This window comes from Gillisella terrae (assembly GCF_004801395.1).
GTDB classification, from domain to species: Bacteria; Pseudomonadota; Alphaproteobacteria; order Rhizobiales; family Rhizobiaceae; genus Allorhizobium; species Allorhizobium terrae.
Window position 1 is genome coordinate 57672 of sequence record NZ_SSOA01000013.1, and the last position, 44208, is coordinate 101879.

Annotated in this window: 39 protein-coding genes (1 of these 39 cut by a window edge); 16 read left to right on the plus strand and 23 right to left on the minus strand. The window is 55.0% G+C overall.

The genetic code is table 11. The features are described 5' to 3' along the window. Positions 1–30 carry the 3' portion of a beta strand repeat-containing protein gene (locus E6C51_RS18140; RefSeq protein WP_190237036.1) on the plus strand. It extends 9231 nt beyond the left edge of the window, so 30 of the gene's 9261 nt are visible here — the last part of the coding sequence; its start codon lies off the left edge, out of view; it ends in the stop codon at positions 28–30. A 71-nt stretch (positions 31–101) separates the two neighbouring features. Here E6C51_RS18140 and E6C51_RS18145 read toward each other — a convergent pair whose 3' ends face one another. Beyond that, positions 102–566: an Lrp/AsnC family transcriptional regulator gene (locus E6C51_RS18145; RefSeq protein ID WP_186827837.1), complete on the minus strand. Its 465-nt coding sequence runs from the start codon at positions 564–566 to the stop codon at positions 102–104. Between the two features lie 124 nt (positions 567–690). Between E6C51_RS18145 and alr the strand changes: the two genes are divergently transcribed. The 5 genes from alr to E6C51_RS18170 all read left to right on the plus strand — a co-directional run bounded on the left by alr (position 691) and on the right by E6C51_RS18170 (position 6615). Next, positions 691–1809 (plus strand): alanine racemase, encoded by a 1119-nt coding sequence (gene alr / locus E6C51_RS18150; protein WP_190237037.1) that lies wholly within the window; start codon positions 691–693, stop codon positions 1807–1809. A gap of 33 nt (positions 1810–1842) precedes the next feature. Beyond that, positions 1843–3090 (plus strand): D-amino acid dehydrogenase, encoded by a 1248-nt coding sequence (locus tag E6C51_RS18155; RefSeq protein ID WP_190237038.1) that lies wholly within the window; start codon positions 1843–1845, stop codon positions 3088–3090. A gap of 58 nt (positions 3091–3148) precedes the next feature. Then, the gene (locus E6C51_RS18160) at positions 3149–4105 is read left to right on the plus strand and encodes a TAXI family TRAP transporter solute-binding subunit (protein WP_190237039.1); all 957 of its coding nucleotides are present in this window, start codon (positions 3149–3151) and stop codon (positions 4103–4105) included. 63 nt (positions 4106–4168) lie between these two features. Further along, positions 4169–6259 (plus strand): TRAP transporter permease, encoded by a 2091-nt coding sequence (locus E6C51_RS18165; RefSeq protein ID WP_407920830.1) that lies wholly within the window; start codon positions 4169–4171, stop codon positions 6257–6259. Continuing rightward, positions 6256–6615: a DUF1850 domain-containing protein gene (locus tag E6C51_RS18170; protein WP_190237041.1), complete on the plus strand. Its 360-nt coding sequence runs from the start codon at positions 6256–6258 to the stop codon at positions 6613–6615. The genes E6C51_RS18165 and E6C51_RS18170 overlap by 4 nt, the downstream gene beginning before the upstream one ends. Before the next feature lie 2 nt (positions 6616–6617). Here the strand turns inward: E6C51_RS18170 and E6C51_RS18175 are convergent, their stop codons facing one another. The 8 genes from E6C51_RS18175 to E6C51_RS18210 all read right to left on the minus strand — a co-directional run bounded on the left by E6C51_RS18175 (position 6618) and on the right by E6C51_RS18210 (position 14799). Then, positions 6618–7553, minus strand: a complete 936-nt coding sequence (locus E6C51_RS18175) for an MYG1 family protein (RefSeq protein WP_190237042.1) — start codon at positions 7551–7553, stop codon at positions 6618–6620. Positions 7554–7652: 99 nt separating this feature from the next. After that, positions 7653–8537 (minus strand): 3-hydroxyisobutyrate dehydrogenase, encoded by an 885-nt coding sequence (mmsB, locus tag E6C51_RS18180; RefSeq protein WP_190237043.1) that lies wholly within the window; start codon positions 8535–8537, stop codon positions 7653–7655. A gap of 15 nt (positions 8538–8552) precedes the next feature. Continuing rightward, positions 8553–10148: a GMC family oxidoreductase gene (locus E6C51_RS18185; protein ID WP_190237044.1), complete on the minus strand. Its 1596-nt coding sequence runs from the start codon at positions 10146–10148 to the stop codon at positions 8553–8555. 60 nt (positions 10149–10208) lie between these two features. Then, a complete protein-coding gene (locus E6C51_RS18190; RefSeq protein ID WP_146937440.1) occupies positions 10209–11186 on the minus strand; it encodes a branched-chain amino acid ABC transporter permease in 978 nt (325 codons plus the stop codon). Position 11187: 1 nt separating this feature from the next. Continuing rightward, positions 11188–12075 (minus strand): branched-chain amino acid ABC transporter permease, encoded by an 888-nt coding sequence (locus E6C51_RS18195; RefSeq protein WP_190237045.1) that lies wholly within the window; start codon positions 12073–12075, stop codon positions 11188–11190. Positions 12076–12078: 3 nt separating this feature from the next. Then, positions 12079–12780, minus strand: coding sequence for an ABC transporter ATP-binding protein (locus E6C51_RS18200; protein ID WP_146937436.1), 702 nt, complete (start codon positions 12778–12780; stop codon positions 12079–12081). A gap of 1 nt (position 12781) precedes the next feature. After that, positions 12782–13567 carry an ABC transporter ATP-binding protein gene (locus E6C51_RS18205; protein ID WP_190237046.1) on the minus strand — a complete coding sequence of 262 codons (786 nt, stop codon included), beginning with the start codon at positions 13565–13567 and terminating at the stop codon, positions 12782–12784. 17 nt (positions 13568–13584) lie between these two features. Continuing rightward, entirely contained in the window at positions 13585–14799 is a 1215-nt protein-coding gene (locus E6C51_RS18210) for an ABC transporter substrate-binding protein (protein ID WP_190237047.1), read from the minus strand. Between the two features lie 186 nt (positions 14800–14985). Between E6C51_RS18210 and E6C51_RS18215 the strand changes: the two genes are divergently transcribed. Next, a complete protein-coding gene (locus E6C51_RS18215) occupies positions 14986–15885 on the plus strand; it encodes a LysR family transcriptional regulator (protein ID WP_190237065.1) in 900 nt (299 codons plus the stop codon). A 9-nt stretch (positions 15886–15894) separates the two neighbouring features. Here the strand turns inward: E6C51_RS18215 and glf are convergent, their stop codons facing one another. The 12 genes from glf to E6C51_RS18270 form a co-directional block, all read right to left on the minus strand. Next, a complete protein-coding gene (glf, locus tag E6C51_RS18220) occupies positions 15895–17061 on the minus strand; it encodes a UDP-galactopyranose mutase (protein WP_190237048.1) in 1167 nt (388 codons plus the stop codon). Continuing rightward, a complete protein-coding gene (locus E6C51_RS18225; RefSeq protein WP_190237049.1) occupies positions 17058–19115 on the minus strand; it encodes an O-linked N-acetylglucosamine transferase, SPINDLY family protein in 2058 nt (685 codons plus the stop codon). The genes glf and E6C51_RS18225 overlap by 4 nt, the downstream gene beginning before the upstream one ends. A 610-nt stretch (positions 19116–19725) precedes the next feature. Continuing rightward, on the minus strand, positions 19726–25155 hold the full coding sequence (locus E6C51_RS18230) for a cadherin-like beta sandwich domain-containing protein (RefSeq protein ID WP_190237050.1): 5430 nt from the start codon (positions 25153–25155) through the stop codon (positions 19726–19728). Positions 25156–25865: 710 nt separating this feature from the next. Further along, the gene (locus E6C51_RS18235; protein WP_190237051.1) at positions 25866–26390 is read right to left on the minus strand and encodes an N-acetyltransferase; all 525 of its coding nucleotides are present in this window, start codon (positions 26388–26390) and stop codon (positions 25866–25868) included. A gap of 259 nt (positions 26391–26649) precedes the next feature. Continuing rightward, positions 26650–26973 (minus strand): DUF6916 family protein, encoded by a 324-nt coding sequence (locus E6C51_RS20290; RefSeq protein ID WP_407920831.1) that lies wholly within the window; start codon positions 26971–26973, stop codon positions 26650–26652. Continuing rightward, positions 26970–27665: a phage tail protein gene (locus tag E6C51_RS18240; protein ID WP_146936119.1), complete on the minus strand. Its 696-nt coding sequence runs from the start codon at positions 27663–27665 to the stop codon at positions 26970–26972. The genes E6C51_RS20290 and E6C51_RS18240 overlap by 4 nt, the downstream gene beginning before the upstream one ends. A gap of 333 nt (positions 27666–27998) precedes the next feature. Then, positions 27999–29642: a Na/Pi cotransporter family protein gene (locus E6C51_RS18245; protein WP_190237052.1), complete on the minus strand. Its 1644-nt coding sequence runs from the start codon at positions 29640–29642 to the stop codon at positions 27999–28001. A 176-nt stretch (positions 29643–29818) separates the two neighbouring features. Continuing rightward, positions 29819–30862 (minus strand): sn-glycerol-3-phosphate import ATP-binding protein UgpC, encoded by a 1044-nt coding sequence (locus E6C51_RS18250; protein WP_190237053.1) that lies wholly within the window; start codon positions 30860–30862, stop codon positions 29819–29821. Further along, the gene (ugpE, locus tag E6C51_RS18255; protein ID WP_146936125.1) at positions 30862–31710 is read right to left on the minus strand and encodes a sn-glycerol-3-phosphate ABC transporter permease UgpE; all 849 of its coding nucleotides are present in this window, start codon (positions 31708–31710) and stop codon (positions 30862–30864) included. Before ugpE ends, E6C51_RS18250 begins: the two co-directional genes overlap by 1 nt. Positions 31711–31719: 9 nt before the next feature. Continuing rightward, positions 31720–32601, minus strand: coding sequence for a sn-glycerol-3-phosphate ABC transporter permease UgpA (gene ugpA, locus E6C51_RS18260; RefSeq protein ID WP_146936127.1), 882 nt, complete (start codon positions 32599–32601; stop codon positions 31720–31722). 163 nt (positions 32602–32764) lie between these two features. Continuing rightward, on the minus strand, positions 32765–34072 hold the full coding sequence (ugpB, locus tag E6C51_RS18265) for a sn-glycerol-3-phosphate ABC transporter substrate-binding protein UgpB (RefSeq protein ID WP_146936129.1): 1308 nt from the start codon (positions 34070–34072) through the stop codon (positions 32765–32767). A 179-nt stretch (positions 34073–34251) separates the two neighbouring features. Continuing rightward, a complete protein-coding gene (locus E6C51_RS18270) occupies positions 34252–35136 on the minus strand; it encodes an SMP-30/gluconolactonase/LRE family protein (protein WP_190237054.1) in 885 nt (294 codons plus the stop codon). Positions 35137–35222: 86 nt separating this feature from the next. Here E6C51_RS18270 and E6C51_RS18275 point away from each other — a divergent pair, with 86 nt between their 5' ends. After that, the gene (locus tag E6C51_RS18275) at positions 35223–36086 is read left to right on the plus strand and encodes an NAD(P)-dependent oxidoreductase (RefSeq protein ID WP_190237055.1); all 864 of its coding nucleotides are present in this window, start codon (positions 35223–35225) and stop codon (positions 36084–36086) included. Here the strand turns inward: E6C51_RS18275 and E6C51_RS18280 are convergent. Continuing rightward, positions 36083–37114 (minus strand): L-idonate 5-dehydrogenase, encoded by a 1032-nt coding sequence (locus E6C51_RS18280; RefSeq protein WP_190237056.1) that lies wholly within the window; start codon positions 37112–37114, stop codon positions 36083–36085. The genes E6C51_RS18275 and E6C51_RS18280 overlap by 4 nt on opposite strands. Positions 37115–37125: 11 nt before the next feature. After that, the gene (locus tag E6C51_RS18285; protein WP_146936137.1) at positions 37126–38073 is read right to left on the minus strand and encodes a 2-hydroxyacid dehydrogenase; all 948 of its coding nucleotides are present in this window, start codon (positions 38071–38073) and stop codon (positions 37126–37128) included. 99 nt (positions 38074–38172) lie between these two features. Here E6C51_RS18285 and E6C51_RS18290 point away from each other — a divergent pair, with 99 nt between their 5' ends. From E6C51_RS18290 to E6C51_RS18325, 8 genes are all read left to right on the plus strand, one after another. Next, positions 38173–38931, plus strand: a complete 759-nt coding sequence (locus E6C51_RS18290) for an SDR family oxidoreductase (protein WP_190237057.1) — start codon at positions 38173–38175, stop codon at positions 38929–38931. A 1-nt stretch (position 38932) separates the two neighbouring features. Next, the gene (locus E6C51_RS18295) at positions 38933–39442 is read left to right on the plus strand and encodes a gluconokinase (RefSeq protein ID WP_230987439.1); all 510 of its coding nucleotides are present in this window, start codon (positions 38933–38935) and stop codon (positions 39440–39442) included. Further along, on the plus strand, positions 39439–40326 hold the full coding sequence (locus E6C51_RS18300) for an NAD(P)-dependent oxidoreductase (protein WP_190237059.1): 888 nt from the start codon (positions 39439–39441) through the stop codon (positions 40324–40326). The genes E6C51_RS18295 and E6C51_RS18300 overlap by 4 nt, the downstream gene beginning before the upstream one ends. Beyond that, positions 40323–40655: a hypothetical protein gene (locus E6C51_RS18305; protein WP_146936145.1), complete on the plus strand. Its 333-nt coding sequence runs from the start codon at positions 40323–40325 to the stop codon at positions 40653–40655. The genes E6C51_RS18300 and E6C51_RS18305 overlap by 4 nt, the downstream gene beginning before the upstream one ends. Before the next feature lie 66 nt (positions 40656–40721). Next, positions 40722–41735, plus strand: coding sequence for a LacI family DNA-binding transcriptional regulator (locus E6C51_RS18310; RefSeq protein WP_190237066.1), 1014 nt, complete (start codon positions 40722–40724; stop codon positions 41733–41735). A 146-nt stretch (positions 41736–41881) separates the two neighbouring features. Further along, positions 41882–42409, plus strand: coding sequence for a tetratricopeptide repeat protein (locus tag E6C51_RS18315; protein ID WP_190237060.1), 528 nt, complete (start codon positions 41882–41884; stop codon positions 42407–42409). A 153-nt stretch (positions 42410–42562) separates the two neighbouring features. Then, the gene (locus E6C51_RS18320; protein ID WP_190237061.1) at positions 42563–43159 is read left to right on the plus strand and encodes an RNA polymerase sigma factor; all 597 of its coding nucleotides are present in this window, start codon (positions 42563–42565) and stop codon (positions 43157–43159) included. Between the two features lies 1 nt (position 43160). Continuing rightward, positions 43161–44009: an anti-sigma factor family protein gene (locus E6C51_RS18325; RefSeq protein ID WP_190237062.1), complete on the plus strand. Its 849-nt coding sequence runs from the start codon at positions 43161–43163 to the stop codon at positions 44007–44009. Positions 44010–44208: the final 199 nt, after the last annotated feature.

Here is a 44208-nt window from a genome sequence, read left to right on the forward strand (position 1 = left end):
GCCGCCGTGATCGCCGCTTATGTAGGATAAGCCGCAAACATTAAAACCTTACTCAACAGATGGCGGTTGATGCTGCCATCTGTTTGATCGCGTCATCGCGCTTAACCGCCTTTTCTTTGCCGTGTCTTCAAGACATTGCGGATGGAAAAGCTGGAATGGATGCGCGCAACGCCCGGCAATTTGGCGAGAATTTCCTTATGGATGCGCTCAAACGCATGGGCGTTCTCCACCTCCAGCTTGAGCAGATAATCCGAGCCGCCAGTCATCAGGAAGCACTCCTGAATTTCCGGGAATTTGCGGATCGCCGCCTCGAACTTGTTGAGATGCTCTTCGGTTTGCCGCTCCAGCGTAATATTGATGATGACGGCGATGCCGTCTTTCTCGTCCGATTGGCCAAGTATCGCCGTATAGCCGCGAATATAGCCCTCTTTTTCCAGCGCCGCGATCCGCCGCAAACAGGCCGATGGTGACAGGCCAACAATGGCCGCAAGCCGGGTGTTGCTCACCCGCGCATCCAACTGCAACTGCCGCATGATGTTGCGGTCTATGGCGTCGATTCCACCCACGCAATAAATCTCCTGTTTGTGGTCGATTATTGCGCCCATCCATCAAAATGGCAATGTTGATGCATAAATTGCGCGAACATTGCTTCTGAATTCCCCTAGTCTTTTTAAAAAACGGGGAATGTCGATGGATATGTCGATTGGTGAAAACATCTGTGCGGACGCCCTTTCTGGACGGCTTGTCATGGACCTTAAGGCATTGGTAGACAACTATTCCACATTGGCGAAACGCGTTCATCCTGCGGAAGCTTCCGCGGTGGTCAAGGCGGATGCTTACGGCCTTGGCGTCGCGCATGTTGCGCCAGCCTTGTTTGCGGCCGGATGCCGTAAATTTTTTGTGGCCCATTTGCAAGAAGCCGCAAAACTGAAGCCTTACCTTGCGCAAGAAGCCAGCATTTTCATCTTAAACGGATTGTTGCCGGGGGGCGAAAATTTTGCCGCCGCCCATGGATTTGTTCCGGTGCTCAACTCACTGGAGCAAATTGCCAATTGGCAACATACCGCACAATCGCTGGGAAAAACCCTGCCTGCGATTTTGCAATTCGACACAGGCATGTCACGCATTGGATTGTCGCCGCAAGAACGGGATGTTCTGGCGCAGAATCCGGCCCTGCTGTCCGATCTGGATGTTCTATATCTCATGAGCCATCTTGCCAGCGCCGATGAGAGCGAAAACCCGCAAAACGAGAGCCAATGCGCCGTGATGCGAGACATCCTTGCGCAATTTCCCGGCATCCCGCTGTGCTTTGGCAATTCCGGTGGCATTTTCTTGGATACACGCTTTCATGGCGATCTCGTGCGCCCCGGCATTGCGCTTTATGGCGGTGTGCCATCCGACAGGTCGGGCGATGCGATCAAGCCGGTTGTCAGCCTTTCCGTGCGCGTTGTTCAGACCCGCAGCGTTTCTGCCGGTACGCGCATAGGCTATGGTGGAACCTATATTGCCGCGCAAGACATGCGGCTTGCGACGATTGCCGCAGGCTATGCCGATGGCTTGCCGCGCAGCTTGAGCGACAAGGGTGCTGCTTATTTTGGCGATAAACGACTGCCGATTGTCGGGCGCGTTTCGATGGACAGCATGACCATCGACATCTCCGCCCTGCCAGAGGGCACCTTGACTCTTGGCAGTCTGGTCGAGGTGATTGGGCCGCATCAAACGCTTGAAGAAGTGGCAAACGCCGCCGGCACGATCTCATGGGAAATCCTGACAAGCCTTCGGCACCGCTATGATCGCCAATACATTTAACCGCGCCACGCAAAGCATAAATCGGGGATTATCATGAAAATCACAGTTCTTGGCGCTGGCGTTATCGGCGTCACCACAGCTTACTATCTGGCGAAATCCGGCCATGCGGTGACGGTGATCGACCGCCAGCCCGGCCCGGCGCTTGAAACCAGCTTTGCCAATGCGGGCGAAGTCTCGTTTGGCTATTGCTCCCCATGGGCAGCACCCGGCATTCCGCAAAAGGCGCTGAAATGGCTGTTCATGGAACATGCGCCTCTGATTTTGCGCCCCAAAATTGACGCCGCCATGTTGGGCTGGATGTTGAAAATGCTCTCCAACTGCACATCCGGCCGCTATGCCATCAACAAGAGCCGCATGTTGCGACTGGCCGATTACAGCCGTATTGCGCTTGCTGATCTGCGCTCTGAAACCGGCATTGCTTATGATGAGCGTATGCAGGGAACACTGCAATTGTTTCGCACCCAAGCCCAGCTTGATGCCTCTGCCAAAGATGTAAAGGCGCTTGCTGCCGACGGCATTCCTTATGAAGTGCTGGATAAGGAAGGCTGCATCCGCATGGAGCCTGCGCTGGCCGCAGCCCGTGACAAAATTGTCGGCGGCCTTTTGACACCCAAGGATGAAACCGGCGATTGTTTCAAATTCACCAATAGCCTGGCGGAAAAAGCCGCAGCGCTCGGCGTGGTGTTTGACTATGGCCGCACCATCCTTGCCATTCAATCCGACGGCTCGAAAATCACCGGCGTTACCACCGACAAGGGCGTGGTCAAGTCCGATGCCTATGTGGTCGCTCTGGGCAGCTATTCACCGATTGTGCTCAAGCCGCTTGGCATTAAACTGCCCGTCTATCCGGTCAAAGGCTATTCTCTGACGATTCCGATTGTAGACCCGTCCAAATCGCCCGAATCGACGGTGATGGACGAGACCTACAAAATCGCCATTACCCGTCTGGGCGATCGCATCCGGGTGGGTGGCATGGCCGAGATTTCCGGCTACACCAATGATCTGGGGCAGGCCCGCCGCCGCACGCTGGAACATTCTGTCACCGATCTGTTTCCAGGTGGCGATCTTTCCAAGGCCAATTTCTGGTCTGGCCTGCGCCCGATGACGCCCGATGGCACACCGGTGATTGGTGCGACCAGACTTACCAATCTCTACATCAACTCCGGCCACGGAACGCTGGGCTGGACCATGAGCTGCGGCTCGGCACGGATGTTGAGCGACGTGATCAGCGGTCGCAAACCAGAGATTGAAACCGCCGACCTCGCGCTCAGCCGCTATTGACGCGCTTGATCTATCCCCTCATGATCACAGAGTGAAATGATTGAAGGGGAGGACAATCGTGAAACGAGCTATTGCAAATTGCGTGGCCGCAGGGGCCTTTGTGCTGAGCGGCTTTGCCGCAACCGGGCCAGCCAAAGCCAGTGAGTTCATCAATGTTCTGACCGGCGGTACATCGGGGGTCTATTATCCGCTGGGTGTGGCGCTGGCCAAAATTTATGGCGATGGCATTTCGGGAGCACGCACGCAGGTGCAGGCCACCAAGGCCTCGGTTGAAAATCTCAATCTTTTGCAGCAGGGCAAGGGCGAGATTGGATTTGCACTTGGCGATAGCGTGAAAATGGCGGCGGAAGGCAATGCAGAGGCTGGCTTCAAGGCACCGCTCAACAAGCTGCGCGGCATTGCAGCGATTTATCCAAACTATATCCAGATTGTCGCCTCAAAAGATTCCGGCATCAAGACGCTGGCCGATTTCAAGGGCAAAAGCATCTCCGTGGGTGCGGCAAAATCGGGTACAGAGTTGAATGCGCGCGCCATTTTGGCCGCTGATGGCATGTCTTACAAGGATCTCGCAAAAACCGAATATCTGCCGTTTGCCGAATCTGTCGAGTTAATCAAAAATCGTCAGCTTGATGCAACCTTGCAGTCGGCGGGCCTTGGCGTTGCATCGTTGAAAGATCTGGCAACCTCGGTTGCGATCAATGTGGTTTCTGTGCCCAAAGATGTGGCCGATAAATTGGGGCCACCTTACCTCGCCACGGTTATTCCAGCCAATACCTATGAACGGCAAACCGAGGATGTGCCAACGGTTGCCGTTGTGAACTTTCTGGTCACACGCGAAGGGGTTTCCGATGAAACCGCCTATCAGATGACCAAGCTGCTGTTTGAACACCTAGACACCATGAAGGCCGCCCACAACGCGGCCTCGGCAATCACCCTGGAAAATGCCATCAAGGGCATGCCAATTCCGCTGCATCCGGGTGCCGCACGCTACTATAAGGAAAAAGGCCTGTTGTAAGGCCTCTTCGTCGCCGGTTTTACAATCGGCGACACTTTAATGCCTGCGAGGGGGACAAGCAGCGTGCATTCGAACACCACAGCAACACAGGCTGAAACAGCCGAATTTCACAACAGGTTTGGCGAGGCATTTCCAACCTCATTCGAAGGGCGAACGCTGTTTTTGATCGCGGTGGCCTTTTCAGTTTTTCAAATTGCCACAGCCGCTCATCTGATTGATTTTCCGAGCCAAATCGTGCGCGCTATCCATGTCGGCTTTTTGCTGCTGCTGACCTTTCCGCTGGTGGCTGCCGCATCCCACAGACACTTATGGTTCAAAGGTATCGCATGGGCGCTGGCCGCCTGTGGCGTCGCAGTGGCAGCCTATCAAACCATTGAATATTCCGATCTCTTGATCCGCGCGGGTGATCCTCTTCCGATGGATATGACTATGGGCATTCTCAGCCTTGGCGTCATTTTTCTGGCTTGCTGGGTCAGCATGGGACCAGCCCTGCCGATCATCAGCGGCATCTTTCTAGCCTATTGCCTTCTGGGACAATATCTGCCCGCCCCACTGGACCATCGCGGCTATGACCTTTCACAAGTCATCGACCACATGGCCTATGGCACGGAAGGCATTTATGGCACGCCGATTTACGTGTCATCCTCCTATATTTTCCTCTTCATCCTGTTTGGGTCGTTCCTTGAAAAAGCAGGCATGATCCAACTGTTCACCGACGTGGCACTCGGACTCGTGGGCCACAAGCGTGGAGGTGCGGCGAAAGTCGCGGTAATCTCCTCGGGCTTGATGGGCACGATTTCGGGCTCAGGTGTGGCAAATGTTGTCACCACCGGCCAGTTCACCATTCCGCTGATGAAGAAATTCGGTTATCGCGCCGCCTTCGCCGGTGGCGTAGAGGCAACCGCCTCGATGGGCGGCCAGATCATGCCGCCGGTGATGGGGGCGGTGGCTTTCATCATGGCCGAAACCCTTGGCGTTGAATATTCCGAAGTGGTGAAGGCAGCGCTCATTCCGGCCATCCTCTATTTCATGTCGGCCTTCTGGATGGTGCATCTGGAGGCTGGTCGACGGGGCTTGGTTGGTCTTCCAGTCTCCGAATTGCCATCGGCGACAAGGGCATTGCGGCAACATTGGTATCTGATTCTGCCGCTGGCAGCGCTCGTCTGGCTGCTGTTTTCTGGCTATACGCCGCTGTTTGCAGGCACGGTCGGCCTTGGGTTGACAACGATGCTCATCCTTGGCGGCAGCATCGCGTTGGGCTTGCCCGCCGGTGCCATCCGCTTGATTTTCTGGATTGCACTGGGCGTGATCGGGGCCGCTTTTCTGAAATTTGGTTTCAACATTGTGCTGGCAGCGCTGGTGGTTTTGGTGGCGTGGAACGCGATCAGCAAGGGCGGTCGCCAAACATTGGTCGATTGCGTTGACAGCTTGGCCGAAGGCGCAAAAACGGCCCTGCCGGTTGGCATTGCCTGCGCCATTGTCGGCATCATTGTGGGCACAATGACCCTCACGGGTGTCGCCACAACCTTTGGCGAATTCGTGGTTTCTGTGGGCAAAACCAGCCTGTTTTTGTCGCTGGTGCTGACAATGATCACCTGCATCATTCTGGGCATGGGCATTCCCACCATTCCCAACTATATCATTACCTCATCCATTGCAGGCCCCGCCCTGCTGGCGCTGGGCATTCCGCTGATCGTCAGCCATATGTTCGTGTTTTACTTTGGCATTCTCGCCGATCTGACACCGCCGGTCGCACTCGCCTGCTTTGCCGCGGCACCTATTGCCAAGGAAAGTGGTTTGCGCATTTCGCTCGAGGCCATCAAGGTGGCAGCGGCGGGTTTCGTTGTGCCATTTATGGCCGTCTATTCGCCCGCATTGATGCTTCAGGATGGTGGACCGCTGGCTTTGGAAATCGGCTATATTCCGGCTGTGCTCTACATCGTCACCAAGGCTGTCATTGCTATTGGCCTTTGGGGAGCGGCTGTCACCGGCTATTGTGCGGTGATGCTCAAGCCGCTTGAGCGGATTTTTGCAATGATTGCCGCTTTCCTGCTGGTGGCGGCCTTGCCGATGACCGATGAAGCGGGCTTTGCGCTCTCCGCCGTCTTTGCTCTCTGGCTGTGGCGGCGCACAAAAGCTGAGGTCAGCGTGTGAGCCTGTGCATTGCTGTTGGCGCAAAGACCATGGTGATCGCAACCACGGTCTTTACCCTGCAATGGACCCATTCGGTTGAGAAAATCGATTGGCGTGAGCAATGGCACATCGGATCGGCTGGCTTGCAACTCACGCAAGCCAGCGTCAAAGGCTCAGGGGCAGGCATGGAGCCTGGAGACGGCGCTCATCTCAAAGATGGTTGGTGGACATGGACACCAAAGCTTGCGCCCATCAAGCAGCTTTCTCTTGCCGCCTCCGGCGCAACTGGAGGCGGGTGGCATCTTTGCTACGCTGACACCTGCATTGAGCTGGGAAAGCAGGCGGGGCAAAGCGCTGTGCTGCGCCCCTGCCCGTAAGTTTAAGCAGGCAAGCCCAAAGCCAGCGCCTCATTGACCGCCAATTGCGCCATGGCAAGAGCGGCTTCACGGGTTTTGGCCGCCGCAATGAAGCGACCGTTGTGGCAGAAGGTTGCGCCTTTAACACCGCAGGCGGCCTCAAGATCAGCATTGGTCAAGCCAGCCCAGCTTGCAGGCAAATCGGCGCGCAGATCAAAGCCTTCATCGGCACGGCGAATGCCAGTCAAGGTCCAGTCATTGCCGCGTGGATGCACCACAAACAGCAGGTGATCGGCACCGGCCTTCACAACAGCGGGACGAAATGGCATGCCCATCGGCAATTCCAGAATGCGCCCTTGGCCTGCCCGCTCAATGGCCTGCTCGACCATCGTTTCGGCGCGCAATTTCGCAGCACTTTTGGATATTCTGGCTTCCACAAAGCTGCGTGCAATGGCCAAAGCCTCATGAAAGCTGCGGTCTTCGGCATCCGGGTCTGTTTCATCAAAAACAGGCTTCAAGGTTTCCAAAAGCGCAGGCAGGGTCAGTCCCGCCAATTGCCCAGCCGTTGCCGGGCTAAGTGCACCATTGTCCACCAGATCCACCGGCAGCACAAAACTGCCATCAAACGAGGTGTGAACCGCCTCGATATGCGCTTCAGGAAGGTTGGATGCTGCGAGATAATCGCGGCCATAATGTTTCCAGATCAGGCCGAACGAACTGAAGGGCTGGCCATCATCACGCAGGGGTGCTCCGCGCTGGTGGTGGTCGAAAATCCGCCGACCCGCATCATAAAGACCACCGACATCATAGATAATCCGGTCTTCAGCGGGCGTGATCCACTCCGGCGACCGGCTTCGAACAATCTTCGCATTTGGAAAAAGCCGGGTCAGGATGACGCTGGACAGCAATTCATCGGCATGAAAGCCACCGGAATGGGTGACGAGAAACGCTGGAGCCATGCCTGAATAAACCTTGTTGTTGATGGGTGGTTGAGCCAATAGCCGTTGAGGCCGATAAGCTCAACCCATCCCCCCGAATTTTGCAACAAGGCTGGTTGGTTAGACCTGATGATCGCGCAAAAGCTCGATAATGGCGGAAAAATCGCGCCCGCCGTGACCCTGCTTTTCAAACAAGCTATAGATCTGCTGTGCTTGCGCGCCCATGGGCGTTGATGCACCCGTTGAAAGCGCGGCATCTTGCGCCAGTTTCAAATCTTTCAGCATCAATTGTGCGGCAAAACCCGGAGCATAATCGCGGTTTGCTGGCGAATTTGGCACTGGCCCCGGCACCGGGCAATAGCTGGTCAGAGACCAGCACTGGCCCGATGATGTGGAGGCAACCTCAAACAGGGCTTCATGCGAAAGACCAAGCCGTTCGCCAAGCGCAAAGGCTTCGCACACGCCGAGCATTGAGATGCCGAGAATCATGTTGTTGCAGATTTTGGCTGCCTGCCCCGCACCTGCCTCTCCGCAATGCACAATCTTAGCCCCCATGACCTCCAGCAAAGGCTTGGCCCGCGCAAAGGCCTCAACCGTGCCACCCGCCATAAAGGTGAGCGTGCCTGCGCTGGCACCACCCGTGCCGCCTGAGACCGGCGCATCAAGCGACAGAAATGATGCCGCTTCGGCCATCGTATGGGCCTTGCGCGCACTGTCGACATCAATGGTCGAGCAATCAATCAGCAGGGCACCTTTGGCGGCGTGATCCGCAATGGTGCGCCAAACGGAGATAACATGCGCACCCGCTGGCAACATGGTGATGACCACCTCAGCGCTGGCAACGGCCTCTTCAATGGCCTTTGCAGGCGCAATCCCAAGCTTGCTCGCCGCCTCCAAGGCGGCTTCCGACACATCACAGCCAAAAACCTGATGACCATCTTTTGCCAAATTGGCCGCCATGGGCAATCCCATATTGCCAAGGCCAATAAATGCAATCCTTGCCATTGCTCACATTCCTTTTTATCGATTGTCTGCGAGGATCATCTGTGCCGCCTTTTCGGCGATCATGATCGTCGGTGAATTGGTGTTGCCAGAGGTGATGGTGGGCATGATCGAGGCATCTGCCACGCGCAGCCGTTTCAGGCCGCGAAACCGCAGGCGCGGATCGACAACACTGTCTGGATCGGACCCCATGCGGCAGGTGCCCACCGGATGAAAAATCGTGGTGCCAATATCGCCCGCTACCTTGGCCAGATCATCATCGGTTTCAAACTGGCTTCCCGGCTTATATTCCTGCGGCGCATAGCGGGCAAACGACGGTTGCTTGGCAATGTTACGGGCAATGCGAATGGACTGCACCGCCACCTGCTTATCCCGCTCGCTGGTCAGGTAATGGGGGGCGATGGCTGGTTGCAGGGCAAAATCGGGAGAGCGCACATGCACCGATCCCCGACTTTCCGGTCGAAGATTGCACACGCTGGCGGTGATGGCCGGAAAACGATGCACCGGATCGCCAAACTTATCCAGTGACACTGGCTGAACGTGAAATTGCAGATCCGGCGTCTCGATGTGCGGCCCGGAACGGGTGAAAATACCGAGCTGGCTTGGTGCCATGGCCATGGGACCAGAACGGCGCAGCGCATATTCCATACCAATCGCCATTTTGCCAAACAGGCTGGAAGCTTTTTCGTTCAAGGTTGGCACACCGGTGACTTTGAAAACCACCCGGAGCTGCAAATGGTCTTGCAAATTCTCACCAACAGAGGGAGCGGCATGGACAACATCAATGCCGGCTTTTCGCAAAACCTCTGGATTGCCGATACCCGAAAGCTCCAGCAGGTGCGGCGAGCCAATCGAGCCTGCAGAGAGAACGGTCTCTTTTGAGGCGAAAAACGGCTTGGTGATGCCATCATGATGGACCTCGACACCGCGCACGCTATCACCTTCAAGGATCAGCCGTTTGGTATGCGCCTTGGTCAAAACCGTCAGGTTGCCACGGGCAATGGCCGGACGAAGAAAGGCTTTAGACGTGTTCCAGCGAATACCAGAGCGCTGATTGACATCAAAATAGCCGCTGCCTTCATTGCTGCCGCGGTTGAAATCCGCTGTTTCAGGAATGCCCGCCTCTTTCGCCGCTTGCTGAAAGGCTTCCAGCACCGCCCAGCGCACCGGCGCTCGCTCCACCCGCCATTCGCCACCACTTCCGTGCAGCGCATCGGCGCCCTTGTAAAAATCCTCGGATTGCTTGAACAATGGCAAGACATCATCCCAGCCCCAGCCCTCACAGCCCATCTGCCGCCATTGGTCATAATCGCGTGCCTGCCCGCGCATATAGATCATGCCGTTGATGGAGGAGCAGCCTCCCAAGACCTTGCCACGGGGATAATTGAGGGCGCGACCGTTCAGGCCCTCTTCTTTCTCGGTTGAGAAACACCAGTCGGTGCGCGGATTATTGATGCAATAAAGATAGCCGACCGGAATATGAATCCAGTGGTAATTATCGTTGCCACCCGCCTCCAGCAGCAAAACACGGGTGTTTTTGTCTGCCGCCAGCCGATTGGCCAAGACGCATCCTGCCGATCCCGCGCCGACAATAATATAATCAAACATGTCCATTTTCTACTCCGCAACAATGCATTGCGCAGGGTTGAGGCGCGTTCCCTCACCCAGTCTGCATCAATGATGTTGGCTCAAACCCAGCTTGCGACCGATCCATGATGCATTGATTTCGCCAACAATGCCGCGCCGAAACACCAACACGCAGACCATGAAGACAACGCCGGTGATGATGGTGACAGGAAAGCCGGTTGTGGCGAGGTAATTGCCCAATGCAACAATGACCCCCGCGCCAAATACCGGGCCCAACATGGTGCCAATACCGCCCAGCAGCGTCATCAGGATAACTTCACCCGACATCTGCCAGGACACATCCGTCAATGTCGCAAATTGGAAAACCAGCGCCTTCATGCCTCCCGCCAATCCGGCAAGGGCTGCCGAAAACACGAAGGCCCCCAGCTTGTAGCGGGCCACCGCATAACCCAAAGACAGCGCCCGGGTTTCATTTTCGCGGATGGATTTCAAAATCATGCCGAAGGGAGAATGCACAAACCGCCAGATGAACAGCAATCCCAGCAGAAAGATACCCGCAACCGTGTAATACATCGCCAGCGGCTGATTGAGATCAATCATGCCCAGAAGATGTCCGCGCGGCACCGACTGGATGCCGTCTTCGCCTTGGGTAAATTCGGCCTGAAGGCAGAAGAAGAAGAACATTTGCGACAGGGCCAGCGTGATCATGGCAAAGTAAATACCCTGACGGCGAATGGCCAACAGGCCCATGACCAGCCCCAGACAGGCCGCACCAACCACGCCGGTCAGGATGCCCAGTTCTGGCGGAAAGCCCCATTCCTTCACCACATAGGCGGTGAAATAAGCAGCCGCCCCAAAGAAGGTCGCGTGGCCGAATGACAGAAGGCCGGTATAGCCCAACAGCACATTGAAGGCGCAGGCAAACAGGGCAAAGCACAACAGCTTCATCAGAAAAATCGGATAGATGAAAAAGGGCGCTGCCAGCAAAAAGGCCAGAGCCAAAACACCCAGCCCAAGCTTGATGGAAGAGCGAGACGCAGCAGGTGTCGATGAGTTTGAAGACATATCAGCCCTCCCGTCCAAAAAGGCCAGCAGGCCTGATGAGCAAAACAATCGCCATGATGACGAAAATGACGATGCTGGAGGCTTCCGGGTAGAAAACCTTGGTCAGGCCTTCGGCAATGCCCAGCATATAACCGGTCAGAATCGCCCCCATGATCGAGCCCATGCCACCCACCACCACAACGGCGAAAACAACGATAATGGTGTTGGAACCCATCAAAGGCGATACCTGATAGATTGGCGCTGCCAGCACCCCGGCAAAGGCCGCAAGGGCAACGCTCAAGCCATAAGTAAAGGTGAGCAACACCGGCACATTGACGCCAAACACCTGCACCAGCGTGGCGTTTTCCGTAGCAGCGCGCAGGTAAGAGCCAAGCTTGGTGCGCTCAATCAGGAACCATGTGGCAAGGCACACAGCCAAGGAGGCAATCACCACCCAGCCGCGATAGATGGGCAGAAACATAAAGCCGAGATTGGTGCCGCCGGTCAGTGCCGACGGTGTGGCATAGGGCTGGCCGGATGCACCATAGAGATAGCGAAACGTGCCTTCCAATGTCAGCGCCAGGCCGAAGGTGAACAACAGCCCGTAAAGCGGATCAAGATCATAGAGCCTGCGCAAAAACAGCCTTTCCACCACAGCGCCACCCAGACCGACAATCAAGGGTGCAAGGATCAGCGCTGGCCAATAGCCGATTCCGGCAAATTGCAGCAGCAGATAAGCGGTGAAAGCACCGAGCATATATTGCGCCCCGTGGGCGAAATTGATGATGCGCAACAGACCGAAAATGATCGCAAGGCCAAGCGAAAGGAGCGCATAGAATGAGCCGTTGATCAGCCCCACCAGCAATTGACCAAGCAGGGCCTGAAGGGGAATGCCGAATATCATTGTCATGGCTTAAACCCCCAGAACCGTGTGCAGCGTATCCATACGCTCGGGCAATTCGCCCACCGGAAATTCCGACACCACCATGCCGTGATCCATCAGATAAAAGCGGTCGGCAACACGGGCGGCGAAGCGGAAATTCTGCTCGACCAGCAACACCGTCATGCCGCGCTCTTTCAGTTTTTTCAAAACATCGCCAATGCGTTGCACAATCACCGGGGCCAGCCCCTCGGTGGGTTCATCCAGCAACAACAGCTTGACGCCCGTGCGCAGAATGCGGGCCATGGCCAGCATTTGCTGCTCACCGCCGGAAAGCCGTGTGCCGGGGCTGTTGCGCCGCTCATGCAGGTTTGGGAAAAGCTCAAAAATCTCATCCAGCGACATGCCCCCTTCACCCACGGCTGGCGGCAACATCAGGTTTTCGACAACGTTCAGAGAGGCAAAAATGCCACGTTCTTCGGGCACATAGCCCAAGCCATGATGGGCCGTGCGGTGCAGCGGAACCTGCATCATATCCTGCCCGTTGAGGCGGATTTCACCACGGCGCTTGCGCAAAATTCCGGTGATGGTGCGCAAAGTGGTGGTTTTGCCCACGCCGTTTCTGCCCAGAATCGTCACCATTTCGCCTTCGCCAATGGTCATGTTAACACCATGCAGCACATGGCTTTCGCCATACCAGGCATGAAGATCGTTAATTTCCAAAAGCGCCGCCATTTCAGTCTTCCTCCGTGCCCATATAGGCGGTTCTGACGCGCGGATCGCGGCTGACAGTGTCGTAATTGCCCTCAGCTAGAATTTCGCCACGCTGAAGCACCGTCACATGGTGGCAAAGATCGGCAACGACGGAGAGATTATGCTCCACCATCAACACGGCGCGCGTCGCTGCAACCTCGCGGATCAGGTTGGCAATTGTGCCGATGTCTTCCTGCCCCATGCCCGCCAAAGGCTCATCCAACAGCAGAACCTTCGGATCAAGCGCCAGCGTGGTTGCCATCTCCAATACCCGCTTGCGACCGTAGGACAGATCAGCCGCCAGCACATCGCGCTCTTGGCTGAGACCGACAGTGGCGATCAGATTTTCAGCATGGCTGTTCAATTGATCAAGCGCTGACAAAGGCCGCCAGAATTGATGGGCCAGATTGCTCTTGCGCTGCAAGGCAACCCGAACATTGTCCAGCACACTCAATTGCGGAAACACCGCCGAAATCTGGAAAGACCGCACCAGACCTTTGCGCGCCACCTTGTCCGGCACGGTCCGCGTAATGTCTTCGCCCAGCAGAGTGATGGTGCCAGCGGTTGGCTGTAAAAACTTGGTCAAAAGATTGAAAACCGTGGTTTTCCCGGCACCATTTGGCCCAATCAGCGCATGGACCCGCCGATCCCGCACATCAAGATCAACATCACGCACGGCGGTGAAGCCGCCAAAATCCCGGCGCAGGCCACGGGCGGATAACACCACCCGTGGCTCTGAGCGCTCCATCTGTTCAACGGATGCGTTCATCATCATGTCCAGTCTGTTTACTTGACGAGGTCGCAGCCGCTCTTGGCCGGATCAATGTAGGCTTCTTTGCCGGGAATGGTGGCCAATACGTTATAATAATCCCATGGCATCTTGCTCTCGGAAGGCTTCTTCACCTCCAGCAGATACATGTCATGGATCATCCGGCCATTGGCACCCACGGTACCACCACGACCAAACACATCATCAACCGGCATTTCATGCAATTCCTTGGCAACGGCGTCGGTATCATCTGTGCCAGCCTTCTGCACCGCTTTGAGATATTGCATGACCGCCGAATAGGTGCCCGCATGAATCATATTGGGCATCTTGCCGGTGCGTTTCATGAACCGCTCACCAAATTTGCGGCTTTCATCATCGCGGTTCCAGTAAAAGCCTTCGGTCAGCGTCAAGCCTTGTGCCGCTTCAAGACCGAGACCGTGCACTTCCGCCAGCGTGAACAGCAGTGCTGCAAGACGCTGACCGCCTTGGGTAATGCCAAATTCTGCGGCCTGCTTGATGGCATTTTGCGTATCCGCCCCGGCATTGGCCAAGCCAATCACCTTTGCACCAGAAGACTGGGCCTGCAACAGGAAGGACGAGTAATCGCTGGTGGACAGCGGATGGCGCACCGAGCCCAAAACCTTACCGCCATTGGCTTTGACGAATTCGCTGGTTTGCTGCTCAAGCGAGTAACCAAACGCATAATCGGCGGTCAGGAAAAACCAGCTGTCGCCGCCCTGCTTCACCAGTGCGCCGCCGGTGCCAACCGCAAGAGCGTGGGTGTCATAGGCCCAATGGAAGCCGTAGGGGCTGCATTGCTTGCCCGTCAGCTCGGTGGTGGCAGCGCCCGTCACGATGTCGATCTTTTTCTTCTCTTTGGCGATAGCCTGCACAGCCAACGCAACGGAAGAGGTCGTCAGCTCCATAATCGCATCCACCTGATCGCGATCAAACCATTGGCGGGCAATGTTAGAGGCAATATCGGGCTTGTTCTGATGGTCGGCATCGACGATTTCGATTGGCGCGCCCAAAACCTTGCCGCCGAAATCTTCCACCGCCATCTTGGCAGCCTCGACAGAAGACTTACCGCCAAAATCAGCATAAACGCCCGATTGATCGTTCAGAATACCGATTTTGACCTTGCCGTCGGAGACGCCACCCGCTGACGCCGCCAAAGCAAATGATGCGCTTGCAACAAAAATTGCAACCGATGCCAAAAGCATATTTCGCATGAAATTCCCCTCCCAGAGATGTTTAAACAGAGATAGACCTGTTCAAAATTGGCCAGCCGCTCTCCTCAAAACAGCCGAACATGCGCGATAGTCGGCTATATTGGCGATTGACGCAACACGACTTGCGGATTAATTCCAAACAGCACATGTTCATTTTTGAACAGATGGGAAGAGATCGTGGCAAAGATGCAGTTTACCTGGGATGATCTCCAGTTTTTTTTGGCAGTCGCCCGTTCGGGTCAACTGTCGTCTGCGGCACGCAATTTGCGCACCAGCCATGCCACAGTTTCGCGCCGGATCGACCGGCTGGAATTTTCCTTGAAAGTGAAACTGTTTGAGCGCAACCCGAGAGGCTATGTGCTGACGCCGATTGGCCATCGCTTTGTCGAAACGGCCGAAAAAGTCGAGCAGGAGGCGGCGCGCCTGCAAGAAGAACTGTCCGGCGGCGATCTCGTGCAGCGTGGCGTTGTGCGCATGTCAGCGCCCGAGGGTTTTTCCAATTTCTTTTTCGCGCCACGCCTGGCAGAACTGTCCCATTGTCATCCGTCTATCACGCTGGAACTGGTGACCATTCAGCAAATCATGTCTCTATCACGCAAAGAGGCGGACCTTGCCGTGGTGTTGGATCCGCCCAAAGCAGGCCCCTATCATTTTGAGCACCTGACGTTTTATCAACTGCAAATCTACGCTTCAAAAGACTATCTAGCCCGCAATGGCGCGCCGCAAACACCGGATGATCTGCTCTCTCACGCTTTCATTGGTTATATTCAGGATATGATCTTTGCACCGGGGCTGGATTATCTGGGCGATATTCACCCTAAAATTCGACCCGGCTTTCAAAGTTCAAGTATCTTTTCGCAGTTGACCGCCACCCGCAATGGCCTTGGTCTGTGTGTGCTGCCTCTGTTTATCGCCCATCAATATCCCGAGCTTCGCCCCGTGCTGCCCAACACCGTGCTTAAACGCGATTACTGGATCGTCTGCCACCGCGATATGCTGCAAGTGCCACGCATCCGCTCGGTCATGGATTTTCTGCGCAATAGCGTCAAAGACAACGCCCATCGCTTTATCACGGATGCCCCTTGAAAGGCAGAGTTACACTGGTGCATGCAGAAATGACGGCATTGCCGCATCTGCTTTTTCTGCGAACAAATAAAGCCTTGCCGTATCAAGCGCCTCGCGGATTGTCACATCCATATCAAGATAGCGATAGGTACCCAGCCGCCCAACGAAGGTCACATGAGCCTCCTGCTCGGCAAGCGCCACATAGTGCGACAGCAGCTCTTTTTCCTCAACCAGTCGAATGGGGTAATAGGGCGTATCCTGCGGCCCACATTCCCTGGAAAATTCGCGGTAGCAGACCGAGCCTTGATGGTTCTCCCAGGGAGAAAAATGCTTGTGTTCAGTGATCCTCGTAAAAGGCACGGACTCGTCACCATAATTCATCACCGCACAGCCCTGATAGTCGCCATCATAGGTAAAGCGTTCAAAATCCAGTGTGCGATAGCCAAGACGGCCAAATTGGTAGTCATAATAACCGTCGAGCGGCCCGGAATAAAACACATGAGCAAAGCCATCGGTTTGCGTCCGACGAAACGCCGTTTCCAGATGCAGCGTGATATTCGGATGATCAAGAATATGCCCGATCATATCCGTATAGCCGTTTTCCGGCATGCCCTGATAGTGATGGAAGAAATAATTGTCATCATAGTTGAAGCGCACGGGAAGCCGCTTCAAAATCGAGGCTGGCAACTCGGTGGGTGAGCAACCCCACTGTTTCTGGGTGTAGCCCTTGAAAAAGGCCTCATACAGGTCCTTGCCGACGAAGCGCAGCGCCTGCTCCTCAAACGTTTCCGGCTGCTCTATGCTTGTATCTGCGAGCGTCTCAAGAAACACGCGCGCCTCATCGGGCCGAAAGCTCTTGCCAAAAAACTGATTGATGGTGTGCAGGTTGATGGGAAGCGAATAGACCTGCCCATTGCTCGTGGTTTTGACGCGGTTTTTATAGGGCATGAATGTCTGGAAACGGTTGACGTAGTTCCAGACCTCCGCATCATCTGTGTGGAAAATATGTGGTCCATAGATATGAACCATCACCCCCGTTTGCTCATCTCGCTCAGTGTGACAATTGCCGGCAATATGCGGCCTGCGATCAAAAATCTCGACATGATGGCCAGCCTCAGCCAGTTCACGACCGATGACGCCGCCGGAAAGTCCGGCCCCGACAATCGCAATTTTTTTGCCCTCACCTGCGGTGATCATCCGCGTGTTCCCGCAGTTTCCTCGGTCCAGAGACGGTTATCATAAGGGATGGGTGCATAGTCATGATAGCGCGCCAGCTTTTCCAGATAGCGCTGGCGATAGGTGTCCTCATCGCAATAGACAATATTGCTCTGCACCAGCTCTGCTCCCAACTCGTAATAAAGGTCGAGGTTGCGCAAATCTGGAACCGGTGTTTCGCCCCGCTCCGCCTCATCCTGCATTTGCCAAAACAAGGCTTCCAGACGGCGGGCAAGGCCCGGAATGTCGCGCAGAACAGAAGTTTCGCGCTGGTCTTGCAGCGCCTTTCTGATCTTCAGCAAGGTCTTGGGGGCATTGGCAAAAGCAATGGCCTGCTCAACATAATGATCAGGATCCTTGCAGATCAATTCTGGAACACCGGCCGCATGAACGATGCTGGCGCAAAACCGCGAAGCAAAGCTTTTTCCCGGAACGGTCAGAACCGGCAAGCCCATGGTCAGCGCATCGCCTGCGGTCGAATGCGCACCATAAGGGAAGGTATCAAGGAACAGATCGGCAAGAGCAATGCGGGCTAGATGCTGCGCATTGGGTGCCTTCGGCGCAAAGATAAGGCGATCGGGCATAACGCCCGCGGCTTCTGCCAATGTGCGTAAGCGCTGATCAACATCATCACTTGCGCCCAGCAGCCAGAACACGCTGCCCGGCGTTGCTTTAAGAATTTTCATCCAGTGGGCAAAAGTGGCCTCGGTGATTTTTTGCATGCCGTTGAAACAGGCAAAAACAAACGCACCCTCCGGCAGACCGGCTTCTGCGCGATAGGGTGTTTTGGCAATTTCTCGCTTACGGTCAATCGGTTGGTTGCACGCAATCCGCAGCACTTTTTCAGTATAATAAATTTCGCTTGCAGCCGGAACAATATGCTCATCCGCAATCATATACTGATGGAAAGGGCTGCCCATTGTGCCGGGATAGCCGCAGAAATTGACAATCACAGGGGCGGGACGATAGGCAAAAATGCGCGTGCGAGCATGTTTGGTATAGCCGTTTACATCGATCAAAATATCAATGTCATCAGCGGCAATTTGCCGTGCAGCATCTTCATCACTCAGTGCGGCAATATCGCGCCAGCAATCAATGGCGGCTTTCATCCGGTTTTGCGTTGCATCGTTGGTGACGGGATCGCCACAATAATAAGCGAAGATCTCGACGCTCGTTTTATCATGCAATTCCAACACGTCACGCAGCGCAAAGCCAACGGCGTGATCGCGAAGATCCGATGAGACATAGCCCACACGAAGACGCTGGCCTGTACCCAGTTTGCGCGCCACCGCTTTCCGTGGAAACCCTTGCGTATCGGGGCGTCCAGCCAGAGACTTATTATAGCGATAGGCTTTCGCCAGTTGAAAAATCGGATCATCGGCAAAGCAGGCCAAAGACAAAGGTGAAAGGCCGTCGATCAGATGGCGAAGAGAAACATGCTCCGATGGGGTCAAGATTGGCCACTTGCAGGCCCGTTGGCGGATGGCTGTCCAGTGCTGAGCCGACTCGCTTTTATCTGGGCGCAGTTCCATCGCTTGCCACAGCGCCGTTTCAGCATCTTCCAGCAGATTGGCATTTTCCATAACCCGGCCAATATGCTGGAGCGCCATGAGCCGATGCAAGACTTTTTCGGCCGTGCTTTCTGCCGTCACATCCAAAAGCTTGCGCCACTGCTCGATTGCAAGCGCTGCAAGACCACTGTCTTCAAACGCCCGACCCAGGTTGATATGGGCCTGACCAAATTTCGGATCAATCTTCAAGCAAGCGGTCAGCGCGTTGATTGAGCCGGTGATATCGCCAGCTTGACGCAGTGTGACAGCGTAATTGAAATAGACCAGATGCAAAAAAGGATGCACTTCGTTAAACGCAATCCACGCTTTATAAAGCTCTATTGCCTCCTGCCGCTGGCCGCTCGCGCTACGGTTTTCTGCAAAACTGAACAGGTCTTGCACCGACAATCGCCGCATGCGTGCGTGCTCAACCATAACGGCAAGAGGCTGCATTGGATTCATAGCGGATGCATTATTGACGGCCATTGGTTTTTCCAAACATGTGAGGCCGAAAGGCCAATCTTGTCACTCTCGAAAGCAATTTTCGCTGAATGGCTGTGCACAACATCCGGTCTTTCTCTCGAAAGCCGATCACCTATGGAGAGACACGTGTTCACAACCGAATCGCAGACAGGATGATGGCCCCGCTCGGATAAAGCGAGGGCTTGCTGCTTTGAAAAGCGACTGTTCCACAGGAAGTATTTGGCATTGCCAACTTGATGCCAACACGGCTGCATCATTCCTTAAATCGGAATCGATTTAAGGAATGATGCAGAAGATTAAGAGTGTTATAGCGTCCTTTGTGCGCCATATTTCGTGAGAGGCGCTGTAGTTCAACCATGCTCACCTGCCAACCAGCCCTGCAATCTGCGGCGATCTTCTGAAATATAGAGCGATAGGAAAAACAGATGAAGACGCAATATAATCAGGTTCGTCCATCGAGCTGATCAGCGCTTTCGGTGCCCCTTGAGCGCTTTGATCACAAAACACGAGTGCAGGCACAAACGAGCGCATTCGATAGTCAAGGGTCTGCACGCGGGGTGCACACCCCGCGCTGATTTTTCTGCGCCACGGCAAGCGTGCCTATCAGAACCTGTCAGAATTTCTTGCTGACACGCACTCTGGCCGCTGTGGATTTATCGCCATCGCCTTCAATGTTGAACAGAATATTGGCCTCCATTCCCCATTGATTTTCGGTCACAAGCGACAGCCCGCCTGAAATGGAGCCAAAGGCACCAGCACCGTTCAAGCCCGAAAAGCCAACGTTTGCGCCAACTTTGGGTGTCAGGACCGATCCATCTGCAAGGGTAAAGGAACGAGCAAGATCTGCACCGGCACTGACGCGCAATTGCTCTTCGGTGAAACCTTTCAAACCAAGGAAATCGCCCTGATTGTTGCTAACGCCATAGTCTTTCACTGTCTCGGAGAGGTAGATTGTCCTGAACTTCGGAGTGAGCACGGTTGCGTCACCAATATCCCACTGTCCCTTGAGCTTCGTATCCACAATCCAGCGGGTCGTATCAAAGCGACCATCCCAGAATCGGGTATCGATCGCATTCGACGACCCACCATAAAGAACACTGGTGTCCCAGAACACGCCTTTCAGCAGCTCGAAAGATGCATAAGGCCCCACCAGCCAACCATTTCCGGTCAATTTGGCATCATTGTCCGTGGGGTCGGTCATTCTGTCGTAATGAAGAGACACGCCCAACAAGGCTTTGTCGGTCAAGAGATAATCCGCCCCAAGGGACAGCATGCCGAAGCTGCCCCACTGACTGCCATTATCCTTGCGGTTGTGCAGGGCAATGATACCGTCAATCCAGATATTAAACCGGGTATCCGCGCCACCTTCGATGCCATCGGCATGGTTGCGCGCCGCTTCCATCTGCGCCAGACTGGTTGAAAAGCCCATGGAGAGCCCTTCAGCCGAGGGTAGCACGACCGTCGTTACCGGATCCGTGGCAGAATCCAGACGCCGACGCTCCAGAAGACCCGGAACATGCAGCGACCCGGCAATCAAACTTTGCCGTGAGCGGACAAAGCCATGAACAAGCGCATCAATATCCTGCGCAACAACGCCCGCGTCATAGCCGAGATTATAGGTCACAACGCCGGTGTTGGAGAGGCCCAACGTGCTGCTCAATCGATAATTAACCTTGACCTGACCGGAATAGCTCGGATTTGGCGTAAACTGCAAATACCAGCCGACGGGTATGAAGGAAGATGCAGCCTGCGCCAATTGACCTTGAACAATTCGCGCCGTTCCAGCATTTGCCGGCTCAACCACCACAATTTCCGCCGAGAAAAACGGTCCACCCGTTGCCCCCCGATTAAGGTAGACATCTGGAGGTGTCGAACCTGCGGCAACAGTGACTTCCTTGTTCGGCGCGGTCACGGCACGCGGTGCGACTTTGAGCGTGTAATTTGCCGTTGCTGTCGCCCCGCCCGTATCAGTGGCCGAAATACTGAAGGAATAGTCGCCCTCGGTTTTTGTTTCGAGAGGCCCCGTCAACGTTCCGGTCGAAACATTCAGCACGAGGCCTTTCGGCAGGGTACCAGATCCAACGCTGTAAATCAGAGTGCCCGTACCGCCTTTTGCTGCGATCTCCTGACGATAATCCTCACCCGCCATCGCCTCGCTCAAAGCACCGCCTGCTGGCGAAAAGACCAAATTCGCGGGCGCAGCAGCAATGGAAAGCTGATAATTAACAGACGCGGTCTGAGCGTTGGCGTCAGTGACCGTCACGGTAAATGCATATTCCCCGGCCACGCTTGGCGTTCCACGAATGACACCCGTGGATGTATCAAGCGTGAGGCCAGCAGGCAGCACATTTCCGGTAACCGCAAACGTGTAAGGTGCGCTTCCCCCCGAAGGCGTCAATGTCTGACTGTAATTTGCACCCACACTCCCTTTGCTCAGAGGGCCCGAAGCTGGCGAGAAAACGATAGAGGCAGGGGCCGCCCGCGTGACAATGACCGTATAGCTCACCTTCGTCGAACCATCCTGAGCCGTCACGTCAACCGTGATCGCATTGGCTCCAACAGCAAGCGTGATCGCGCTAGAAGCTGAGCCAGATGCGACAGGCGAGCCGTTCACAGTCACCGTCGCGCTTGTCTCAGCGACCGTTGGCGTTACTGTCAGCGTTGACACCGAGTTTGCAACGCTGGCCGTGTAGCTCAACGTGCCAGAGGCAAAGCTCGGAGACAATGTGCCGGTTGAGAGTGTCAGAGCCGCAAGCGTCGCATCAGAGGACACGGCGGGGGCCGCGCGTGTCACGTCTACAGTATAAACCTTGATCGTCGTGCCATCCTGCGCCGTCACTCGAACCGTAATCGTGTTGAGCCCAACGGCAAGCGAAATCGAACCAGACGCATTGCCAGATGTCACACCATTCCCGTTCACAGTCACCGTCGCGCTTGTCTCAGCGACCGTCGGCGTGACCGTCAGCGTCGTCACAGAGTTTGCAACACTGGCCGTGTAGCTCAATTGCCCTGCCGAGAAGCCGGGAGACAATGTGCCACTCGACAAGCCCAACGCCGCAAGCGTCGCATCCGTCGACGCGGCGGGGGCCGCACGTGTCACGTCTACAGTATAAACCTTGATCGTCGTGCCATCCTGCGCCGTCACTCGAACAGTAATCGTGTTGGGTCCAACGGCAAGCGTGATCCCGCTAGAAGCTGAGCCAGATGTGACAGGCGAGCCGTTCACAGTCACCGTCGCGTTTGTGTCAGCGACCGTTGGCGTGACCGTCAGCGTTGACACCGAGTTTGCAACGCTGGCCGTGTAGCTCAATTGCCCTGCCGAGAAGCCGGGAGACAATGTGCCACTCGACAAGCCCAACGCCGCAAGCGTTGCATCAGAGGACACTGCGGGGGCCGCGCGTGTCACGTCTACAGTATAATCCTTGATCGTCGTGCCATCCTGCGCCGTCACTCGAACAGTAATCGTGTTGGGTCCAACGGCAAGCGTGATCCCGCTAGAAGCTGAGCCAGATGTGACAGGCGAGCCGTTCACAGTCACCGTCGCGTTTGTGTCAGCGACCGTTGGCGTGACCGTCAGCGTTGACACCGAGTTTGCAACGCTGGCCGTGTAGCTCAATTGCCCTGCCGAGAAGCCGGGAGACAATGTGCCACTCGACAAGCCCAACGCCGCAAGCGTTGCATCAGAGGACACTGCGGGGGCCGCGCGTGTCACGTCTACAGTATAATCCTTGATCGTCGTGCCATCCTGCGCCGTCACTCGAACCGTAATCGTGTTGGGGCCAACGGCAAGCGTGATCCCGCTAGAAGCTGAGCCAGATGTGACAGGCGAGCCGTTCACAGTCACCGTCGCGTTTGTGTCAGCGACCGTCGGCGTGACCGTCAGCGTCGTCACCGAGTTTGCAACGCTGGCGTTATAGCTCAATTGCCCTGCCGAAAAGCCGGGAGACAGTGTGCCACTCGACAAGCTCAGAGCCGCAAGCGTCGCATCCGTCGACGCGGCGGGGGCCGCACGTGTCACGTCTACAGTATAAACCTTGATCGTCGTGCCATCCTGCGCCGTCACTCGAACAGTAATCGTGTTGGGGCCAACGGCAAGCGTGATCCCGCTAGAAGCTGAGCCAGATGTGACAGGCGAGCCGTTCACAGTCACCGTCGCGTTTGTCTCGGCGACCGTTGGCGTGACCGTCAGCGTTGACACCGAGTTTGCAACGCTGGCCGTGTAGCTCAATTGCCCTGCCGAGAAGCCGGGAGACAATGTGCCACTCGACAAGCCCAGAGCCGCAAGCGTTGCATCCGTGGATGCCGCCCGCGTCACTGCTATCGTGTAAACCTTGATCGTCGTGCCATCCTGCGCCGTCACTCGAACCGTAATCGTGTTGAGCCCAACGGCAAGCGTGATCGAACCAGACGCATTGCCAGATGTCACACTATTACCGTTCACAGTCACCGTCGCGTTGCTCTCAGCAACCGTAGGCGTGACCGTAACCGTTGTCGTCGCATTCGAAACCGTGGCTGTGTAGCTTACGCCACTCGGCGTAAAAGACGGAGACAATGTACCGCTCGACAAGGTTAGAGCCGCAAGCGTTGCATCCGTGGATGCCGCCCGCGTCACTGCTATCGTGTAATCCTTGATCGTCGTGCCATCCTGCGCCGTCACTCGAACCGTAATCGTGTTGAGCCCAACGGCAAGCGTGATCGAACCAGACGCATTGCCAGATGTCACACTATTACCGTTCACAGTCACCGTCGCGTTGCTCTCAGCAACCGTAGGCGTGACCGTAACCGTTGTCGTCGCATTCGAAACCGTGGCTGTGTAGCTTACGCCACTCGGCGTAAAAGACGGAGACAATGTACCGCTCGACAAGGTCAGAGCCGCAAGCGTCGCATCCGTGGATGCCCGTGTTACGGTTACCGCATAATCCTTGACCGTCGTGCCATCTTGCGCCGTCACACGAACCGTAATCGTGTTGGGCCCAACGGCAAGCGAAATCGAACCAGACACACTGCCAGATGCAACAGCCGTGCCGTTGACCTTAACCGTCGCGTTGCTCTCAGCAACCGTTGGCGTGACCGTAACCGATGTCGTCGCATTCGAAACCGTGGCTGTGTAGCTTACGCCACTCGGCGTAAAAGAGGGAGACAATGTACCGCTCGACAAGGTCAGACTCGCAAGCGTCGCATCCGTGGATGCCCGTGTCACGGTTATCGTATAATCCTTGACCGTCGTGCCATCTTGCGCCGTCACACGAACCGTAATCGTGTTGGGCCCAACGGCAAGCGAAATCGAACCAGACACACTGCCAGATGCAACAGCCGTGCCGTTGACCTTAACCGTCGCGTTGCTCTCAGCAACCGTTGGCGTGACCGTAACCGATGTCGTCGCATTCGAAACCGTGGCTGTGTAGCTTACGCCACTCGGCGTAAAAGAGGGAGACAATGTACCGCTCGACAAGGTCAGACTCGCAAGCGTCGCATCCGTGGATGCCCGTGTCACGGTTATCGTATAATCCTTGATCGTCGTGCCATCCTGCGCCGTCACACGAACCGTGATCGGATTGGCTCCAACCGAAAGCGAAATAGAACCAGAAGCCGAACCGGAGGTCACAGCCGTGCCGTTGACCTTAACCGTTGCCGTGCTATCCGTCACTGTCGGTGTCACCGTCAGCGATGTCGTCGCGTTGGTAACGCTTGCTATATAGCTCAGCGTCCCCGGGGCAAAGCCTGGTGAAAGGGTGCCACTCGAAAGCGTAAGGTTCGAAAGCGTCGCATCTGTAGAAGATGCTCGTGTCACACTGACCGTGTAGCTCTTGGTGGTCGTGCCATCCTGCGCTGTCACCACAACCGTGATCGGATTGGCTCCAACCGAAAGCGAAATCGGAGTAGACGCACTGCCAGATGCCACAGCCGTGCCGTTGATCTTAACCGTAGCGTTGCTCTCAGCAACCGTTGGCGTGACCGTAACCGTCGTCGTCGCATTCGAAACCGTGGCTGTGTAGCTTACGCCACTCGGCGTAAAAGACGGAGACAATGTACCGCTCGACAAGGTCAGACTCGCAAGCGTCGCATCAGAGGAAGCTGAAACACTTCCATCTGAGCACGTCACCTGCAAGGTAATCCTTTTATCTCTTGGAGTACCTCGATTATTAGCATCAAGATATACCTGGATATCACCAGTCGTGTCCGCCGAGCTGCTAAAAGTGAACTCTCCAGAGCCAGAAAGACTCCCCTGTTGATTTTCAACGGAGGCCTGAGCATTAAGTGGACCCACATCGAGATTTTGTATCACAAAGCCAGCAAATGTGTCGTTTGGGTCAGATGGCACTGTTCCCGAGAATGTATAATTCCAGCTCAGTTTTTCACCAATATTGAAATTATTTTGATATACTTTATCAACAACATCCTCATTGATGGTCGTTCCATAGGTCCAATCACGAGTAATCCCCGCCCCCCAATCCGCATTAATAGCGTTACAGGAGGCTGAGGGTACTGCATGGGATTGCCCAGCTGCCAACACGGCAACCAGAAACAAGAAAAGCGTTTTAACGCTGCGAGGTAAAAGCACGCCGGTGAGTGTGAGTAGCCAGCTCCACAAAGGCTTCAAAATTTCTTGCCGAACCAAAAGCCACCCCACAAGCATCAAGATTTTACCGTCGCAACATGCAAACTATGGTTTATTTAACCGAATTAGCACATATCTCGGCACACTCTAGCCAGAGTTGTTTAATTATGTCGACAATGTGTTTTGTTTCTTCACTAATGTTGCATACTTGCTACAACCTGAGGCGGCACCCATCGCATATGGTAGTGTGGAGGCGATACATCTGTCACTTGAAAGCCCAAACGGTGATACACCTGAGGTCCGTGGGAGCCGAACATGGGCGTCGACAGCGTGATTGGCAAGGAAAGCCTTGCCGCCGCCGCCTGCAAACTCCGAATCACGCCGGAGCCTATGCCTTTTCCTTGCGCGGCCTTAAGAAGTTGCAACTCAGACAAGCGCCATTCGCTGTAGCCGAGAGAAACCACCAATCGTCCGACACGGATACCGCAATCTTCAATGATCATATCCATATGCTCCGGGTAGGCCTGCCCCAATCCGGTCTGTATCGCGTTGAATTGCTGCTCGTGCACCACGCGCAAAAAATCGCTGCTTCCTTCCGCCCAAGACAACCAGGGCCGCGACTCTTTGAGCAATTGAAACAAAAACGGCTCGTCATCCACACCCGTAAACCGCAAAGCCAGATTGCCTGGTAGCGCAAATGACCCACTAAGGCCCGCCATAACATCTACCCTTTCAGAATGAACTCCGGCGTTCCTGCATAATTCCGTAAATCGGAACCCATTGAAGAGAAAATTATGCAGCAGATTTAAAGAGCTACCCTGAGCCTTTGTGCACCATAGAGGACGCACGGCGCTCAAGAGTATTACATGGAAACACCCCCGAGTCTGTCAGGCTCCAATTGAACCTGACAGATTCTATATTCCCTTGTTTTTGCTTGTTTATTCTGGAAATCCGGGTTCCACTTTTCCCTGAAAAACTCTAGCCAAACACAACCTGAAACAAGGCCAGATTGGGAGATGCCGGATTGAGTATTCGGCCAGCGCAGACCGGTCCCAACACGCCAATATCCGGGTGTGAGAAGGAGAAATTTCCGACATGAAAAAGCGGCACTCCCTCCGCTACTGTCTCAAACTCAAGCGAAAACGGCACTCTTTTTGCTCCCGGAGCCCTATTTTTCGAATTTTCGCAGCAGCGCTTCAGGCAGACTTCTACGCAAAAGCCTTGCTCATCTGACATCTGAAAACAAGCGCCCTCGTGCGCCTGAAACACAGATGCTTCAACAGTTGCAATGGATATTGTCATGGGCGTTGCGGATAAATGCCTTCAACGGCGATGATGAAATTCAAAGCAAGGCTTGGCTGCAATACGGACACGGGTGCCTGCGGATTGCCATACCGCACGCCTGGACCAACAGCGACCGTACCACCCGTCACCGTGCTAACATTTACTGTCGTTGCAGGAGAACCGGCGCTGCCTGTAACCGTTGTGTTCACATTTGAGAGCTTTACCAGATTGCTGGTCTGCGGTGAATTATAGATCTTTGTCGTACCAGTAGAGCCACCTGAAAGCATGTTTTTTGCAGCCGTTGGAATTGTCGTATCGCCACCGCCGCCATAAACATCAACATCAACCTTGACATCCAATGTGTTTTGCACCGCCGGAATCGTTACCGGCTGATTGGCCGTTGTCGGCGCAAATTGCGCTGGATGCGTGTGGTCCGGCAGGTTCAAGACGCTCAAAGTCTGAAAGTTGGCACCATGCTTTGTGCCGAGTTGGAAATTGACACCAGGGGTCGCTCCGACCCCAACCGGGACTTGCCCCTTCAAATCGGGCAGCTGGAAATTTTGGTTGCCAGATCCGCCATAAATCGTGCCGATAAGAGAATAAAGTGCCGTGAATTGAGACACTTGCAGCGTCTGTCCAAGGCAAAATTGGCTGCCGTACATCGCAAAATTGTAGGGGATAATGTAAATTGTTCCCAAATACGCGTCCATAGACGGCCTCCATTAAGGGTTGTATTTATTTTATGTAATCACTTTTGATTGCATTCGTCAATGCCGAAACAATTTTTTGATGTTCAAATTTCAGATACACTTTTATGTAGAAATACTGTGCGCGAGCGCTTCTGTCGGGATTTGACATGGGAGGAGAGCAAATTTTGGCAACGCCCGATCTGCGCATAAGCACGAGCGATTGCTGCATAATTCCTCAAATCGGAATCGATTTAAGGAATTATGCAGAAAGTCTTTGCTTCTGTGCTTTTGCGGGAAATGCTCTGAACGTGGGAACCTGTTGCCGCTCCGAAGCTCTATCGCTTGACGTAAACGTTACTGCGAAGCCCGAAGCCTGCTCTCCACCAGCACACCGCTTTCATCCAGAATTGGGTGTGCAACCGAGATGATGTGCGCATTGATGCGCTTCAGATCCCGCAACAGGTCAAGGTGGAGTGAACTCGTTTGCAAGCTTTCAAGGCGCCCGTCCTGAAGACGTTTCAGATGACGCTCAGCCGATTCTTTCTCCATACGCCGAACTTCCACCTTGACCTCCATCATCTGGCGGGCAAGGGCAAAATCGCGTGTCACGAAAATGGTTTGCGCAACCCTGAGATTGTCGATGGTCAGGTTCATCAGGCGCATCAACTCTTCATAGCCATCATCCGAAAATTTCAGGCCCAGCGTGATCTTTTTGGTCACCTGCTGCACCAGGCCTTTTTCGATAATATCGCCGATGTGTTCGAGATTAATGGCATAGTCGATGATATGAATTGAGCGACGGCTGTTTTCTTCGCTTAACCCCACCCGCCCGAGCATCGAAAGATAAACCTTCACCTCTTGCTGCAACATATCTACCCGACGCTCCAAAGGTGCGACTTCTGCCAATTGCGACAGGTCGTTTCGGGTAAACGCCTCTGAGGTCTTCATCAACATGCGCTCGATCATATCGCCGACGCCGAGCACTTCGCGGGTGGCGCTGGTGAGAGCAATCACTGGATTGCTTAGATCGTGCCGGTCGAGGAACTTCGGAGCCATATCCGGCTTAACCTCATCGGCGACCAGTCGGGTCATCCAATGGGCCAGTGCGGTGGAAAATGGCCAGGCGACCAGAGCAAGCAGAATATTGAACGCCAGATGCGCATCCACCGGCAACATCGTTTGCGGAGTTGGCAACATTTGTAACAGCACACCGCCATAACCGGCCAGCGGCAAGACAATGACACAGCCAACGCCTCGCACAATCAGATTGGCCAGCGTAACACGCCGGGCAGACGCCGCCGTGCCGATCGATGCAATAAACGGTGGAATCGCCCCACCAAAATTTGCCCCCAGCACCAGCACCAGAACAAGCGCAGGCGGCACAGCGCCGGTGGAAGACACCGAGAGAATCAAAACCACCGCAGCCAGGCTGGACGAGGAGATAAAGGCAATACACGCTGACAAGGCAAAGGCGACCGGCCATGCGTTATCCAACAAACCGATAAACGCAAGCAATGCCGAAGATTCTCGCAAAGGCTCTGTTGCGGCGCTCATCAGATGCAGCGACAACAACATAAGGCCAATGCCAATCAAAGCACCGCCCAATCCCTGCCGGTTTGACGATGATGCCCGATAGAATCCAATGCCAATGAAAATCAGCAGAGGAGAAAGCCACGCGAGACCAAAGCCGACAATCCATGCCGTCACAGCCGTGCCGACATTGGCTCCGAGCAGCACAATTTGTGCCATGCGGGGTTTAACCAACTCACGCTCAACAAATGACGCTGTCATAAGAGCGGTTGCAGTCGAGCTTTGCAGCGCAATGGTTGCAAAAAAGCCCGAAACAAACGAGCGCAACCCGGTTTGCGTCCCAGTGGACAGTGCCGTGCGCAGACGCGCACCGAATGCGCGCGACACACCGTCCTTGACCTGCGAGAGGCCAAACAACAGCAGGGCAACCGCTCCACACAGGTTGATGATGACGACGGTTGAGCCCATCTCTTCACTCTTTCTCTGCCCATTACGGTGCCATGCACCATGTATCGCGCAGAAAGTGATGCTGTAACACTTTAAACTACCGCATCACTTTCTCATAATTCTGGCTCATAAATCTGACCAGACGATTAGAAATCACGCCATAAATGATGGCACTGACGCTCTCATCGCAAGCAGCATCACATCCCCGGCAGGCGCTTTCCTTGTTGGTCGAACAGATGAATGTCGCTCATTACGGCCGCAACCGTCATACGATCGCCTGAGGCAATGCGCGAACGCCCTGATACGCGAAACACCATGTCCTGACCTGATGCCAATCTGCTGTAAACATAGCTTTCTGCGCCGACCAGCTCAACCGCACCGACAATAACCTCTGCGCGCAGCGCGACAGATTCACTGGAACCTGCATCTTGCAACCGCAAGTCTTCCGGGCGGATACCAATGATGGCGGCATCGTCAACGCCGTTGAGCTCAAAGCCGCCGGTTGCGCGGTCCAGCAGATTCATCGACGGCGAACCGATGAAGGTGGCAACGAACGTCGTTGCCGGCTTTTCGTAAAGTTCAATTGGCGTGCCGACCTGCTCGATCTTGCCACCGTTAAGCACCACCAGCCGGTCGGCCAGTGTCATGGCTTCCATCTGGTCGTGGGTCACGTAAACGCTGGTGGTTCCCAATGCCCGCTGCAAACGCTTGATCTCAACCCGCATCTGCACACGCAATTTCGCATCAAGATTTGACAATGGCTCGTCAAACAAAAAGGCCGAGGGTTCGCGCACGATAGCGCGGCCCATGGCCACGCGCTGGCGTTGACCGCCGGACAATTGCCGAGGTTTGCGATCAAGATATTGATCGATTTCCAGGGTTGCTGCCGCCTTTTTGATCCGCTCTTCAATCACCGCTGGCGGTGTGTTGCGGTTCTTCAGGCCATAAGCAAGATTTTGCCGCACGGTCATATGCGGATAGAGCGCATAGTTTTGAAACACCATGGCAATGTCACGTTCCGATGGCTCCAGCTTGTTGACCACACGATCACCAATAGAAATTTCACCCGCGGAGATGCTTTCAAGACCGGCAATCATGCGAAGCAGTGTGGATTTGCCACAGCCAGAGGGGCCAACCAGCACGAGAAACTCACCATCGGCAATGTCCAGCGACACGCCTTTGATGGTTTCCACCACATCGGTATAGGTCTTGCGGACGTTATTGAGCGTAATTCTGGCCATTATTTTTCAGTCTCCACAAGGCCTTTGACGAACCAGCGTTGCATCAACACCACCACCAGAATGGGCGGGATGATGGCAAGGATCGCCGTGACCATGACATAATTCCAAGGGGTCGAGGCATCAGCAAAATCAACCATTTTGCGAAGGCCAATGATGATCGTCGACATTTTCGCATCATTGGTGATCAGCAGCGGCCAAAGATATTGCGTCCAGCCGTAGATGAACAGGATCACAAACAGCGCAGCAATATTGGTGGCCGACAGAGGCAGAAGAATATCCTTCATGAAGCGGAAAGGACCGGCATTGTCGATGCGGGCCGCCTCGACCAATTCACCGGGAATGGTCAAAAAGAACTGCCGAAAAAGGAAGGTCGCGGTGGCAGAGGCCATCAACGGCAATGTCAGTCCAGTATACGTATCGATCAATCCCAGATCGACGATGACCTTATAGGTCGGCAGAATACGCACCTCGACCGGCAGCATCAGCGTCACAAAAATCATCCAGAAGAACACCATGCGAAAGGGAAAGCGGAAAAACACGATTGCATAGGCCGAGATGAACGAAATCAGGATTTTGCCAATAGCGATGGCCATGGCCACCACAAATGTGTTCCACAGCATCCTCTCCAGGCTGACGCCAGACACCCGCTCAACGCCGCCATTCAAGGCGCTGACGTAATTGTCAATCAGATGGCCGCCCGGCAAAAGCGAAATCGGCGGACGCAAGATGTCGGCCGACGACATGGTTGAGGCGATAAAGGTGTAATAGATCGGGAATGCGACGATGATGATGCCGATAATCAGCATCAGATGGCCTAGCAGGGCCGCGATAGGACGTCTTTCAATCATGACCGGGCCTCATGCATAATGAACACGCTTTTCAACGAAGCGGAACTGGAAGGCCGTCAACGCAATCACGATCAGCATCAGAATGACCGATTGTGCGGCAGAAGAACCAAGATCAAGATTCACAAAACCATCGTTGTAAACTTTATAAACCAGCGTCTCCGTGGCTTTGGCCGGGCCGCCGCCGGTGACCGCGTGAATAATGCCAAATGTGTCGAAAAACGCATAAACCGTATTCACCACCAGCAAAAAGAAGGTTGTCGGAGCCAAAAGCGGAAACACGATGGTCCAAAACCGACGGGTTCCACGCGCGCCATCAATAGCCGCCGCCTCAATCAGTGATTTGGGAATGGCCTGTAGGCCAGCGACGAAAAACAGAAAATTATAGCTGATCTGTTTCCACGCAGCAGCCACCACCACGAGGCTCATGGCCTGATTGCCATTCAGCAGCGGATCCCAATCCACACCATTGCGGCGCAGGATATAGGCAAAGGTGCCCATGGCGGGGTTGAACATGAACAGCCACAGCAAACCAGCCACCGCGGGTGCCACCGCATAAGGCCAGATCAGCAAGGTACGATAAAGACCTTTGCCACGCACAACGCGATCGGCAGCCGTGGCCAGCAACAGGGCGGCCGCCATTGCCAGAATAGCCGTTGCAGCGCTGAACACCGCTGTCACTTGCAGCGAATGCAGATAATTGTCATCCGACAGCACGAAACGAAAATTATCCAGCCCGACAAACATACTGCTCAGCCCGAAGGCATCTTCGCGCTGGGTGGACTGATAAAGCGCCTGGCTGGCAGGCCAAAAGAAGAAAATCACCGTAAGGATGATTTGTGGAGCCACCAGAAAATAGGGCAGCACCTTATTGGGAAACACAACGCGTTGCACAGCGATTGTCCTGTTTTAACGCCAGCCCGCACCAACTCGGCGCGAACTGGCGAATGATCGTATTAGCGACTGTCAGGTCCAGATTGAACCTGACAGTCGCTAAAATTCTTTGTTTGAGTTGGTCTGATCAGAAAAACCGGGTTCCACTTTTTCCTGACAAACTCTAGCGCTGGGCCTTCTTGATTGCGGCGTCACCGCGCTCAACAATGTGGTCCATTGTGGTCTTGGCATCTTGCTTGCCAGCCAGCAGCGCTTCGTATTCTTCGTTCATGATGTCGCGAACCTGTGGCAGGTTCACCAGACGCACACCCTTGGAATTGGCTGTTGGAGCCTTGCCCATCATTTGCAGGATCGGCGTTTCGCGGGCCGGGTTCTTTTCATAGAAACCGGATTTTTTGGTGTCTTCATAGGCTGCCTTGGTGATCGGCAGGTAGCCCGACACCTGATGCAGGCGTGCCTGAATCTTGGTCTGGGAGAGGAAGTGGAAGAACTGGGCAATGCCCTTGTATTCTGCATCACTCTTGCCGCCAAACACCCAGAGACTTGCGCCACCCGGAATGGTGTTCTGCGGACGTCCTTCGCCCGGATAATAAGGCAGCTGACCAATGCCATAATTGATGCCGGACTTGATGATATCGCCCAGACCACCGGAGGATTCGGTCAAGATTGCGCATTCACCCGAGGTGAAAAGCTGCTTGGCCTCCGAGGTGCGGCCGCCATAACGGAACGTGCCATCCTTTGCCAAATCGGCAAGCTTCTGGAAATGCTCAACAAACAAGGGCGCATTGACCTTGAGCTTGACATCGGTGCCCGCCAGGCCGTTTTCATTGGTGCCATAGGGCACGTTATTCCAGGCGGCAAAATTTTCTGTCTGAATCCAGGTGAGCCAGGTGGAGGTGATGCCGCAGGCGCTGGCACCGGATTTTTTGATTTTTTCAGCCGCTGCGAACACCTCAGGCCAGGTCTTGGGCGCATCATCCGGGTTCAAGCCTGCCTTTTTGAAGGCGTCCTTGTTGTAATACATCACCGGCGAGGAGGAGTTATAAGGGAAGGACAGCATGGTGCCGTCCGGCTTGGAATAATAGGCAACGATACCGGCCAGATATTCGGATTTATCAAAGGTGTAGCCACCCTTTTTCAACACATCCGCAACCGGCATGACAGCCCCTTGCGCACTCATCATCACGCCGCTGCCAGCATCGAAAACCTGTAGAATCGCGGGAGCCTGCTTGGCGCGGAAGGCGGCAATACCGGCATTCAATGTCTCGGGGTAGCTCCCCTTATAAACCGGCACAACCTTATATTCGCTCTGGCTGTCATTGAATTCCTTGGCGAGGTTTTCGACCACCTCGTTATTGGCACCGGACATGGCATGCCACCATTGCAACTCTGTTGCAGCAAATGCACCAGAGGCGGACGCCATCATAGCAACTGAAGCCGCTGTACTTGCAAAAAACAGCTTAAAAGACATGAATTCCTCCCTTTTCTGTGGTCCTGCGCGGCGAAAATGTCGCGTGGGTGATCCTCCCAGACCATCTCCCCTCTTTATTAGGGAGGAACATTGCACAAGAAAAGCAAAACTATGCACACCTGTGCATTTTTATGGGGAGAGAACGGTTCTATCCTTCTCCTGTTCTATGCAATGTGCCTTTATCCTCGTCTGTTCAGGGCGATAGAATAAACGCTGGTCGAGGCCGTGATGAACAGGACATGGCCGTTACGGCCCCCAAAGCAGACATTGGAAACGGTTTGTGGCACCAGAATTTTGCCACGCACGCGGCCATCCGGTGCAAGGCAGTGCACACCATCGGCAGCCGATGACCACAGATTGCCGTCACTATCCACGCGCATGCCATCGGCACAGCCCGGCGCAATGGCATGAAACACCTCGCCGCCCGACAGTGCCCATTTTGCACCCACATCAAAGACGCGAATATGCTGGGGATCATCGGTAAACATACGGCCGGTATCGGCGACATACAGCTTCTTCTCGTCGGGGCTGAAGGCCAGACCATTGGGGCAATTGAAATCCGTCAGCACCGCTTTGATTTCGCCATTCGGATCAACCCGATAGACGTTGCATGGCAGCTCCTGCTCAGACTTTGTCCCTTCATAATTGGTTTGAATGCCATAATGCGGATCGGAGAACCAGATTGCACCGTCTGATGCGACAATCACATCATTGGGCGAGTTTAAACGCTTGCCCTGATAATGATCGGCAATCACGGTGATCGATCCGTCATATTCGGTGCGGGTGACACGCCGCCCACCATGCTCACAACTGATCAAACGACCTTGCCGGTCGCGGGTATTGCCATTGGAAAAATTCGATGGCGAGCGAAACACGCTGGTGCCCACACCCGGTATCCAGCGATACATCTTGTTATTGGGAATGTCGGAGAAGATCAGGCAATTGAGATCACCAAACCACACCGGCCCCTCGACCCAATCAAAACCCGAGGCAATTTCCTTGAGGGGCGCATTGCCCAACACATAGGTGGAAAATACCGGATCCACGACCTCAAAGAATGTCATCTTGATTTTTCCTCCCACTGTCCTCAAGTATGGTAACGATAACATATTCAAATGGCGCGACATGTAAAGCCGGGAGAGGAGACCCCATGACAAAGATTGCATTTCTGGGAACGGGATTGATGGGCGGGCCGATGGCGCGACATCTGGCCAAGATCCACGATGTTACCGTGTGGAATCGCAGCATCGAAAAAGCGAAGGCGCTGAGTGACGTGGCAAAAGTTGCAACCTCTGCGGCTGAGGCTGCACGTGGCGCTGATGTGGTCATTTCCATGCTGATTGATGGCCCGACATCGACAGCCATTCTGAAAGAGGAAGGTGTGATTGAGGCGGCCGCCCCCGGTGCCATGATCATCAATATGGCATCCGTGGAGCCCGATTGCGACCGCGCCTTGGAAGCATATGCCAAAAGCCTGGGCAAACGCTTTGTCGATGCGCCAGTTTCTGGCGGCGTCAAAGGGGCCAATGAACAAACGCTCTCGATCTTTGTTGGCGGATCGCCAGAGGATTTCACCGCCGCCAAACCACTGCTCGAAGTGCTGGGCCGCCCCACCCATATGGGGGCGATCGGCACCGGGCAAACCGCCAAACTCGCCAATCAGCTGATTGTCGCCATCACCATAGGGGCGGTTGCCGAAGCCTTTACACTGGCGGAAGCAGCAGGCTGCAACATTGGCACGCTGCGCGAGGCGCTGCGCGGCGGCTTTGCCGATAGCCGCATTCTCGATCTGCATGGTGCGCGTATGGTTGAAGGAAATTTTGTGCCCGGCGGCCGCTCGGTGGCTCAACTTAAGGATTTAAACAACGCTATCAACGTCGCGAAGGAGCATAAACTCACCCTGCCCTTGTCTGGACAGGCACAGGCTGGCTTTGATGATCTGGTCAATAACAAAGACGGCGCAGAATTGGACCACGCCGCCTATTTCCTCTGGCTGAAACAAATACAGAATTAAGAAAACGCGATTTGCGCTTTCATGGCGCGGCTGCGGTCGGATGCAATCTCGAAGGCCGAGATTGCATCTTCCAGACCAACGGTGTGGGTGATCAACGGCTTCACATCAATCAAGCCCTTGCGCATCAGCTCAACGCCCACCGCAAATTCTTCGTGAAAGCGGAAGGAACCGCGCAGCTCCAGTTCTTTGGAGGTGATGGCCATCATTGGCAATGTCATATCACCACCCAGACCAAGCTGAACAATCACACCACGCGGCCGAAGCGCTGCAATACCAGCGCTGAGTGCTGCGGCCGCACCAGAGCATTCGTAAAGCACATCAAATGTGCCCTTGTCTGCGGAATAGGCGGCCAGGGCATCCGGTTCAGCGCTGGAATTGATAACCCGATCAGCGCCCGCCGCTTTTGCCATGGCAAGGGTGAAATCGGAAAGGTCGGTTGCAACAATCTCTCCAGCGCCCGCACGCCGGGCTGCAAGAATAGACAGCACGCCTATGGGGCCGCAGCCTGTAACCAGAACCTTTTTGCCCAGCATCTCACCCGCACGGCGGGTGGCATGCAGGGTAACAGCCAAAGGCTCGGCCATGGCCGCCTCTCCGGGTGTTAACCCGTCAGCGGCAACACATTGAATAGCATCGGCAACCAGACTTTCGCGAAAGGCGCCCTGAATATGCGGAAAAGGCATGGCACTGCCATAAAAACGCATGTTCAGGCATTGATTGTGCAGACCCTGCTGGCAATAGCGGCAGGTGCGGCAAGGACGGGATGGAGAAACCGCCACCAACTGGCCAACCTCCAGACCGGATACGCCCTCGCCCAGCTTCTCAACAAAGGCCGAAACTTCATGGCCTAAAATCATCGGCTGTTTCAGGCGCACGGCCCCAAAACCACCGTGATTGTAGTAATGCAGATCACTGCCGCAAATTCCGCCGGTGGCCAGCCTCAGCCTGACCTCACCTTCACCCGGCTCTTCCTGTGTGATCGGCTCGATGCGAACATCCTTGGCCGCATGGGCAACAATGGCTCTCATACTCTGTATCCTTAGAAAACCGGGGTTAACAATGGCTGGCCTGCGAAATGCGCGTTCAGATTATCGCGCATCAGTTGGCCCATGGCCTTGCGGGTCTCAATGGTGCCCGAGCCATGATGCGGCTGCACCAACACATTCGGCAGCGTAAGAAAACGCTGATTAAGCTTTGGCTCGCCCTCAAACACATCAAGAGCGGCAGAACCGAGGGCACCGGATTCCAGCGCCTCCAGCAGAGCTTCCTCATCGACATTGGATGCGCGAGAAATGTTGATCAACATACCGTCCGCACCGAGTGCTGCAATCACCTCCCGCCCGACGATATGGCGCGTGGCCGCGGATGCCGCAAGCGCGACAAACAGAAAATCCGAGCGCTCGGCAAGCGCTACGGGATCAGCAATGTAAGTCATGTCTTTCGCATGATCTTTCGGGCTTGGACCACAATAGGCAATGTCCATATCAAAGCCTTTCAGGCGCTGAGCAATGGCAAAACCAATACGACCAAGGCCAAGAATGCCAGCACGTCGGCCCGACACCTGACGCTTTAGGGGATACGTGCCTTTTTCGACCCAGCTTCCGTCTTTCACCCAGGTTTCGGCACCAATAACCCCGCGGGCCAGGCATAGCATCATGGCAACACCGAGATCGGCAACATCATTGGTCAACACGTCGGGTGTATTGGTCACATGGATGCCGCGCGCGCGGCAAGCAGCAAGATCGACCGCATCAAAGCCGACACCGTAAACCGAGATCACTTCCAGCTTAGGGCAGGCGTCAATCATGGCGCGATTGGCCCCAAGGTCACCGCGCGTTGCAATGGCGCGAATGCGCGGGCCAACCTCTGCCAGAAAAGCGTCTTTGTCGTCTGCATCGAAGTAACGATGCACCTGAAAAGCCTCGTTCAACGGCTCTTCATCCCACGCCGGATAAGGCCCAACCTGAAGAATGTCCGGCTTCGCCATTTTCATCTTCCTCCCACGGAAATATCTTGACAGAACATGTTATCGATAACATAAACAGGGGAACAGGTGCTTGTCGAGTTAAAAAATCTGGAGAATGCCATGTCCCTTACTCTTTTCGATCTCACTGGCAAACGCGCTCTGGTGACCGGATCGTCGCAGGGCATAGGTCTTGCTCTTGCCAAAGGTTTGGCCGCCGCCGGTGCCTCGATTGTGTTGAATGGCCGTGACCCGGCAAAGCTGGCAGAGGCGGCAACCCAATGCGGCAAAACCGTTGATGTTTTGCCCTTCGATGTCACCGATCACGCCGCAGCGCGGGCGGCGATTGATCAGTTTGAAGCCGAAACCGGCCCAATCGACATTCTGGTCAACAATGCCGGAATGCAGCATCGCGGCCCTTTGGAAGAGTTTCCGGCTGACGCGTTTGAGCGCTTGCTGCGCACCAATATTTCCAGTGTTTTCAATGTTGGACAGGCCGTTGCCCGCCACATGATCACCCGCGGGCGCGGCAAGATCATCAACATCGCCAGCGTGCAAACCGCGTTGGCACGCCCCTCCATTGCCCCTTACACCGCCACAAAAGGTGCCGTTGGCAATCTTACCAAGGGCATGGCCACCGATTGGGCCAAATACGGCTTGCAATGCAACGCCATTGCCCCCGGCTATTTCGACACACCGCTCAACGCTGCACTGGTCAGTGACCCGGCCTTTACCGAATGGCTGGAAAAGCGCACGCCCGCTGGTCGCTGGGGCAAGGTTGAAGAATTGGTGGGAGCTTGCATTTTCTTAAGCTCGGAGGCATCCACCTTCGTCAACGGCCATGTTCTCTATGTTGATGGCGGCATCACGGTGTCTCTCTGATATGACCAAAGCACAAAAATTCGTCATTATGGGTGTCTCAGGCTGCGGCAAATCCTCTGTCGGGGCGGCTTTGGGTGAAAAACTGGGTGTGGCTTACGTTGATGGCGACGACCTGCATCCGGCAAGCAACATCGAAAAAATGAGCAAGGGTCTTCCCTTGAATGATGAGGATCGCTGGCCTTGGCTTGCCAAAGTTGGTGAAACACTGGCGGCTAACAGCGGACGCGCCATTATTGGCTGTTCGGCGCTCAAGCGCGTCTACCGCGATAAAATCCGCAATGCGGTGGCAGAGCCTGTGCTGTTTATTCATCTGGCCGGCAGCCGCGAGGTGATCGGTGCCCGCATGGGCAAGCGCGAAGGTCATTTCATGCCCGGCTCTTTGCTTGACAGCCAATTCGCCACGCTGGAGCCACCGCAAAATGACGAACTGGCCCTGACGGTCGATATTGATCAACCACTTGAGGGGATTATTTCAGCCATTCTGGCGGCTTTGGAGGACACAAAACCATGAGCAACAGAGTTGCCCTGATTGGTGCCGGGGCCATGGGCGGGGCGATTGGTACCCGCCTGATCAAAACAGGGCAGAATGTTACTGTTTTTGATCTCGACCCGGAAAAACGCGCAGCCCTCACAGCGCTTGGCGCTAAAGATGCAGAGACGGCTGCAAAAGCCGCCGCCGTGTCTGATGTCATCATTCTCAGCCTGAACTCGCCGAACATTGTTCGTGCCGCAGTATTTGGCAAGGATGGTGTGGCCGCAGGTGCCAAGCCGGGTGCGCTGATTGTTGATATGTCATCCATCGATCCCGATGCCACCAAAGAGCTCGCCTCGGATGCCGCTGAAAAAGGCTTGCGCTGGGTCGATAGCCCCCTTTCAGGCGGTGCGCCCAAGGCTTTGACAGGCGAGTTGACCCTGATGGCGGGCGGCAGCGAGGCCGATGTGGCGGATGCCCATCAGGTTTTGCAGCATCTCGCCAGCAATTACACCCACATGGGCCCCGTGGGGGCGGGTCAGACCACCAAACTGATCAATCAGGTGTTGTGCGGCCTCAATTTTCTGGCGGTGGCAGAAGCCACGCAACTTGCGCTGAATGCAGGCGTGGATGCCGCCAAAATCCCGCAAGCGCTGAAAGGTGGACGTGCCGACAGCGCGATATTGCAAGAATATATGCCGCGCTATGTCACAAAGGATTATCGGCGCACGGGCCGTATCGACAATATGGTCAAGGATTTGAACGGCGCGCAGGATCTGGCGCGCCGCACCAACACGGCCATGCCGCTGACCGCCGTATGTGCCGAGGTGCATCGTATGCTCACCGCAGCCGGTCTTGGAGGAGAAGATCAGGCCGCGTTGATGGAGTTTTTCACCGGTGCGAAGAGGGAGATTTCGCCATGATCACACGTTACGCCTTGTTTGAAGGCAGCATCAAGCCCGGCCAGACGGATGCCTTTCGCGCCGCCGTTTTGGAAAAAATTCTACCAAAATGGCAACAGTTTCCCGGCGCTTTGGATGTGCGGGTCTCGTTTGCCGAAAGCCGCGACGATGGCGCGCCAGAATTTCCGATGATTTTGGCCATCAATTATCCCGATCTGGCCGCCGTCGATGCCGCTTTGGCAAGCCCGGTGCGTGGGCAAGCCCGCGCCGCTACCGAAGAGGTTCTGGCTGAATTCTTTGATGGGCGCATTCACCACCACGTCACTCTGGCCAATGAGTTTCCGCTTTAATCCTGCCTCATCCCCCGTTGGGGGATGAGGTTTGAGATGAGCGACATCGACCACAAAAGGCAATTGATGAGCAAACATCGCAAACCACCGACCATGGCCGATATTGCCCGGATCACCGGGGTTTCTCCCATGACGGTGTCGCGGGCTTTCAAGGCCGATAGCCTGATCAACAAGGAAACCCGCGAAGCCATTTTGCAGGCGGCAGAAGATCTGGGCTATGTGTTTGATTCAACCGCCTCCAATCTACGTTCCCAAAAGTCGGATTTTGTCGCGGTTACCATTCCATCCATCAACAATGCCAATTTTGCCGACACCGTCGGCGGGCTGTCGGAAACCCTGGCAACCCGCCGCATGCAAATTCTGCTGGGTTATACCAATTACGATATGCAGGAAGAGGAGCGGCTGATCGAACAACTCTTACGCCGCAAGCCGCAGGCGATTGTGGTGACGGGCGGCAAGCACACAGATCGCGCCCGAAGATTGCTCGAAAACGCCCCCATTCCAGTGATTGAAACCTGGGACATACCGGCAAAACCGATTGGCTACTATATCGGCTTTTCCAATGCGGCGGCCGTGCGCGAAATGGTCGACCACTTTGTCAAGGTGGGCTATCGCCGCATCGCCTTTATCGGTGGTGATGTTGGCCGCGACACACGCGGCAGCGACCGCCGCCTTGGCTTTGTAGAGGCCATGAAGACCCACGGCCTGGATAGCTCGCGCCTGATTGCCGCGGGCCCGCCGCCCATTTCCATGCGTGAAGGTGCCAATGCCATGGCGCGGCTCTTGCAGGAATTTCCTGATACCGAGGCGGTGATTTGCGTCTCCGACCTTTCGGCCTTCGGTGCCCTGACCGAGTGTCAGCGGCGCCATATCGCTGTTCCATCCCGCATCGCCATTGGTGGTTTTGGTGATTATGAAATTGGCAGCATTTCGGTGCCAACCCTCACGACCATCAATGCCCGGTCCCGCGATATTGGCCAGCGTACCGGCCAGCTTATTCTCGACATTCTCGACGACAGGCCCGATACCGACCACGTTCTGATCAAGCCCGAATTGATTGTGCGCGAAAGCAGCAAATAATACGCTCCCGATTGAGCAAAAATCGGGGCGCGTCATCGCTCTTCAAAAAAATCATAAAAAAATGCCGCCGCCAATGAATAATCGGGCGGTCTTGGGTGTTCTCCTCACGCAACCGCCCCAATCAATGCGTTTCAAGGAGCTTTATCATGAAAACCCGTTCTCTTCTCATCGCCGTGGCTCTTGGTTTCACCGCCGCCTTTCACGTCGCGCCCGTGCTTGCTGCCGGAGACGACAGCGAAAAGACGCCAACCTGCAAAAAGGGCGAAATCTGGAACAAGAAATCCGGCAAATGTGAAAAGCAGAGCAGCGCCAATATTGATGATCGCAATCGCGCTGACTATGCCTATTCCTTGGCAAAGGAAGGCCGCTATCAGGAAGCATTGGCCGTTCTTGATACCGTGAAAAACCAGAACGACCCGGAAGTGCTGAATTATCGCGGCTATGCAACACGCAAACTTGGCCGTACCGATGAGGGTATTTCCTACTATCTGCGCTCAGTGGCAGCGGCACCGCGCTATGCCAAGGTGCGGGAATATCTGGGTGAAGCCTATGTGATCAAGGGAGAAATCCCCTTGGCAAAAGAACAGCTTGCCAGCATCCGCACGATCTGCGGCACCGATTGCGAGGAATATAAGGACCTCAATGAGGCGATCCTGCAGGGCAAAAAAATCTAAACCTGTGCCGCGGATCGACGGTTCTCAGAGCAACTGACATAGGCAAGCGCGCTCGAACACCCGTGGTGTCTCGATGATTGAAGAGTGCTTTCGAGCGCGCTCCCCCTCCCTTTTCAAGAGACACACCCGCTCTTTTCAACAGGCACACCAGAAATGGCTATGGCTCTCGACATTATCTCCCCCTATAGTCATCGGAAGGCTCCCGCACGGCAGGAGTCCTTACGCGGGCCTGTGCCGTCGACGTCTTATGGAGAAAATGCCATCGCCAGCGAAGCCGCAGTCCGCGCCGGACTTTCCGCCAATCTGTCAAAGCTGTGGCGTTATGGTCTGGTTCTCTCACGCCATCGCGATGTGGCCGATGATCTGGTGCAGCAAACCTGCGTGCGGGCCTTGGAACGGGCACAACAATTTTCCGAAGGAAGCCGGCTGGATCATTGGCTCCTGTCAATTCTCCACTCCATCTGGCTCAACGAATTGCGTGCCCGCCGGGTGCGTCTGGGACAAGGGCATGTCAGTGCAGAAGAGGTTCTGGTTTTTGATGGGGCAAATGTTGCCGAACAAAAATTGGCGGCCTTGCAGGTGATGAAACAGGTCAATGATCTGCCAGAGGCGCAGCGCATGGCGGTGTTTCTGGCCTATGTCGAAGGCTTTTCCTATCGAGAGGTGGCAACCATTCTGGATATTCCCATTGGTACCGTCATGAGCCGCCTCTCTGCCGCGCGGGCAACACTTGCAGAAGGGCAGGTTTGACATGACAGACAAGACACCGCCTTATTCTGAAATGCCTTCTTCTGAAATGCCAAGCGATGCCGTGTTGACGGCCCTGATTGACGGTCAGTTGTCACCGCAGGAAGAGGCCGCGCTTCTGCACCAGATGGACGAAAACCCGGCGATTTCTGAGCGCGTTGAATTTCTCTCACGCGCCAGCCTGAATTTCCAGGCGGCCTTTCAGCCGCTGTTGGATGAAGCACCTCTGCAAAAACTACAGGCGCAGCTCGATGCCATTCCACCGCGCAAGGCCCCTCCCCTTTGGCGAAAGAGCGCAAATTGGAACGAAGGACGCCGGGGCTTTATCGGCCTTTTGGCGGCATCCGTGGTGGCCGGGGTGTTTGCTGATCGCGTCTGGCTTGCCGCAACAGCGGATGAAGACCATGACGCCGATGATAGCGCGGCGTGGCGCGGTGTTGTTGCGCAATATATGGCGCTTTACACGCCGGATACGCTTGGATCAAACCAGCCCGGCGAGGACCAGCAGCAAGCACAATTGTCTGCGCTCAACAGCCAACTTGGGCTGGACTTGACACCACAGAAAATTGCAATGCCGAACATCGAATTTCGCCGCACACAGATTTTGGCTTATGATTCAAAACCTTTGGCGCAAATTCTCTTTGCCGACCCGCAAGGCAGACCCATGGCGCTTTGCATCTTGCGCAACAAGACCGCCCCCCATGGGATTGCCATCGAAAAACGGCACTCCATGAATATTGCCTGGTGGGCTACACGCGATTATCAAGCCCTGTTGATTGGCCACGGCACAGAGCGCGACATCAACACGCTTGCCGAAGGTGTGCGAGAGCGACTGCTTTCTGAAAGGGCTTAGAGTCTGTCAGGTTCAGATTGAACCACAGTACACGACGCATAGGTTTTACCGTATAGCTCACCCCCCTCTGCCCCAGGCCTATCGCATATGGTGAATGAGCTCGAGTAGGTATTTCTCGTTCCATGCGGCCTTTTTGAGTTTTCGTCGCATGGGAACCCTTTCTGGATGCATGGTGGCAATGTTGAGTGCGAGCCGTCGC

What these genes read in the sequence shown, in the direction of transcription:
- E6C51_RS18190 (WP_146937440.1), bottom strand. Translation starts at nt 11,186, where the DNA reads ATGTCTTCAAACTCATCGACACCTGCTGCGTCTCGCTCTTCCATCAAG.
- E6C51_RS18280 (WP_190237056.1), bottom strand. Translation starts at nt 37,114, where the DNA reads ATGAGAGCCATTGTTGCCCATGCGGCCAAGGATGTTCGCATCGAGCCG.
- E6C51_RS18305 (WP_146936145.1), top strand. Translation starts at nt 40,323, where the DNA reads ATGATCACACGTTACGCCTTGTTTGAAGGCAGCATCAAGCCCGGCCAG.
- E6C51_RS18225 (WP_190237049.1), bottom strand. Translation starts at nt 19,115, where the DNA reads ATGGCCGTCAATAATGCATCCGCTATGAATCCAATGCAGCCTCTTGCC.
- E6C51_RS18250 (WP_190237053.1), bottom strand. Translation starts at nt 30,862, where the DNA reads ATGGCCAGAATTACGCTCAATAACGTCCGCAAGACCTATACCGATGTG.
- alr (WP_190237037.1), top strand. Translation starts at nt 691, where the DNA reads ATGGATATGTCGATTGGTGAAAACATCTGTGCGGACGCCCTTTCTGGA.
- E6C51_RS18215 (WP_190237065.1), top strand. Translation starts at nt 14,986, where the DNA reads ATGCAGTTTACCTGGGATGATCTCCAGTTTTTTTTGGCAGTCGCCCGT.
- E6C51_RS18290 (WP_190237057.1), top strand. Translation starts at nt 38,173, where the DNA reads ATGTCCCTTACTCTTTTCGATCTCACTGGCAAACGCGCTCTGGTGACC.
- E6C51_RS18315 (WP_190237060.1), top strand. Translation starts at nt 41,882, where the DNA reads ATGAAAACCCGTTCTCTTCTCATCGCCGTGGCTCTTGGTTTCACCGCC.
- E6C51_RS18235 (WP_190237051.1), bottom strand. Translation starts at nt 26,390, where the DNA reads ATGGCGGGCCTTAGTGGGTCATTTGCGCTACCAGGCAATCTGGCTTTG.
- E6C51_RS18270 (WP_190237054.1), bottom strand. Translation starts at nt 35,136, where the DNA reads ATGACATTCTTTGAGGTCGTGGATCCGGTATTTTCCACCTATGTGTTG.
- E6C51_RS18285 (WP_146936137.1), bottom strand. Translation starts at nt 38,073, where the DNA reads ATGGCGAAGCCGGACATTCTTCAGGTTGGGCCTTATCCGGCGTGGGAT.
- E6C51_RS18275 (WP_190237055.1), top strand. Translation starts at nt 35,223, where the DNA reads ATGACAAAGATTGCATTTCTGGGAACGGGATTGATGGGCGGGCCGATG.
- E6C51_RS18155 (WP_190237038.1), top strand. Translation starts at nt 1,843, where the DNA reads ATGAAAATCACAGTTCTTGGCGCTGGCGTTATCGGCGTCACCACAGCT.
- E6C51_RS18210 (WP_190237047.1), bottom strand. Translation starts at nt 14,799, where the DNA reads ATGCGAAATATGCTTTTGGCATCGGTTGCAATTTTTGTTGCAAGCGCA.
- E6C51_RS18185 (WP_190237044.1), bottom strand. Translation starts at nt 10,148, where the DNA reads ATGGACATGTTTGATTATATTATTGTCGGCGCGGGATCGGCAGGATGC.
- E6C51_RS18200 (WP_146937436.1), bottom strand. Translation starts at nt 12,780, where the DNA reads ATGGCGGCGCTTTTGGAAATTAACGATCTTCATGCCTGGTATGGCGAA.
- mmsB (WP_190237043.1), bottom strand. Translation starts at nt 8,537, where the DNA reads ATGGCAAGGATTGCATTTATTGGCCTTGGCAATATGGGATTGCCCATG.
- E6C51_RS18240 (WP_146936119.1), bottom strand. Translation starts at nt 27,665, where the DNA reads ATGGACGCGTATTTGGGAACAATTTACATTATCCCCTACAATTTTGCG.
- glf (WP_190237048.1), bottom strand. Translation starts at nt 17,061, where the DNA reads ATGATCACCGCAGGTGAGGGCAAAAAAATTGCGATTGTCGGGGCCGGA.
- ugpE (WP_146936125.1), bottom strand. Translation starts at nt 31,710, where the DNA reads ATGATTGAAAGACGTCCTATCGCGGCCCTGCTAGGCCATCTGATGCTG.
- E6C51_RS18295 (WP_230987439.1), top strand. Translation starts at nt 38,933, where the DNA reads ATGACCAAAGCACAAAAATTCGTCATTATGGGTGTCTCAGGCTGCGGC.
- E6C51_RS18205 (WP_190237046.1), bottom strand. Translation starts at nt 13,567, where the DNA reads ATGAACGCATCCGTTGAACAGATGGAGCGCTCAGAGCCACGGGTGGTG.
- E6C51_RS18300 (WP_190237059.1), top strand. Translation starts at nt 39,439, where the DNA reads ATGAGCAACAGAGTTGCCCTGATTGGTGCCGGGGCCATGGGCGGGGCG.
- E6C51_RS18195 (WP_190237045.1), bottom strand. Translation starts at nt 12,075, where the DNA reads ATGACAATGATATTCGGCATTCCCCTTCAGGCCCTGCTTGGTCAATTG.
- E6C51_RS18310 (WP_190237066.1), top strand. Translation starts at nt 40,722, where the DNA reads ATGAGCAAACATCGCAAACCACCGACCATGGCCGATATTGCCCGGATC.
- E6C51_RS18245 (WP_190237052.1), bottom strand. Translation starts at nt 29,642, where the DNA reads ATGGGCTCAACCGTCGTCATCATCAACCTGTGTGGAGCGGTTGCCCTG.
- E6C51_RS18320 (WP_190237061.1), top strand. Translation starts at nt 42,563, where the DNA reads ATGGCTATGGCTCTCGACATTATCTCCCCCTATAGTCATCGGAAGGCT.
- E6C51_RS18325 (WP_190237062.1), top strand. Translation starts at nt 43,161, where the DNA reads ATGACAGACAAGACACCGCCTTATTCTGAAATGCCTTCTTCTGAAATG.
- E6C51_RS18175 (WP_190237042.1), bottom strand. Translation starts at nt 7,553, where the DNA reads ATGGCTCCAGCGTTTCTCGTCACCCATTCCGGTGGCTTTCATGCCGAT.
- E6C51_RS20290 (WP_407920831.1), bottom strand. Translation starts at nt 26,973, where the DNA reads ATGACAATATCCATTGCAACTGTTGAAGCATCTGTGTTTCAGGCGCAC.
- ugpB (WP_146936129.1), bottom strand. Translation starts at nt 34,072, where the DNA reads ATGTCTTTTAAGCTGTTTTTTGCAAGTACAGCGGCTTCAGTTGCTATG.